Annotated in this window: 46 protein-coding genes and 5 tRNA genes (1 of these 51 cut by a window edge); 36 read left to right on the plus strand and 15 right to left on the minus strand. The window is 73.6% G+C overall.

Annotated elements, in window-relative coordinates:
• The 3 genes from DE149_RS09580 to DE149_RS09590 form a co-directional block, all read left to right on the plus strand.
• On the plus strand, positions 1–159 hold a 159-nt coding region (locus DE149_RS09580), incomplete at its 5' end, for an integrase core domain-containing protein (protein WP_147084474.1).
• A gap of 55 nt (positions 160–214) precedes the next feature.
• Entirely contained in the window at positions 215–874 is a 660-nt protein-coding gene (gene tmk / locus DE149_RS09585) for a dTMP kinase (protein ID WP_036316043.1), read from the plus strand.
• Complete coding sequence (locus DE149_RS09590; protein ID WP_063189346.1) at positions 871–2,061, plus strand: DNA polymerase III subunit delta'; 1,191 nt, start codon at positions 871–873, stop codon at positions 2,059–2,061. The genes tmk and DE149_RS09590 overlap by 4 nt, the downstream gene beginning before the upstream one ends.
• 29 nt (positions 2,062–2,090) lie before the next feature.
• Here the strand turns inward: DE149_RS09590 and DE149_RS09595 are convergent, their stop codons facing one another.
• Positions 2,091–2,825, minus strand: coding sequence for an HAD family hydrolase (locus DE149_RS09595; protein WP_041104709.1), 735 nt, complete (start codon positions 2,823–2,825; stop codon positions 2,091–2,093).
• Between the two features lie 182 nt (positions 2,826–3,007).
• Here DE149_RS09595 and DE149_RS09600 point away from each other — a divergent pair.
• Positions 3,008–3,081, plus strand: a tRNA-Thr gene (locus DE149_RS09600).
• A 74-nt stretch (positions 3,082–3,155) separates the two neighbouring features.
• Here the strand turns inward: DE149_RS09600 and DE149_RS09605 are convergent.
• Positions 3,156–3,605 (minus strand): hypothetical protein, encoded by a 450-nt coding sequence (locus DE149_RS09605; protein ID WP_063189344.1) that lies wholly within the window; start codon positions 3,603–3,605, stop codon positions 3,156–3,158.
• Complete coding sequence (locus DE149_RS09610; RefSeq protein ID WP_082836636.1) at positions 3,602–4,663, minus strand: NAD(P)H-quinone oxidoreductase; 1,062 nt, start codon at positions 4,661–4,663, stop codon at positions 3,602–3,604. The genes DE149_RS09605 and DE149_RS09610 overlap by 4 nt, the downstream gene beginning before the upstream one ends.
• 136 nt (positions 4,664–4,799) lie before the next feature.
• Here DE149_RS09610 and DE149_RS09615 point away from each other — a divergent pair.
• The 3 genes from DE149_RS09615 to DE149_RS09625 all read left to right on the plus strand — a co-directional run bounded on the left by DE149_RS09615 (position 4,800) and on the right by DE149_RS09625 (position 10,066).
• Positions 4,800–4,887: transfer RNA gene (locus DE149_RS09615), tRNA-Ser, on the plus strand.
• Positions 4,888–5,029: 142 nt separating this feature from the next.
• The gene (locus DE149_RS09620; RefSeq protein WP_113914410.1) at positions 5,030–7,294 is read left to right on the plus strand and encodes a bifunctional UDP-sugar hydrolase/5'-nucleotidase; all 2,265 of its coding nucleotides are present in this window, start codon (positions 5,030–5,032) and stop codon (positions 7,292–7,294) included.
• Positions 7,295–7,321: 27 nt separating this feature from the next.
• Entirely contained in the window at positions 7,322–10,066 is a 2,745-nt protein-coding gene (locus DE149_RS09625; RefSeq protein WP_199489701.1) for an ExeM/NucH family extracellular endonuclease, read from the plus strand.
• Positions 10,067–10,150: 84 nt separating this feature from the next.
• Here the strand turns inward: DE149_RS09625 and DE149_RS09630 are convergent, their stop codons facing one another.
• A complete protein-coding gene (locus DE149_RS09630; RefSeq protein WP_095354008.1) occupies positions 10,151–12,106 on the minus strand; it encodes an FAD/NAD(P)-binding domain-containing protein in 1,956 nt (651 codons plus the stop codon).
• Positions 12,107–12,397: 291 nt separating this feature from the next.
• Here DE149_RS09630 and DE149_RS09635 point away from each other — a divergent pair, with 291 nt between their 5' ends.
• From DE149_RS09635 to DE149_RS09660, 5 genes are all read left to right on the plus strand, one after another.
• Positions 12,398–13,276: a PRC and DUF2382 domain-containing protein gene (locus tag DE149_RS09635; protein ID WP_049146144.1), complete on the plus strand. Its 879-nt coding sequence runs from the start codon at positions 12,398–12,400 to the stop codon at positions 13,274–13,276.
• A 196-nt stretch (positions 13,277–13,472) separates the two neighbouring features.
• Positions 13,473–13,561 (plus strand) — tRNA-Ser (locus DE149_RS09640).
• 164 nt (positions 13,562–13,725) lie between these two features.
• The gene (locus DE149_RS09645; RefSeq protein ID WP_158530788.1) at positions 13,726–14,946 is read left to right on the plus strand and encodes a site-specific integrase; all 1,221 of its coding nucleotides are present in this window, start codon (positions 13,726–13,728) and stop codon (positions 14,944–14,946) included.
• A 978-nt stretch (positions 14,947–15,924) separates the two neighbouring features.
• Positions 15,925–16,152: a helix-turn-helix domain-containing protein gene (locus DE149_RS09655; RefSeq protein WP_113914413.1), complete on the plus strand. Its 228-nt coding sequence runs from the start codon at positions 15,925–15,927 to the stop codon at positions 16,150–16,152.
• Positions 16,153–16,590: 438 nt separating this feature from the next.
• Positions 16,591–17,796, plus strand: coding sequence for a hypothetical protein (locus tag DE149_RS09660; RefSeq protein WP_199489702.1), 1,206 nt, complete (start codon positions 16,591–16,593; stop codon positions 17,794–17,796).
• Between the two features lie 343 nt (positions 17,797–18,139).
• Here the strand turns inward: DE149_RS09660 and DE149_RS09665 are convergent, their stop codons facing one another.
• From DE149_RS09665 to DE149_RS09675, 3 genes are all read right to left on the minus strand, one after another.
• Positions 18,140–18,487 carry a hypothetical protein gene (locus DE149_RS09665; RefSeq protein WP_069941739.1) on the minus strand — a complete coding sequence of 116 codons (348 nt, stop codon included), beginning with the start codon at positions 18,485–18,487 and terminating at the stop codon, positions 18,140–18,142.
• A gap of 206 nt (positions 18,488–18,693) precedes the next feature.
• A complete protein-coding gene (locus DE149_RS09670) occupies positions 18,694–19,701 on the minus strand; it encodes an IS481 family transposase (RefSeq protein WP_101967259.1) in 1,008 nt (335 codons plus the stop codon).
• Positions 19,702–19,814: 113 nt separating this feature from the next.
• Positions 19,815–20,666 carry a hypothetical protein gene (locus DE149_RS09675; protein ID WP_036316053.1) on the minus strand — a complete coding sequence of 284 codons (852 nt, stop codon included), beginning with the start codon at positions 20,664–20,666 and terminating at the stop codon, positions 19,815–19,817.
• 195 nt (positions 20,667–20,861) lie between these two features.
• On the opposite strand from DE149_RS09675, the gene DE149_RS09680 reads away from it, so the two are divergent.
• Positions 20,862–22,199 carry a hypothetical protein gene (locus DE149_RS09680; protein WP_063189905.1) on the plus strand — a complete coding sequence of 446 codons (1,338 nt, stop codon included), beginning with the start codon at positions 20,862–20,864 and terminating at the stop codon, positions 22,197–22,199.
• A 45-nt stretch (positions 22,200–22,244) separates the two neighbouring features.
• On the opposite strand, the gene DE149_RS09685 is transcribed toward DE149_RS09680, so the two are convergent.
• A complete protein-coding gene (locus DE149_RS09685; protein WP_255421448.1) occupies positions 22,245–23,396 on the minus strand; it encodes an MFS transporter in 1,152 nt (383 codons plus the stop codon).
• A gap of 141 nt (positions 23,397–23,537) precedes the next feature.
• Here DE149_RS09685 and DE149_RS09690 point away from each other — a divergent pair, with 141 nt between their 5' ends.
• Positions 23,538–25,013 carry a phosphomannomutase/phosphoglucomutase gene (locus tag DE149_RS09690; protein ID WP_063189907.1) on the plus strand — a complete coding sequence of 492 codons (1,476 nt, stop codon included), beginning with the start codon at positions 23,538–23,540 and terminating at the stop codon, positions 25,011–25,013.
• Positions 25,014–25,023: 10 nt separating this feature from the next.
• Here the strand turns inward: DE149_RS09690 and DE149_RS09695 are convergent, their stop codons facing one another.
• Positions 25,024–27,219 (minus strand): RecQ family ATP-dependent DNA helicase, encoded by a 2,196-nt coding sequence (locus tag DE149_RS09695; protein ID WP_095347586.1) that lies wholly within the window; start codon positions 27,217–27,219, stop codon positions 25,024–25,026.
• A gap of 71 nt (positions 27,220–27,290) precedes the next feature.
• Between DE149_RS09695 and DE149_RS09700 the strand changes: the two genes are divergently transcribed.
• Both DE149_RS09700 and DE149_RS09705 read left to right on the plus strand, forming a co-directional pair.
• Positions 27,291–27,749 carry an Rrf2 family transcriptional regulator gene (locus tag DE149_RS09700; RefSeq protein WP_002858036.1) on the plus strand — a complete coding sequence of 153 codons (459 nt, stop codon included), beginning with the start codon at positions 27,291–27,293 and terminating at the stop codon, positions 27,747–27,749.
• A 94-nt stretch (positions 27,750–27,843) separates the two neighbouring features.
• Complete coding sequence (locus DE149_RS09705; RefSeq protein WP_063189910.1) at positions 27,844–29,034, plus strand: globin domain-containing protein; 1,191 nt, start codon at positions 27,844–27,846, stop codon at positions 29,032–29,034.
• A 68-nt stretch (positions 29,035–29,102) separates the two neighbouring features.
• Here the strand turns inward: DE149_RS09705 and DE149_RS09710 are convergent, their stop codons facing one another.
• Complete coding sequence (locus DE149_RS09710; protein ID WP_049147908.1) at positions 29,103–30,947, minus strand: phosphoenolpyruvate carboxykinase (GTP); 1,845 nt, start codon at positions 30,945–30,947, stop codon at positions 29,103–29,105.
• A gap of 244 nt (positions 30,948–31,191) precedes the next feature.
• Here DE149_RS09710 and DE149_RS09715 point away from each other — a divergent pair.
• Positions 31,192–31,265 (plus strand) — tRNA-Arg (locus DE149_RS09715).
• Positions 31,266–31,344: 79 nt separating this feature from the next.
• Here DE149_RS09715 and DE149_RS09720 read toward each other — a convergent pair.
• The 3 genes from DE149_RS09720 to upp all read right to left on the minus strand — a co-directional run bounded on the left by DE149_RS09720 (position 31,345) and on the right by upp (position 33,838).
• Positions 31,345–31,869, minus strand: coding sequence for a histidine phosphatase family protein (locus DE149_RS09720; protein ID WP_002854135.1), 525 nt, complete (start codon positions 31,867–31,869; stop codon positions 31,345–31,347).
• A 70-nt stretch (positions 31,870–31,939) separates the two neighbouring features.
• Entirely contained in the window at positions 31,940–32,728 is a 789-nt protein-coding gene (locus DE149_RS09725; RefSeq protein WP_036316068.1) for a winged helix-turn-helix domain-containing protein, read from the minus strand.
• A 474-nt stretch (positions 32,729–33,202) separates the two neighbouring features.
• Positions 33,203–33,838 carry a uracil phosphoribosyltransferase gene (gene upp / locus DE149_RS09730; RefSeq protein WP_010079486.1) on the minus strand — a complete coding sequence of 212 codons (636 nt, stop codon included), beginning with the start codon at positions 33,836–33,838 and terminating at the stop codon, positions 33,203–33,205.
• 83 nt (positions 33,839–33,921) lie between these two features.
• Between upp and DE149_RS09735 the strand changes: the two genes are divergently transcribed.
• Entirely contained in the window at positions 33,922–34,428 is a 507-nt protein-coding gene (locus DE149_RS09735) for a nucleoside deaminase (protein WP_049147909.1), read from the plus strand.
• A gap of 74 nt (positions 34,429–34,502) precedes the next feature.
• Positions 34,503–34,593, plus strand: a tRNA-Ser gene (locus DE149_RS09740).
• Positions 34,594–34,659: 66 nt separating this feature from the next.
• Here the strand turns inward: DE149_RS09740 and DE149_RS09745 are convergent.
• Positions 34,660–35,748, minus strand: coding sequence for an alpha/beta hydrolase (locus DE149_RS09745; protein ID WP_113914414.1), 1,089 nt, complete (start codon positions 35,746–35,748; stop codon positions 34,660–34,662).
• 105 nt (positions 35,749–35,853) lie between these two features.
• On the opposite strand from DE149_RS09745, the gene DE149_RS09750 reads away from it, so the two are divergent.
• The 10 genes from DE149_RS09750 (at position 35,854) to DE149_RS09790 (ending at position 50,081) form a co-directional block, all read left to right on the plus strand.
• Positions 35,854–36,312 carry a 23S rRNA (pseudouridine(1915)-N(3))-methyltransferase RlmH gene (locus DE149_RS09750; RefSeq protein WP_170721451.1) on the plus strand — a complete coding sequence of 153 codons (459 nt, stop codon included), beginning with the start codon at positions 35,854–35,856 and terminating at the stop codon, positions 36,310–36,312.
• Positions 36,309–41,363, plus strand: coding sequence for an ATP-dependent helicase (locus tag DE149_RS09755; protein WP_113914415.1), 5,055 nt, complete (start codon positions 36,309–36,311; stop codon positions 41,361–41,363). Before DE149_RS09750 ends, DE149_RS09755 begins: the two co-directional genes overlap by 4 nt.
• 299 nt (positions 41,364–41,662) lie before the next feature.
• Positions 41,663–42,601, plus strand: a complete 939-nt coding sequence (locus DE149_RS11590) for a hypothetical protein (protein WP_144826589.1) — start codon at positions 41,663–41,665, stop codon at positions 42,599–42,601.
• 345 nt (positions 42,602–42,946) lie between these two features.
• A complete protein-coding gene (locus DE149_RS11645) occupies positions 42,947–43,114 on the plus strand; it encodes a hypothetical protein (protein WP_158530789.1) in 168 nt (55 codons plus the stop codon).
• A gap of 136 nt (positions 43,115–43,250) precedes the next feature.
• Positions 43,251–43,763, plus strand: a complete 513-nt coding sequence (locus DE149_RS09765) for a VOC family protein (protein ID WP_069941965.1) — start codon at positions 43,251–43,253, stop codon at positions 43,761–43,763.
• 14 nt (positions 43,764–43,777) lie between these two features.
• Positions 43,778–44,719 carry a DNA-formamidopyrimidine glycosylase family protein gene (locus DE149_RS09770; protein WP_044659050.1) on the plus strand — a complete coding sequence of 314 codons (942 nt, stop codon included), beginning with the start codon at positions 43,778–43,780 and terminating at the stop codon, positions 44,717–44,719.
• A gap of 77 nt (positions 44,720–44,796) precedes the next feature.
• Positions 44,797–46,047, plus strand: coding sequence for a glucose-1-phosphate adenylyltransferase family protein (locus tag DE149_RS09775; RefSeq protein ID WP_095353564.1), 1,251 nt, complete (start codon positions 44,797–44,799; stop codon positions 46,045–46,047).
• 46 nt (positions 46,048–46,093) lie between these two features.
• The gene (locus DE149_RS09780) at positions 46,094–47,140 is read left to right on the plus strand and encodes a pseudouridine synthase (protein WP_095353565.1); all 1,047 of its coding nucleotides are present in this window, start codon (positions 46,094–46,096) and stop codon (positions 47,138–47,140) included.
• The gene (locus DE149_RS09785; RefSeq protein WP_036316081.1) at positions 47,137–47,742 is read left to right on the plus strand and encodes a DedA family protein; all 606 of its coding nucleotides are present in this window, start codon (positions 47,137–47,139) and stop codon (positions 47,740–47,742) included. The genes DE149_RS09780 and DE149_RS09785 overlap by 4 nt, the downstream gene beginning before the upstream one ends.
• A gap of 2 nt (positions 47,743–47,744) precedes the next feature.
• Positions 47,745–50,081: a hypothetical protein gene (locus DE149_RS09790; RefSeq protein ID WP_113914417.1), complete on the plus strand. Its 2,337-nt coding sequence runs from the start codon at positions 47,745–47,747 to the stop codon at positions 50,079–50,081.
• A gap of 12 nt (positions 50,082–50,093) precedes the next feature.
• Here the strand turns inward: DE149_RS09790 and DE149_RS09795 are convergent, their stop codons facing one another.
• Complete coding sequence (locus DE149_RS09795) at positions 50,094–50,417, minus strand: hypothetical protein (RefSeq protein ID WP_036339857.1); 324 nt, start codon at positions 50,415–50,417, stop codon at positions 50,094–50,096.
• A 125-nt stretch (positions 50,418–50,542) separates the two neighbouring features.
• Between DE149_RS09795 and DE149_RS09800 the strand changes: the two genes are divergently transcribed.
• The 7 genes from DE149_RS09800 to DE149_RS11720 form a co-directional block, all read left to right on the plus strand.
• Positions 50,543–51,670, plus strand: a complete 1,128-nt coding sequence (locus tag DE149_RS09800) for an NADH:flavin oxidoreductase/NADH oxidase (RefSeq protein ID WP_073117197.1) — start codon at positions 50,543–50,545, stop codon at positions 51,668–51,670.
• A 56-nt stretch (positions 51,671–51,726) separates the two neighbouring features.
• The gene (locus DE149_RS09805) at positions 51,727–52,266 is read left to right on the plus strand and encodes an NUDIX hydrolase family protein (protein WP_036316089.1); all 540 of its coding nucleotides are present in this window, start codon (positions 51,727–51,729) and stop codon (positions 52,264–52,266) included.
• Between the two features lie 2 nt (positions 52,267–52,268).
• Positions 52,269–53,168 (plus strand): DUF6707 family protein, encoded by a 900-nt coding sequence (locus DE149_RS09810; protein ID WP_230297492.1) that lies wholly within the window; start codon positions 52,269–52,271, stop codon positions 53,166–53,168.
• 117 nt (positions 53,169–53,285) lie between these two features.
• The gene (locus tag DE149_RS09815; RefSeq protein WP_063189932.1) at positions 53,286–53,858 is read left to right on the plus strand and encodes a GNAT family N-acetyltransferase; all 573 of its coding nucleotides are present in this window, start codon (positions 53,286–53,288) and stop codon (positions 53,856–53,858) included.
• 74 nt (positions 53,859–53,932) lie between these two features.
• Complete coding sequence (locus DE149_RS09820) at positions 53,933–54,727, plus strand: glutamine amidotransferase (protein WP_063189935.1); 795 nt, start codon at positions 53,933–53,935, stop codon at positions 54,725–54,727.
• Between the two features lie 30 nt (positions 54,728–54,757).
• Positions 54,758–55,717, plus strand: a complete 960-nt coding sequence (locus DE149_RS09825; RefSeq protein ID WP_036316096.1) for an ornithine cyclodeaminase family protein — start codon at positions 54,758–54,760, stop codon at positions 55,715–55,717.
• 200 nt (positions 55,718–55,917) lie between these two features.
• On the plus strand, positions 55,918–57,496 hold the 5' portion of the coding sequence (locus DE149_RS11720; protein WP_051995282.1) for a type ISP restriction/modification enzyme. The gene runs 1,694 nt beyond the window's last position; the window shows 1,579 of its 3,273 coding nt (coding positions 1–1,579); its start codon is at positions 55,918–55,920; its stop codon lies off the right edge, out of view.

Here is a 57,496-nt window from a genome sequence, read left to right on the forward strand (position 1 = left end):
TACGCCCGCCCCTACACCTCAGAGCAGGCTCGGCGTGAGGCCCTGGCGGTGTGGGTGAACCACTACAACTACCATCGGCCTCATACCTCCTGCGGGGACGCCCCGCCAACCTCGTTGGCACCGGCCCGAGTCAACAACGTCATGCCCTCCTACATCTAGGCGGTCGGCCCGGCCGGGTTCCCTCCCCGTCCGGGGCGGCGTCTAGGCTCGAGGCGTGAGCACCCAGACCGAGCATCGCGGCCTGTTCGTCGCCGTCGAGGGACCGGACGGATCCGGCAAGTCCACCCAGGCCCGCGCCCTGACCGAGGCCCTGCGCGCCGCGGGCCACGAGGTGGTGCTCACGCGCGAGCCCGGCGGCTCGGACCTGGGCGAGACGCTGCGGGAGCTGCTGCTGGACCCCGGGCACGCCCCCGTGGACCCCCGCACCGAGGCGCTGCTGTTCGCCGCGGCCCGGTCCGCCCATGCCGTCCGCACGCTGCGCCCCGCGCTGGCCCGGGGCGCCGTCGTCGTCACGGACCGGTATGTGGACTCGTCCGTGGCCTACCAGGGCGCGGCGCGCGGGCTGGGCGAGGCGCGGATCGCCGCCCTGAACGAGTGGGCCACGGACGGCCTCGTCCCCGATCTGACGGTGCTGATCGACGTGGACGCGGCCACCGCCGCGGACCGGCGTGACCGCCGCGCGGCGGAGGGCGAGGGCACCCCCGACCGCATGGAGCGGGAGACGGCGGACCGGCACGAGGCCCTGCGCGCCGCCTTCCTCGCGCGCGCGGCGGCCGCGCCCGAGCGGTACCTCGTGCTCGACGGCGCGCTGCCGCCGCAGGAGCTCACCGCCCGCGCGCTGGCCCGCGTCACCGCCCAGGCGGCCGACCGATGACGGCCCCCGCCCCCGCCGTGTTCGCGGACCTCGCGGGCCAGGAGGCCGCGGTGGCCCAGCTGCGCCGCGCCGCGGCCGAGGACCGTCCCACCCACGCCTGGATGTTCACGGGCCCGCCCGGCTCCGGCCGGTCGACGGCGGCGCGTGCGTTCGCCGCGGCCCTGCAGTGCGAGGTCGCAGACCCGGCGGCGCGCGGCTGCGGCGAGTGCCACGCGTGCCGCACCGTCCTCGGCGGCACCCACCCGGACGTGACCGTGCTGGCCACCGAGGCGGTGAGCTATCGGATCGAGGACGTCCGCGCCCTCGTGGAGGCCGGCCAGTCCACCCCCGCCACCGGGCGCTGGCGGATCTTCCTCATGGAGGACGCGGACCGCATGACGGAGCGCGCCACGAACGTGCTGCTCAAGGCCATCGAGGAGCCGCCGGCCCGCACGATCTGGATGCTGTGCGCCCCGTCCCCCGCGGACGTGCTCCCCACCGTCCGCTCCCGCTGCCGGCTGATCACGCTGAGCATCCCCGCCGTGGAGCAGGTGGCGGAGCTGCTGCACCGCCGCGACGGGCTGGACCGCGAGACGGCGCTCACCACCGCCCGGATCTCCCAGTCGCACGTGGGCATGGCCCGCCGCCTCGCGCGGGACCCTGAGGCCCTCGAACGCCGCGAGCGCATCCTCTCCCTGCCGCTCCAGGCCACCGCCGTCTCCGACGCGATGGCCCTGGCCGCCACGTTGGCCGAGGTGTCCAAGGCCGAGGCCGAGTCCGCCGCCGAAGCCCGGGACGCCGAGGAGCTCGAGGCGCTGCGCCGCTCCCTGGGCCTCGAGCCCGGCGAGCCCGTCCCGCCCAAGCTCCGCCACCACGTCAAACGGCTCGAGGAGGACCAGACCCGCCGGCGGCGCCGCGCCGTCCGGGACTCGCTGGACCGGGCCATGATCGACGTCATGGGCCTGTTCCGGGACGTGCTGCGCGTGCAGCTGGGGGCCGACGGCGAGCTCATCAACGAGCACCGTCGGGACGAGATCGAGGCGTACGCCCGCGGCGCCGCCGGCGACTCGGCCGAGGTGCTCGCCCGGATCGACGCCGTCACCACGGCCCGGGAGCGCATCGCCGCCAACGTGCCGGAGCAGCTGGCCCTCGAAGCCATGATGCTGGCGCTGCTGCCCCGCCGGGTGCGCACCCCGCGACGTCGCTGAGCGGCCGCGCGGGGCGGGCCGGCGCCGGCTCAGCGGGTGCGGACCACCAGGTCCGGCACGTCGGCCAGGCCCGGCACCACCCGGTCCGCGCCCGCCGCCAGCAGGACGTCGTCCGCGTCGCGACCCGTGCGCACGCCGACCACGAGTCCGGCCCCCGCGCGGCGCCCGGCCGTCATGTCCTCCGCGGTGTCCCCGACCACCAGGACGCTGCGGACGTCGTCGAGGTCGAGACCGAGCAGGGCGGTGAGGATCATGTCCGGGTAGGGGACGCCGCGGCCGGCGTCGTCCGGGGAGAGGCTCAGATCCGCCAGGCCCATCCACCCCAGCGACTCGAGGATCATGTTCTGGGTGTGGCGGGCGTAGCCGGTGCACAGGCACACGTGGAGGCCGAGGGCGCGCAGGCGGACGAGCGCCTCCTCCGCGCCCGGGACGGCCTGGACGCCGTGCTCGGCCAGCAGCGCGTCGAAGGCCGCCTCGAACGTGCGGGTCGCCGCCGCGGCCACCGCCCGGTCGGCGAACACGCGGGGGAACACGGCCGTGCGCGAGGTGGGCCGGAGCGCGCGGAACCGCCGAGCGGCGTCGTCGTGCTCCGGCGTGCCCGCCGGGACGCCGTGCTGGTCCAACGTGCGGGCGAACGCCGTGTCCTGGAGCCCGTGCTCCACGATGGACGTGCCGGACATGTCCACCACGGCCAGGCGGAGGGGCGCGGCTGACGAGGCCGCGGCGGGGGGTGCCGGGGTGCGAGGGGCGTGGGGCAGGCTCATGCGTCTCCCGTCGACGGTGTGTGCCCACCAGGGAACCGTCCCCGTCTGGCCGCGGCGTGGCCTGGGGGTGAACGCCTGCGGAAGGCGCGGGCCACAGTCGGTGGCCCGCGCGCCCGGCCGCGCGGTGGAATCGGGGCCGCGAAACCGGTATGCTCGTCAGCCGTGGCCGTTCACGGTCACGTGCCTCCTTAGCTCAGCTGGCCAGAGCAGCTCCCTCGTAAAGAGCAGGTCGCCGGTTCGAATCCGGCAGGGGGCTCCCCCGGACCCCGCCGCGTGATCACGCGGCGGGGTCCTCTCGTCTTCGGGCCGGCCGTCCGGGGCGCGCCGCCGTCAGAGCCCGGCTCCCAGCTCCTCCGCCCGGTCCAGGTGGCCGAGGGTGCGTTCGGCGTGCCGGCCGACCGACTCCGCCGAACCCTGACCGAGCCGGTACAGGGCGAGGGCCTGGGCGGTGGCGGCCAGCTCGTGCGCGGCGCGGGAGAGCTCACGGTGGACGTCGGCGGCCTCGGCCGGGATGTGCTCGCCGTCGCCCTCGTGGTCCCGGTGCAGGCGGACGCACAGGGCACGGACCGCGGGGAGCCGTTCCGTGAGGACGTTGCCGGCGTGGACCACGCCGTTGCGCTCCTCGGGGCTCAGCACGTCCGTGCCCCGCTGGCCCTCCAGCACCTGCCAGTAGCGGTCCAGGGCCCGGCTGAGTCGGTCGTGGGCACGGCGCCACAGCCCCGTGCCGAGCTCGCGGTCGTCGGCACGCTCCTGACGGAAGCGTGCGAAGGGCCCCCTCATGCGCGGTCGCCGGACGGCCGGCGCGCGTCGGCGGGGTCGGTGACGAGCACGACCTTGCCCGTGCGGGTGGCGGAGTCGAACCAGTCGAACGCCTCGGCGGCCTCGGCGAGCGGGAAGCACGCCCCGACGCTCGCGTCGATGCGGCCCGCCGCCACCAGGGGCCACACGGCACGTTCGGCCGCGGCCACGATCCCGGCCTTGTCCACGACCGAGCGGGAGCGGAGCGTCGCCCCCGTGAGCCAGCCGCGCTTGACCACCAGCTTCATGATGTTGAAGTCCTCCGGGACGGCGCCGCCCTGGACCGCGAGCGTCACGATGCGTCCCTCGGGGGCGAGCGCGGACACGTTGGGCGCCAGGTACGGGGCGCCGACGACGTCGAGGATGACGTCCGCGCCGTGGCCGTCCGTGACCTCCTTGACCCACGGGGCGAAGGCACCGGACTCGGCGGCGCGGTGGTCGAACATGTGCTCGGTGCCCAGCCGCCGACCGAGCGCCACCTTCTCCGGGCCGCCGGCGGTGCCCAGCACCCGTGCACCGAGCGCGGCGAGGAACTGGACGGCGAAGGAGCCGATGCCGCCGGTGGCGCCGTGCACGAGCACCCGGTCCCCGGCCTGCACGCCCGCACGGCCCACGAGCGCCGAGTGCACCGTGCAGGCGACCTCCGGCAGGGCCGCCGCCTCGACGAGGCCGACGCCGTCGGGGACGGCCATGAGCTGGCCCGTCGGCACGGCGACGTACTCGGCGAAGCCCCCGCCGGCCAGGAGAGCGCACACCCGGTCACCGACGGCGAAGCGCCCCTCCCCCGGCATCCCGGCCTCGGGTCCCAGCGCCGCCACGGTGCCGGAGACCTCGAGCCCGGGGATCTCGGAGGCGCCGCGCGGCGGCGGATAGCGGCCCTCGCGCTGCGCGATGTCCGCGCGGTTGAGACCCGCGGCGGCCACGTGCACCAGCACCTCGCCCGGGCCGGGGTCCGGCACGGGCTCGTGGCCCACGCGGACGACGCCGTTGTCGCCGGCACCGGTGAATCGCACGGCGCGCATCTGTGCGGGGACGTCCATGGGGGTCTCCTCCTCTGGTCGGGGGTCGAGGGTCCATCCTCGCGCGCGGGGGCCGGACTCGCCACCGGCCGCCCGCCGGGCCACGGGCTAGAGTGGGTCCTCGACGCGGCGGCCCACACCGTCGCGGTCAGGCCCGGGATGGTTGTCCGAGCGGCCGAAGGAGCCGGTCTTGAAAACCGGTGCGCGGTGACCCCGTGCCGAGGGTTCGAATCCCTCACCATCCGCGTGCACACGACGAGAGGCGGCGGGCCGGACGGCCCGCCGCCTCTCGTTCACCTGGAGGCCACCTGGATGTGATGGACTCCCCGCGTCACCCCGCCGTCCACCGGCGGCGCACCTCTGTCATCACGCATCCCGGGGAGAGCCATGCCCAGCCTGTTCCGCCGCCGTGCCGTCACCACGGCCGCCTGCACCGTCCTCGTCCTCGCGCCCGCGAGCGCGGCGCCCGCCCTGGCCGTCGAGACGGCCGCCGCGGACGAGACCACCATCTCGATCCTGTCCTTCAACGACTTCCACGGCGCGCTGTCCGCGGACTACATCGGCACGCAGTTCGCGGACACCGTGGAGGACTACCGCACCGCGTTCGAGGCCGAGCACGGCGCCGGCTCCACGCTGCTGACCAGCGCCGGCGACCTGATCGGTGGCTCGAAGTCCGTGTCCAACGTGCAGCAGGACAACCCGACGATCGACGTGATGAACGCGCTCGGCCTGGCCTCGCTGACCGCCGGCAACCACGAGTTCGACAAGGGCCTGGACGACCTGCAGGGCCGTGTGGAGTCCCGGGCCCAGTTCCCGGTGCTCTCCGCCAACCTGGTGGACCCGACGAGCAAGGAGCCCGTCCTCACCTCGCACGCCGTCTTCGACGTCGACGGCGTGCGCGTCGCGGTCATCGGCGCCTCCCCCAACGAGCTGTACGCGACCACCACCGGCGCGGGCCTGAAGGGCAACGAGGTCCTCGACGAGGTCGCCGCCGTGAACGCGGTCGCGGACGAGCTGGAGGCCCAGGACGCCGCCGACGTGATCGTGGCCTCGTACCACGACGGCGCCGCCGGGGCGGGCGAGCTGGCCGCCGAGCGGGCGGCCCGGGCCGAGTTCGACCGCATCGTCGGCGAGACCTCCTCCGCCGTGGACGTCATCTTCAACGCCCACACCCACCAGCTCTACCAGTACGACACCACGGCCGGCGGCGCCCACCGCCCCGTGATCCAGGCGGGCGCCTCCGGCAGCCACCTGGCCGCCGTCGAGCTGACCGTGGGCGCCGACGGCGAGGTCACCGGGCTCACCCCGCGCCTGCTGGCCCGGTCCACGCAGGCCCCCGCCGAGGCCGCCGCGGAATCCCCCGTCACCGCCCAGGTGTACGCGATCGAGCAGGAGGCCGTCGCGGTCTTCGAGGACCTGCAGGGCGAGGTCGTGGCCGACCTGTCCGCCTCCATCACCACCGACTACCAGAAGCTCATCGACGCCGGCGGCTCCTGGAAGGCCGGCGGCACGCGCGCCGCCGAGACCACCCTGGGCACCTGGGTGGGCGACGCCGTCAAGCACGCCGCCGAGCAGGCGAACCCCGAGGTGGACCTCGGCGTGACCAACCCCGGCGGCCTGCGCTCCGAGCTGCTGACGGACCGCTTCACCGACGGCGGCGCGTTCCCGGCCAAGCCGGCCGACCTCGTCGGTCGCCTCACCCTGGGCGAGCTGCTCGACATGGCGCCGTTCGGCAACACCATCACCTACTTCGACATCCCGGGCTCCTCCATCAAGCTGGCCCTCGAGGAGAACTGGCGGAACGACGTGCGCAAGTTCACCCTCGGCTGGTCCGAGGAGCTGACCTGGACCTACGACGAGTCCCGCCCGCAGGGGGACAAGGTGACCGGCGTGTGGATCGACGGCGAGCCGCTCCAGGCGGACCGCATGTACACGGTGGCCAGCCAGTCGTTCCTGGCCGACGACACCTGGACGACGCTCGGGGACCCGACCAAGGCCCCCGACGGCTACACCGCCTTCGCGACCGGCCGCCAGAACTTCGTGAACATGGGCCTGTTGGACTCCCAGGCGATCACGGACTACGCCCGCGCCCAGGACGCGGCCCACGGCGCCGTCGCCCCGGACTTCGGCAAGAACGGCGTGCCGGTCACCGACGCCCCCGCCTCGGTCGAGGCCGGGCAGGCCGTCGGCCTGACCCTCGGGGACCTCGTGGTGGACTCCGACGGCGCCCCCGCGGCGACCGCGGTCGACGTCGCCTTCCGCACGGCCGACGGCACCGCGACCGCCCTGGGCACCGTGGCCGTCCCCGCGGGCTCCGAGACCGTCACGCTCTCCGGGATCACCGCCCCCGCCGCGGCGGGCACGGGCGAGCTCGTGATGACCGTGCGCTACGCCGACGGCAGCACGACCGTGGTGCGCCATGCCCTCGAGGTCACCGCGGCCCCGTCCCCCACCGAGCCGGAGCAGCCCGCCCCGACCCACCCGGGCAAGGGTCATGGCAAGGGCCATGACAAGGGCGCCGACCACCCGGGCAAGGGCCGCGTGAAGGGCGAGGACCACCCGGGCAAGGGCCGCGGCGTGCAGCGCGGCGCCGCCACGCACCCCGTCTTCTCCGCCCATGCCTGGCTGACCGCCGCGGGCCTGCCGCGCTGACCCATCGAGAACGAGACCGAGGACGACATGACCCCCCTGCCCCGCTTCGCCGCGCGCACCGCGGTGACCACCGCCGCCCTGGCCCTGCTCGCCCCCGCCGTGGCCCTGCCCTCCCAGGCCAGCCCGGCCGGCGACTCCCTCGTCATCAACGAGGCATACACCAACGGCGGCTCCGCGAACGCCGTGTACACCCACAAGTTCGTGGAGCTCTACAACCCCACCGACCAGCCGATCAACCTCGACGGCTGGTCCCTGCAGTACCGCTCCGCCGCCGGCACGGCCGCGACCCAGGGCACGGTCGCGCTGTCCGGCACGGTGCCCGCGAAGGGCCACTTCCTGGTCTCCGGCGGCTCCAACGGCACCGCGGGCGCGGCCCTGCCGCAGGCAGACCTCGTGGCCGGCGGGGCGTTCAACCCCGCGGGCACCAAGGGCACGATCGTGCTCGCGCGCCAGGCGGGCACCGTGACGGACCTGCCGGTCGGCTCCGTGGTGACCGGCCAGGTGCCGGGCGTCGCGGACGTGCTCGGCTACGGAGCCACGAACACCTTCGAAACAGCGGCTGCCGGCGCCCCCTCGGCCAACTCGGACCCGAAGTCCCTCACCCGCACGAACGGCGTGGACACGGACGACAACAGCGCCGACTTCACCGTCACCGACCAGGTCACCCCGACCAACGCCGCCGCCACCGGCGGCGAGCCGACCCCGGAGCCCGAGCCGCAGCCGACCCCGGCCGAGCGGATCACCATCGCCCAGCTCCAGGGCACCGGCACGGCCACCCCGTACGCCGGGCGCCAGGTGACCACCACCGGCGTCGTCACCGCCGTGTACTCCACGGGCGGCTACGACGGCTACTACATCCAGACCGCCGGCACCGGCGGCGACACCCCCGACGCCACCCCGGGCGCCTCCGACGGCGTGTTCGTGTACTCGCCGGACACGGTCGGCTCCGTGACGCTCGGCGACCACGTCCAGGTCACGGGCGAAGCGGCCGAGCACTACGGCCTCACGCAGATCAAGGTCGCCGCCGGCGGCGTGCTGCCGGTCGCCGAGCCCGGCGCCGTGGCCCCCACGCCGGTGGAGTTCCCGCTGGAGGAGGCCGACCGTGAGGCGCTCGAGGGCATGGTCCTCGCCCCGCAGGGCGACTGGACGGTCACGGACAACTACTCCCTCAACCAGTACGGCTCCCTCGGCATCGTCCCCGGCACCACGCCGCTGGACAACCCGACGTCCGTGGCTCGGCCCGGCGCCGAGGCCCAGGCCGTCGCGGCCGCCAACGCGCAGCAGCTGATCGTGCTCGACGACGGGGCCACCACGAACTTCATGCGCTCGCCGGGCAACCAGAACCCGCTGCCGTACCTGGACGCAGACCAGCCGGTGCGCGTGGGCGCGGGCCTGGAGTTCACCACCGGAGTCATCCTCGACTGGCGCTTCGACGCGTGGTCCTTCCAGCCGCTGGGCCACCTCACCGACGCCACGGCGGCCGCCGTCCAGCCCGTGACGATCGAGGACACCCGCCCGGCCGAGGCCGCCCCCGAGGCGGTCGGCGGCAACGTCACCGTCGGCAGCTTCAACGTGCTCAACTACTTCACGACCCTGGGTCAGGACGTGGCCGGCTGCAGCGCCTACCGCGACCACGCCGGCACCCCCGTCACCACGAACGGCTGCCTGCCGCGCGGCGCCTACACCTCCGAGGCGTTCGCCCGCCAGCAGGAGAAGATCGCGGCCGCGATCAACGGCCTCGGCACCTCGGTGGTCGCGCTCGAGGAGATCGAGAACTCCGAGAAGTTCGGCCTCGACCGGGACCACGCGCTGGCCCACCTCGTGGAGGCCCTCAACGCGCAGGCCGGCGAGCAGCGCTGGGCCTACGTGGCCTCCCCGGCCACCCGTCCCGCGCTCGCGGACGAGGACGTCATCCGCTCCGCGTTCATCTACCAGCCGGCCGAGGTCACCCCGGTGGGCGAGTCGGTGATCCTGGACGACCAGACGAACTTCGACAACGCCCGCGAGCCGATGGCCCAGCTGTTCCGCGCCGCCGACGGCACGTCCGAGGGGGCGGCCGGCACCGACTTCGTGGCGATCACCAACCACTTCAAGTCCAAGGGCGGCTCGGGTGCGACCGGGGACAACGTGGACGCGGGCGACGGCCAGGGCGCGTACAACGCGGACCGCGTGGGCCAGGCCGAGGCCCTCGTGGCCTTCGCCGAGCGCATGAAGGCCGAGACCGGCACCGACCGCGTCCTGCTGATGGGCGACTTCAACGCCTACGAGAAGGAGGACCCGATCCGCGTGCTCGAGGCGGCCGGGTACCTCTCGCAGGGCGCGCTCACGGGCGAGTACTCGTACGCGTTCGGCGGCGCCGTCGGCAGCCTGGACGGGATCTACGCCTCGCCGTCGGCGGCGACGGCGATCACCGGCCAGGACATCTGGATGATCAACGCGAACGAATCCGTGGCACTGGAGTACTCGCGCCACAACTACGTGGCCGAGGACCTGTACTCCGCGGACCAGTGGCGGTCCTCGGACCACAACCCGATCCTGGTGGGCCTCCAGCTCGACGCGCCCGTGACCGAGCCGACCCCGGAGCCGGAGCCCTCCCCGGGCGAGACCTGCGACGGCGTGACCGATCCGCGCGGCGTGCCGGGCAAGCCCGCGAACTCCGTGCGCGAGTGGCTGCGCTGCGTCGGCGCGACCCCGGGTCACGGCGGCGACCACCCGGGCAAGGGCCACGGCCCGGAGCACCCCGGCAAGGGCCGCGGGCCGGTCCGTCCCTGACGGGACGCGGGGCGCCGCACCCGGCATGACGACGGCGGGGCCGTCCGGGAGCCACCCGGACGGCCCCGCCGTCGTCGTGGGGGCTCAGCCGGCGAGCACGGCCGTCGCGGCGGCGTCGGCGTCGGCGAGGAAGAGGGCACGTCCGGCCGGATCGGCCCCGGCCTCGGCCGCGATCGCGGTGCCCCACTGCACGCCCGAGAGCTGCAGGCCCAGCACGAACACGTCCGCGTGGACCGTGCCGTCCGCGGCCCGCAGCCGGTACGGGCGGGCCGTGACGTCGAAGCCGGTGGCGGGCACGCGCACACCCTCCTCGTCCTCCCACGTCCCGGCCGCGGCGACGCCGTCCGCCAGCATCTGACGGACCAGCGGGGAGGCGGCGGCCTGCACGCGGTTGGGCGGCATCATCGCCTCCACCAGCCAGGCCCCCTCGACGACGGCGGGCCCCAGCGAGTCCTGCGCTCCCACCTGGGGGCTGTGGGCGGTGAATGCGTGTTCCTCGGCCTCGACCACGGGCGCGGGGCCGGCCCAGGTGAGCAGGCCGGCCCGGTGCACCGCGAGCATCTGCTCCACGCGCCACAGGGGCGGGCCGGAGGCGAGGCCCTCGACCAGCGGCTCGAACCAGCCCTGGACGTCCCGGATGCGGGAGGCCTCGGTGATCCGGCCCTCGGCGACCCACGCCTTGATCCGCAGTCGGCCGGCATGAAGCGCGCCGACGGCCATCATGAACGGGGACTCCTCCCCGAGGGCGGCCTCGACGCAGGTCTGCTCCATGAGCTCCGCGACGGCCCGCTGATAGTCCTCATGGGAGGCGAACACGGCGTCCTCGAACGGGGACCCATAGGCCAGGATGTCGAGGAAGCGCCGGCCGGGGGCGTACCGCTGGAGGAGCTCCTCGGCGTGCGCGGAGGTCACGGGGGCGCCGCGGCCGGCCTCCTCGAGCTGGCCGACGAGCTCCCCGAGGAATCGGCGCGCCTCGACGGGGCCGCCGAGGATCTCGGGCTGGGCCCGGACGAGCGTGGCGTAGTAGTGCCGGACCACGTCGCGGTGCAGCAGCGGCCAGAGGTGCTCGGCGAGGTCCAGGGCCCCGTGCCGGGCGGCGAGGGCGTCCACGGCGGCGTCGGAGAGGTAGCTGAGGGTGACGCCGCGGGGCACGAAGGCGTCCACCTCAGCCTTGGGCAGGTACGGGATGCCGCGGCGGGACATCAGGTGCAGGCGCGGCTCGTCCCCCGACGGCTCGTACCGCAGGGCCCGGCCGGGTCCGTCGCCGGTGCGGCGGTACACCCCGCCCCGGCCCTGGGTGAGCTGGGCCAGCAGGTCGAACGCGTTCAGGCCCATGCCCCGCACGAGGACGTCCGCCCCGGCCTCCACGGTCTCCCAGTCCACGTCCGAGGGGATCTGCGGGCCCTGGTAGTGCAGCTCGTCCCTGCCCCGCGCGGCGGCGGCCATCCGGTTCTGGCCGGGGCTGAGCTCCGCAGGCTGATGGCCCAGACAGAGCACGACGGCGTCCGCGTCGAGCGCGGAGACCGCACCGTCGGCGTCCCGCAGCTCCAGGCGGGCGCCGCCGTCGGGCCGGGGGTGCAGGGCGGTGGCCTCCGCGCGGTGCTCGACGACCTCGACGACCTCGGGGCGGGCGCGCAGCCCCGCGACGACGTCCTTGTACAGGTGCCGGAGGTAGCGCCCGTAGACCGCTCGGGCCGGGTACTGGTGGCGGCGCACGCCGAGGCTGGCCTCCGGGTGCACGCGACGCCACTGGTCGAAGGTCTGCGCGGCGGTGGAGGGGCGCAGACCGGGGTTGTCGGCGGCGCACGCGGTCGGGAAGAACGCGGGGGTGTTCATGAGGTACAGCTCGGACTGGTCCGTGCGCCACACCCGCCCTGGCCCGGGCGGATAGGGGTCCACGACGTCGATGCGCAGCCGCCGGGGGTGTGCGTCCGGGGCCGCGCCCTCGAGTCGGGCGAGGATCCGCTCCAGCAGCATGACGCCGCGGGGGCCGGCTCCCACCACTGCGAGGCGGCGCTCGGCCACCAGGGGCTCGGACATGGGGCCTCCACTCTCCTCGGGATCGTTTTCACGCCTGCGGCGCGCGTATTCCACACAATATCGGTGGCCGTCAAGGGTCGCGGACCGCATGCGCCACACTCCCACCGATCCCCCAGGATCCACAGCAGGCCCGGACGAAGAATCCGCGGAATCATGCGGATCACACCGAGATTCTGGGAGAAGTCTGGGAATTGGGAATCTGGGGGGCCGATGGTTGACGCCACTCGGGCCCATGGGGAATTGTGAATGAGCGTAAGGCAACAAAACACCAATTCAGAAGGAGAATTCCTCATGGACCGCAACGCTCTCGACCAGCTGCAGAACTCCACCGTCTTCGCCACCGACGGCGACAAGATCGGCTCCGTCGGTCAGGTCTACCTCGACGACGTCACCAACGAGCCCACCTTCGTCACGGTGAAGACCGGCCTGTTCGGCGCCCGCGAGACCTTCGTGCCGCTGCAGCAGGCCCAGACCACCGCCGACGGCATCACGGTGCCCTTCGAGAAGTCCTTCGTGAAGGACGCCCCGAACGTGGACGCGGACGGCTCGCTGACCCCCGAGGAGGAGCAGCGCATCTACGAGTACTACTCCATGGAGTACTCCGCCGCGGATCACGACGGCGACGTGCGTCGTGACGACGTGCGCACCGACGCCGGCGCCGCCGGCGTGGCCGGCACCGCGGGTGTGGCCGGCGTGGCCGACCGCCGCGACGAGGCCGTCGTGGACGGCGACCGCCGCGACGTGACCGACCGTGACCGCCGCGACGTGACCGACGCCGACTCCGTCGTCGTCAAGGACGAGCACCTGAACGTCGGCACCGAGCGCCGCGCCTCCGGCCGCGTCCGTCTGCGCAAGCAGGCCTACACCACCACCGAGACCGTCGAGGTGCCCGTCACCCGCGAGGAGGTCGTGGTGGAGCGCGAGTCCGTCGACCCGAACTCCGCCGAGGCCCGCACCGCCGGCCGCGACGGCGACGTCGAGGTCACCACCTACGAGGAGACCCCGGTCGTCAACAAGACCGTGGACGCCGAGAAGGTCTCCCTGGGCAAGCGCCAGGTGCAGGACACCGAGACGGTGACCGAGGAGGTCCGCCACGAGGACGTCAAGGTCGACGGCGACGCCACCGATCGCGACCTCGACGGCCGCAACGACCGCAAGGATCGCATCTGATCTGAACGGACGCGTCGGCCTCAGGCCGGACGGCTGACAGATCACGCGGGGCCCCGGATCCATGGATCCGGGGCCCCGCTCGTGCGCGATGGTGATCCGTCCGTGAGCACGCCGCTCCTTTGCCCTGCCCTGGCCTGGCGCGCTAAACTGAACCGGTCTGACCGCGCGTCGCCCCGTGCGAGGCGCGCCGGATGGAGGAGACGTGCCAGAGCGGCCGAATGGACTTCACTGCTAATGAAGGGCTCGACGAAAGTTGGGCCGGGGGTTCAAATCCCCCCGTCTCCGCTGGTAGGGGCCGGAACCCGTGTGGTTCCGGCCCTTTCCGCATGTCTAGGCCGTTTTCGTGTGGACACGGAATATGCACCAGTAGGCACAGGGTAGCCTCAATCCCGACTAATGCCCGACTAGTCGATAGTCGGTCGGGCCGCGACTGGAACGGAGGCCCGGACATGGCGACCCCGCGCAAGCTCCCACGCGGCATCACCCTGAACCCGAGCGGGCGCTACCGCGTGAAGCTGTACGCCCAGGATCGGGAGTTCAGTCTCGGCACGTTCGCCGCGCTCGCGGACGCGAAAGCCGCTCTAGCCGTAGCTCAGGGGGAGGTTGCCCGGGGCACGTTCATTCCCCCTGCCGAACGGCGCAGGGCACTGAAGGCCGAGGCGGAGGCCGCGAGCGCCCGCGCCGCCGCCGAGTCCCGAACGGTGCGCCAGCTGGCCGATGCTTTCCTAGCGTGGAAGGAGGGGGCCGGGCTGGCCTGGGGCAGCGTCTACACCTACCGGCGGCACCTAGAGGGGCATTTCCTCCCGGAGTTCGGTGACCGGGCTGTGGGCGCGGTGACGACGGTGGACCTGAATGCATGGCTGGACAGGTTGGAGTCCGACCACGGGGCATCAGTGGCCCCGGAGGTTCACGGGACCGTCACGGCGCTGTTCAAGTTCGCCGCCGGTCAGGCCCGCGACCTGCCCCGAGGATTCACCCCGTGGATTACCGCCTCCCCTGTGCCCGCGTTGACCCGTACCCGGCGGCGCGAGCACCGGGAGGTGACGATCCTCGCCCCCTCCGAGCTGGCCCGCCTGTCCGAGCTGATGACCTACCCCGAGGACCGGGCGCTGATCCTCACCGCCGGATGGTGTGCCCTGCGGATCGGTGAGGCCCTGGCCCTGCGGCGCCGGCACGTCGTCACCGATGACGCCGGACGGCTCATGCTGCGGATCGAGACACAGGTGCAGGCACGCGGGAGAGGCCTCTACGAGGCCCCGCCCAAGTCCGAGGCCGGGCGGAGGACCATCTACGTTCCTGCGCTCGCCAGAGAGGCGCTGACGGCCCACCTGGCCCAGCACGTCGGGGCCACGGCGGACGCACTGTTGTTTCCCCGGCGCGGCGGTGGGAACCAGCTGAACAACCCCAACACCATCGGGAAGCGGCTGAAAGCGGCCGTTGACCTGCTGAGCCGCGAGCGCACGGAGGCCGGGGCCGAGCCGCTGGGCCGGTTCACGTTCCACGGGCTGCGGCACACCGGATTGACCCGGCTGGGACAGTCAGGGGCCACGGAGGCCGAGCTGATGGCATTCGCCGGGCACTCCGACCCTAAGGCTGTCCGCATCTACCAGCACGCCGAACGCAACCGCCTAGCGGCGCTCGCGGACAGGATGACCGGCGATGACCTCTGAGACGGCCCCTCGTGAGTGGTGGGAGCACCCTGACTTCATCGGCCCGACCATCACGGTCTACTGTGACGACCCGCGCCACCGGGGGACGCATCGGGCAGTGGCGACGTTCGGCCTGGCCGAGGTCCCCACGCACCGGATTGGAGAGTTCCGTCACCGCCGGGGTGAAGCCCACGACCGAGGGCGATGCAGCGGGACGTGTTGGACGCCCGAGGACTGGTGCCACCGAACGCATTTCTGGGCCGTGCGGACCCCTCTGATGGGTGAGCTGCGGCACGTGCTCGAACGGATCGAACAGGCCGGAGAGCTGACCGAACCGGGGTTGTTGGATGCGTTGTATCTCGCGCACGGGCGGCAGGTTCAGCGAGACGCCCAAGTCGTGAGCCACGCTGGCAACGTGCAGGCAACCGGGGAGGTGCCTCTCGCGCACGTTGCGTGGATAGCCGTAGCTCGCGAGATGACCGAGCCGTGGGCGCAGCGTGACCCCTACTATCATCCGCTATGGGGGGACGGGTATGCCGGACGTAACACCCGATACTCGTACCAGTACGCACCACGCAACAGCCAGGTCGCCGCGCTTCATGCCCCAGGCCCACGAGTGCACTACATGCCCAGGCCAGACCGGGAGGAGTGGCCCATCATGTATCGCCAGGGCATCGGGCTAGTCTGCGACCGCTGCCAGCGCCAGGAACGGAGTACCAAGGGGCGGAACAGCAAGCGCGTGGACGTGTCACACGCACGCCTGTACGTCCTTTTGGACCGGGCACACGCAGAGGGAGTCAGGGAGCTTCCCCTCCACGTCTTGCGACGGATGAATAGTCAGCTCTAGCGCCTAGTCGTGCCACCTCTCGCTACAATGGGCGCATCGCCGGGGTGTGTGCCCCGGACCTAGGCAGACCGCCGGGTATCTCAGGCTCGAACCACGATCCCCCGTCAAGGGGCCGGGAGAGGGTCCGTGAGCCATGCCCGGAGGTACCCCGCATGTCTGCCCCTCTCCCGTCGCACCTGACCATCGTTCAGTCCGCCGACCTGCTCCAGGTGTCCCGAGACACCATCCGCCGACTGATCGCGTCTGGTGACCTGAAGGCCTACCGCATCGGCCCTAGCACCAACCGCCGCCGTCCCATCCGCGTAGACCGGGACAGCCTGCTAGCCCTGCGCGAGCCGGTCACCGGTCTGGCCGCGCTGAAGGCCGGTGAGGCCGCGTGAACCTCCCACAGACACGAGAACGCCGCCCCCATGAGGCGGGAGCGGCGTCCATCAAGTCGTTTCGCGGCGACGTCCCCAGCGTACCCGGCAACCGCCCGGTGGCCGCGAGCGCTGCTGTCCTCTCGCCCCTCCCGTGGGCGCGTGCCCTGGCCCAATCCCCCTCAGCCCCCACATGCCGGTGTGGCGATTACTCTCGGGCGCTCGCGGCCGTCGTGCCTCTCGTGTGGGCGGATGCCTACGCCCAGGGTCACGCGGACGGACTGGCCGAGGGACTGGCCCAGGGACTGGCCCAGGGCGCGGCTCACCCTGCCGTCGCCGCTTCCGTCGCTCGCGTGTTCGCGGGATGGGATGGTGCGGACGCCGCCCGAGAACGGAGCGTCGCCAGCTTCACGACGTGGCACTCCCAGGCCCGCGCTCAGGTGAAGGAGGGACCGGCCTATGACCGTCTCGCCGCGTGAAGAAGACGTTGATTGGTCGGAGGTGGCCGCGCCCTCCGGTGCCCTGGAGGACGCGCACCGCGTGTTCCGTCGGTGGCTCGGGGACGACTATGACGTGCAAGCCCTGGACGCCGTGCTCGCCGCTGCTGCCGTGGAACGTCTCGACGGTGACCCGCTGTGGCTGCTGGTCATCTCAGGGTCGGGCAATGCCAAGACGGAGACCGTGGCATCCCTGGCCGAGACCGGGGCACACATGGTCTCAACCATCGCCTCAGAGGGCGCGCTGCTGTCTGCGACCTCGAAGAAGGAGACGACGGAGGATGCCACGGGCGGGCTGCTGCGACAGATCGGGGAGCGCGGCGTCATCGTCATCAAGGATGTGACCTCCATCCTCTCCATGTCCGGCGACCAGCGCGCTGCCGTGCTCGGGGCGCTGCGCGAGGTCTACGACGGATCGTGGACGCGCACCGTGGGGACCGACGGCGGGCGCACCCTGAGATGGGCCGGACGCCTGGCCGTCGTCGGGGCAGTCACGACCGCATGGGACCGCGCTCACTCCGTGGTCGCTGCGATGGGTGATCGGTTCGTGCTCGTGCGGATGGACTCGACCCGTGGCCGTCAGGCAGCGGGTCGGCGTGCCATCGGCAACACCGGGCATGAGGACCAGATGAGGGCCGACCTCACCGGGGCGGTGGCCCGCGTGCTGGCCGAGATGACGGCGGAGCCTGTGACGGTCACGGATGCCGAGACGGAGGCGCTGCTGGCCGCCGCTGACCTCGTGACCCGCGCCCGCACCGCCGTGGATCGGGACTACGCCGGGAACGTGATCGACGCCCACGCTCCGGAGATGCCGACCCGGTTCGCCAAGCAGCTGGCCCAGGTGGTGCGCGGGGCGGTGGCGGTGGGGATGGATCGGCGCGAGGCCATGCGCCTGGCCGTCCGGTGTGCTCGGGACTCCATGCCGCCGCTGCGCCTGGCGATCCTGGATGACGTGGCCGCTCACCCGGGTGCGTCTACCGCCGAGGTGAGGAAGCGTGTCGGCAAGCCCCGGGCGACTGTGGATCGGGAGCTTCAGGCGCTGCACATGCTGGACGCCCTCACCACCGATGAGGAGGAGGAGTTCAGGGCCGGGCGGGAAGTCACGGTGTGGCGGTACACGCTGGCCGATGACATCGACCCCGGGGCACTGGACCCTGACGCCCTCTGAATCCGGTACCAGATTCTGCACCACCCTGGCACACACCTATTAGGGGTAGGGGGGTACTGCAGAATCTGGTACCGCCGGATGCCTGTAATCATGCCGGTTTCCTGAAACGGCACACCACCCAGACGACCCTCGACCACCTCACGGTCGGGGGCCGTCGTCATCCCGGGATCGACCGCGAGCGCCCGCCAAGCAGTGCCCGCGCTCGCGGACGTGGCCCCAGACCGCCCAACCCCGTGAATGAGGGCACCCATCGGACCCATGAAGGCCCCAGCGGAGGCGGCGACCCATGATGCCGACCCCATGGAAAGAGCCCCCGAGCGTGGACCTCATGGAAGGAGAACGCTCACCCCTGGCCCGTTTCCACGTCCATCAGGTCCGCGAGACGGAGGAAGTAGTCCGCGAGCGCCCGTGCCTGCCGTGCGTCCGGGAGGAACGCCCCACCCGTGGACAGCTCCGAGTCCTCCACCCGCACATCGGCCCACGCAACGCGGGGACGCCCGGGTGCCTCCGTGGTGACGATCTTCCCGTAGACGGTCAGGGTGGACGTGCCCGGGGACTCTAGGGCCACGGCCCCCAGGTGGATCGTGTGCTCCGTGTCCAGCGTGACCAACGTGCTCCCGGTGGCGGTCTGGTGGCCGGTGGCGGCGCTCGCGGTGAGTCCAGCGTCGTGCTGCTGCGTGGTGTTCGTCATGGTCCGTGATCCGATCTACTACCCCGGCTAGCGCCGAGAATCCCGACTACTGCCCGACTAGGCAACAGTCACCGGATGCATACGCCCATGTCACAGGCAGGTTGGCGGAGACTCCCCCCGTCTCCGCCAGAGAGGGCCGGAATCCACGCGATTCCGGCCCTCTTCGCGTCTGTACGCGGGGACCTGACATACCGACCGGCTGGTGACTAGTTGTAAGAGGGCATGACGTTGTTGACTCGGGCCGGGGCCAACGAGGCCGGAGGGGCGTCCCCGCAGGAGGTATGAGGCCGATGGTAGTTGTAGTGGTTCACCCACACGGCCAGCGCCTCACGCCGAGCTGTCTCTGAGGTATACGGGCGGGCGTAGAGGACCTCATCGACCATCAGCCGGTTGTACCGTTCGACCTTCCCGTTATGGCGCGGGGTGTAGGGGCGGATCCGGTGGTGCCGGCCCCCGAGCGAGACCACCTTGGCGGTGAAGTCCACGGCCCGGTAGTTGTTCCCGTTGTCCGTGACCACCCGGTCCACGGTGATGCCGTGGGCGGCGAAGAACGCCCTCGCCCGGCAGAAGAACCCGATCGTGGTCACCGCCTTCTCATCCTCCAACGCTTCGGTGTACGCCAGGCGGGTGTACCCGTCGATCGCCGAGTGCAGGTAGGTGTACCCGACCCGCCGGCCGGCACCACGCTTGGAAGCACGGCCTGCTTCACTTTCACGTCCGTGGGTGCGCCAGCCGCCCCCGTCTGGGATCTTCCCGATCTTCTTCACATCCAGGTGCACCATGTGCCCCGGCCCTCTCGCGGTGATCTTCTGGGGTCGTTGGCGCAGGTCTTCCCCGGCCGGGGTCAGGTCCCGTAACCGGGAGAGCCCGGCCCGGTGCAGCCACCGTCCCACGGTACGAAGACACACCCGGTGGCCCTCGGAGACGAGGTGGTGATGGATCCGGCGGGCCGACCACTTCTCCCTGCGACGCAGGGTCTGGATCTGAGCCACCACCTCGGGATCGAGCTGGGCAGGTGAACGGTGCGGCCGGCTGGGCAGGTCCTGAAGGCCGGCTTCTCCCTGGGCGCGGTAGCGGGCCACCCAGGTGGCCACCGTGGGCCGGCTCACCCGGAACTCGGCGGCGACATGGGCTTGCGGGATGCCGTCGTGCAGGTGGCGGTGGACCATCCTGAGACGGCCGGTGGGAGTCAGGGGTGCATTAGCGTGAGTCATGAGTGGGTCTCTTTGCGCGGATGGGTGGTGTAGGAACTTCCATCCTGCGGGAGAGGCCCACTCGTCTCATCTCAGTCCGGCCCTCGTGCCAAGAACCTCATGACCCGCAACAACTAGCCCTCCCCGCGACGCTCGCGCATGCGGCGCAGCAGCTCGTACGCCTCCGGCACGGAGAGCTCCGAGTGGCTGGACAGCTGGACGGCGGCGGACTCGAGGTTGCCGTCCCGCACCATGGCGGCGAGCTGGTCGCGCAGCCACGGCGGCAGGTCCCGCGAGGAGAGCCGGACGGACTCCGTCCCCCGCATCACCTCGACCTCGAAGGGGAGCTCCTCCTCAGCGGGGGCGGCGGTCCACTCGGCCGGGACGGTCAGGGTCGTCAACTCGTCGGCGGACGGCGCCGTCGGACGCGGCGCGGCCGAGGCGTGGTCGCTGTCCTGCCGGGCGTCGTCCTCGGCCACGGCGTCAGAGGTCTCGCGATCGGGCGTCTGGGCGTCCGGCTCCCCCCGCCCGCTCGAATCCTGTCCGGGCCGCTTCGGCCCGGGGGTGTCGGCCGGGGCCGCGTCGTCCCGATGGGGCTCCCCATGGCCGCCGGGAACGGGCCCCGCGACTCCGGCGGACGTGGCGTCCGGTTCCTGCACCGGCTCGGAGTAGACCTGCGGATGCACGGCGAGGGACTGCACGTCCATGACGGCGTCCTTCAGGCCGCGTCCCGTGTGGGCGCGGTAGTCGCGCACGGCCTCCATCACGCGGCTCTGGGCGATGTGCCCGTACACGCGCCGATGGGCGTCCTCGTCCAGCAGCCCCGCTGCCAGACGCGCCCGCTCCGGTCCGATGTCCAGCCCGCGACCGGACGGCGTGCGCTGGTCCGCCGCCTGACGCGCTCGACCGGCCGACATCCACCGGGCGGCGGCGAACGCGAGGGCGCCGATGACGACCACCGCGAGGACAGGGACGAGATATTCCATGCCTCCAGTCTAGGTGTGGCCCGCGAGGGCCATGTCGGCAGCCGCGGCGCCACATCACAACCTGGTCACAGTTCTGCCGGGGCTCCAGAGTCACCGAGGGCCTCCCCTACGGTGGAACGTGGAGTCCTCCGTGTCTGGTCACGGCGGCCATGGAGGAGACACTCCGCCCGCCACTCGACCGAGCCAGGAGACCGCATGTCCTTCCCCCGCCGGTCCGCCCGCACCGTCGACACCCCCTCGCCCCGGCGACGCCGCTGGTGGGGGACGTCGGTGGCCCTGGCCCTCGTGCTGGCCGGCTGTGCCGCCCCGCAGGGGGACGAGGGGACGGCGGCCGGGTCCTCCGGCGCCACGGACGCGGCCGTCTCGTCGCCCGCATCTGCGGACGGATCGGAGGCCTCGTCGTCGCAGGGACGGTCCTCGGATGCGGCGTCGTCCGGTGAGGGCTCGCCGTCGGCCGCCGCGGACCCCGCGGTCCCCCTGGCCGCCCGCTCCCACGAGGACGTGCCGATGCGGGCCTTCACGGCGGAGGAGCGCCCGCCGCAGTTCGTCCTCTTCTCCTTCGACGGCGGCCGTCAGGATGCTCGCTGGAAGACCTTCCTGGACGCGGCGGCGGACTCCGACGCGAAGTTCACGGTGTTCCAGTCCGCGATCAACCTCATCGAGACCGCCAACCGGGAGAACTACACGGCGCCCGGCAACGAGCCCGGCTACGTGGGCACGGAGTTCGGCGGCGACGAGGCCGAGGTGGCGCAGCGCATCGAGAACATCAACACGGCACACGCCGCCGGCCACGAGATCGGCACCCACTACGCGGGTCACCTGTGCGCGCCCACGAGGTACGGCGCAGACCAGTGGTCCACGGCCGAATGGAAGCAGGAGTACGGCTCGTTCACGGACATCCTCTCCGACCCCGGCGCCTACAACCCGGGCAGCTCCCTGCCGGCGCTGGAGGTCACCCCCGACGACGTCAAGGGCGGACGTCTGCCCTGCCTCGACGGGGAGTGGGACCAGCTCGTCCCGATGTGGAAGGACAACGGACTCGAGTACGACACGTCGCGTGCCGCGGCCGCCTCCGGCGTCGCCTGGCCCTACCAGGAGGACGGGATCTGGGAGTTCGAGATGCCGATGACCTGGTCCCCCGTGCTCGCCGAGAAGGACGCGGCCAGCCCGTTCGTGATGGCGATGGACTACAACTTCTGGATCTCCGGCAACGGCGGCAAGGACATCCCGGAGGACGTCGCCCGACTCACCGACTTCCAGTACCGCACCTACCGCTACATGTACGACTCGGCGTTCGCGGGCAACCGCGCCCCGCTGGTCTTCGGCAACCACTTCAACGACTGGGGTCTCAACGCGTTCAACCCGGCTGTGGAGAAGGTCATGCGCGAGGTCTGCGTCGAGGAGGACACCTACTGCGTGACCTACCAGCAGATGATCGCGTGGCTCGAGCTGCAGGACCCGGAGGTCCTCGCCGCCTGGCGCGACCAGGCCCGGTCCGCCACCGGCACGGATGCCGAGGCCCTCGGCTGGTGACCCGCGGGTCGGCCCGCTGACACCCGCCCCCACGACGGCCCCGGCTCAGCGCGCCGGGGCCGTCCCGCGTCCGCGCAGCACGACGACGGCGCTCACCAGGGCGGTCAGCACCAGGGCCAGGACCATCAGCACCGTCCCCGGCCACCCGTGGGACTCGTGGAACACGCCGCCCAGCCAGCCGAAGAGACTCGAGCCGGCGTAGTACGCGAAGTTGTACAGGGAGGTCGACTGGGCGCGGCCCGTGGGGGCGGCCGTCCCGGACCATGCGGAGGCCACGGCGTGGGCGGCGAAGAACGCGCCCGTCACGAGCACGAGGGCGGGCACCAGCACCGCCGGATGCGGGACCGACGTGAGGGCGACGCCTGCCGCCATGGCCGCCGTCGCACCGGCCAGGACGGGCAGCCGGCCCACCCGCGCGGCCAGCCGACCCGCGCGCGGCGACGACCACGTGCCCGCGAGATAGGCGAGGAAGACGAGGCCGGCCGCCGTCGGCGTCCAGGAGAACGGCGGGTCGAGCAGGCGGTACCCCACGAAGTTGTACAGCGCCACGAACCCGCCCATCAGCAGCGCCCCCTGCAGGTAGACGGCGACGAGCTCCGGCGAGCGCAGGTGACCGCGCACGATGCGCACGAGCGTCGCCGGGGAGGTGGGCGACGGCGTGAAACGCCGGGCGCGCGGCGTGATCGCCAGGAAGCCGACCGTGCACAGCACCCCGACCACGGTGACGGTCAGCATCCCGCCGCGCCACGAGGACGCCTCCGCGACGGGCAGGGCGAGGAGCCGGCCGGAGAGCCCGCCGAGGGTGGTGCCGGCGATGTAGGTGCCGGCGGCAGCCGCGACCGCGTGCGGGACCACCTCCTCCGCCAGCAGCGCCACGGCGAGTCCCGCGACGCCCCCATGCGCCATGCCCTCGAGCAGGCGCAGGCCCAGCATGGCCTCGAACGTGGGTGCGAGGACGCCCGTGAGCGCGCACGCACTGGCGGAGACCATCGAGACCACCATGGCGCGTCGGCGGCCCCACCGGTCCCCGGCCACGGACCACGGCACCACCGACACGGCGAGGCCGAGTGTGCTGGCGGAGACGAGCAGGGCGGCACGGTCCGCGGGGACGCCCAGGTCGTCGCTGACGAGCGGCAGCAGGCCCTGCGGGGAGTAGAGCTGGGCGAACGTGGCCACCCCCGCCAGGAACAGCCCGATCAGCAGCCTGCGGTACGCGGGCTCCCCGGGAGCGGCCGGCGCGGGTCCCGACGGCGGGACGGCCGGGGGCCCCGCGCTCGGGGGCGGAGTGGTCGGGGGCACGCCCTCACTGTATCCAGGCTGTCCACTACGATCGGTCGGGTGACTACCTCGACCCCCTCCCTCGACCTGCACGACTCCTTCAAGGCGTACGACGTCCGCGGCATCGTGGGCGAGTCCATCACGGCGGAGAGCGTCCGCGCGGTGGGCGCGGCCTTCGTGGACGTGCTGGGCCTGGCCGGTCACACCGTGCTGGTCGGCGGGGACATGCGCCCCTCCTCGCCCGCGTTCATGACGGCCTTCGCCGAGGGTGCCACGCGCCGCGGCGCCGACGTCGTCACCCTGGGGCTGATCTCCACGGACATGCTCTACTACGCGGCGGGCGTGAAGCAGGCCGCGGGCGTGGTGTTCACCGCCTCGCACAACCCGGCCGAGTACAACGGCATGAAGATGGCCCAGGCCGGCGCCGTGCCGGTCTCCTCGGACACCGGGCTGTTCGAGATCCGCGACGCGGCCCAGGCCTACCTCGACGCCGGTGAGATCCCCGCCGCCGAGACCGCCGGCACCGTGACGGAGGAGGACATCCTCCCCGGCTACGCCGCATACCTGCGCTCGCTCGTGGACCTGACGGGGGTGCGCCGCCTGAAGGTCGTGGTGGACGCGGGCAACGGCATGGCGGGCAAGACCACCCCGGCCGTCCTCGGCGACGCCGAGCTGGCCGCCCTGCCGCTGGAGATCGAGCCGCTCTACTTCGAGCTGGACGGCACCTTCCCGAACCACCCGGCCAACCCGCTGGAACCGGAGAACCTGCGGGACCTGCAGGCCGCCGTCGTGGAGCACGGCGCGGACATCGGCCTGGCCTTCGACGGCGACGCCGACCGCTGCTTCGTGATCGACGAGCAGGGCGCCCCGGTCTCCCCCTCCGCGGTCACCGCCCTGGTGGCCCGCCGCGAGATCGCCCGCGCGAAGGCCGACGGCGAGCAGACCCCCGTGGTCATCCACAACCTGATCACCTCCCGCGCCGTCCCCGAGCTCGTGGCGGCCGACGGGGGCCGGGCCGTGGAGACCCGCGTGGGCCACTCCTTCATCAAGGCGGTCATGGCCGCCGAGTCCGCCGTCTTCGGCGGCGAACACTCCGCGCACTACTACTTCCGCGACTTCTTCAACGCGGACACCGGCATGCTCGCGGCCATGCACGTGCTGGCGGCCCTGGGCGGCCAGGAGCAGCCGCTGTCCGAGCTGGCCGAGGAGTACGAGCCGTACGTGGCCTCCGGAGAGATCAACTCGCAGGTCGCGGACAAGGACGCCGCCGTGGCCGCGGTGGTGGCGCAGTTCGCCCCCGCCGTGGGCGAGGGCGTCGGCGAGGGCCAGGCCGTGCACGAGGACTTCGCCGGGGTGGCCACCACGGTGACCCGCATGGACGGCACCACGGTCGCCGCCCAGGACGGCACGTGGTGGTTCAACCTCCGCCCGTCCAACACGGAGCCGTTCCTGCGCTACAACGGCGAGGCCCGCACGGCCGCCACCATGGAGGCGCTCCGCGACGCCGTGCTGGCGATCGTCCGCGCGGAGCGCTGACCTCGGCGGCTCATCCGGCCTGGGCCAGGACGAGCGGCAGCACCCCCTGGGCGCCGGCCTCGCGCAGCACCCGCGCAGCCTCGGCGAGCGACCACCGCGAGTCGACGAGGTCGTCGACCAGCAGCACGGGGCCGTGGCGGCCGGCGTCCGGGGCGGTGCGCAACATCTGCGCCATCGCCTCGGGGACGGCGAACCGGCCGTAGACGGACCCGAGCCGGTAGGCGCTGTTGCCGCCCGGCCCGGCCGTGGGGCCGCCGCGCGCGTGCTCGAGCGAGCCGAGGAACGGAAGCCGGCCGATCCGGGCGATCCCCTCGGCGAACGACCCCACCAGCTGCGGGCGGGTGCGCGAGGGCATCGCGACGACGGCGATCGGCCGCGTCCGCCACCCCCAGCCGGCCAGGACGTCGACGGCGCCCCGCAGGACCTCCTCCGGCACCGGGGCGTCCTCCCGGTCCAGCAGGTCCCGCAGGACGGTGCCCCACCCGAGGTCCGTCAGGCGGGCGAGCGCGCGACCCTCCTCGGCCTGTGACTCGGGCGCGATGCGCCCCTTCACGGGCACGCCCAGCCGGTCCATGCCCGAGGGCCACATGCGACGGGGCTCGATCGGCACACCGGTGCGGCGCAGGGCGGCCTCCGCGCGCTCCCGCGCCGCCCCGTCCGATCCCGTCGGGTACCAGGGGCTGGCACAGACGTCGCAGCGGCCGCACGGCGCGGCGGTGGGGTCGTCCAGGGTGCGGGCCAGGAACTCCATGCGGCACCGGTCCGTGGTCTGGTAGTCGAGCATGAGCCGCTCCTCGGCCCGGCGCGCCTCGGCCACGCGGGCGTACCGCTCGGCGTCGTACGTCCACTCCCGCCCGGTGGCGCGCCAGCCGCCGCCCACCCGCTCGACCGCCCCGTCCACGGCGAGGACCTTGAGCAGCAGCTCCAGGGTGGTGCGCTTGATCCGCACGGCCGGCTCGAGCGCCGCCACGGAGAGGGCCCCGCCGTGGTCCGCGAGCGCCCCCAGCACGGCGCGCGCCTGCTCCTCGTCCGGCATGGAGGCGGTGGCGAAGTACTCCCAGATGCGACGGTCCTCGGGCCCGGGCAGCAGGAGCACGTCCGCGTGGTCCGTCCCGCGGCCGGCACGGCCGACCTGCTGGTAGTACGCCACGGGCGAGCCCGGCGCGCCGAAGTGCACCACGAACGTCAGGTCCGGCTTGTCGAAGCCCATGCCGAGCGCCGAGGTGGCCACGACGGCCTTCACCCGGTTGGCCTTGAGGTCCTCCTCGATCTCGGCGCGCCGCTCCGGGTCCGTGCGGCCCGTGTAGGCGACCACCTCGTGCCCCGCCTCGCGCAGGGCGCGCGCCGTGTCCTCGGCGGCGGAGACGGTGAGGGCGTAGACGATCCCGGAGCCCGGCAGGTCCCCGAGGTGGTCGAGGAGCCAGGCCAGGCGCGCGGCCGGGCTGGGCAGGCGCAGCACGCCCAGGCGCAGCGAGGCGCGGGCCAGGGGGCCGCGGAGCACGAACACATCCTGCTCGGAGGCAACGCCGAGCTGCTCCACCACATCCGCCACCACACGGGCGTTGGCCGTGGCGGTGGTGGCCAGCACGGGCACCGCGCGCGGCCCCTCGGCGGGAAGCAGCCCGATCAGGTCCCGGATGCGGCGGTAGTCCGGCCGGAAGTCGTGGCCCCAGTCGGAGATGCAGTGGGCCTCGTCCACCACGAGCAGGCCCATGCGCGCCACGAGGTCCGGCAGCTGCTCGTCCCGGAACCGGGGGTTCGTGAGGCGCTCGGGCGAGATCAGCAGCACGTCCACCTCGTCCGCCGCGAGCCGGGCCCGGACCTCGTCCCACTCCGTGGCGTTCGCCGAGCTCACGGACACCGCGCGCACGCCCGCCCGGGCCGCGGCCGCGACCTGGTCCCGCATGAGCGCGAGCAGCGGGGAGACGATCAGCGTGGGCCCCGCGCCGCGGGCGCGCAGCAGCAGGGAGGCCACGAAGTACACGGCGGACTTGCCCCAGCCGGTGCGCTGCACCACCAGGGCGCGGCGGCGGTGGGCCACGAGCGCCTCGATCGCCTCGAACTGCCCGTCCTTGAATCGCGCGTCCGGCCGGTCCACGAGCCGACGCAGGACGGCCAGGGCCTCCTCGTGCAGCGCGGCGTCGCCCCCCGGTGCGGAGGTCTCGGGGAGGCGGGGGCCGGCGTCGGGGTGCGAGGTGGCGTCCATGGCGTCAGTATGCCAACCGGCCCGGACACCGCAGGCGCGGCGGCGCCGTGCACCGGTGGGATGATGGAGGAATGAAGCTGAGCGCCTACACCGACGTCTGCCTGCGTGTGCTGATGACGCTCGCGGCCGCCGAGGGGGAACGGCTCACCAGCCAGCAGATCGCGGACCGGATCCAGGTGCCCTACAACCACGTGATCAAGGCGGTTGCCGAGCTGCGCCGCCGCGGGACCATCGAGGTGCTGCGCGGTCGGCACGGCGGGGCCATGATCGCCGCGGCCGGTCTGGACCAGCGTGTGGGCGAGCTCGTGCGCTCGCTGAGCAGCCGCGACGAGGTGATCGACTGCGCCGGGCGCGACTCCGGGGTGGCGTGCCCCTACGCCGGCGACTGCCGCCTGCGCGGCGCCCTGCACCGCGCACGCGAGGCCTTCCTCGCCGAGCTCGACACCGTGCGGATCCGGGATCTGGTGAGCGCCGGGCCTGTCGGCGGGCCCGTGCTGCTGGGCCTGCCGGAGATCCCCGTGGCGCACTGAGGGAACGGGCCGGGGGCGAGTTCCCGACGGCGATGGCCGGGTGTAATCTGGCAAAATCAGCGCAAGATTCGCCACCGAGGAGACGGAGACCCCCGTGCTGTCCGAGAAGTCCCGCCCCGTCATCGAGGCCACCGCCGCCGTCGTCGCCGAGCACATGCCGGAGATCACACCCCTGTTCTACGCCCACATGTTCGAGGCCCACCCCAAGCTCCTCGACGGCGTCTTCTCCCGCGCCAACCAGCGCAACGGCGAGCAGGCACAGGCCCTGGCCGGGTCCATCGTGCACTTCGCCGTCCACCTGCTCGAGAACCCGGGCACCCTGCCCGAGGCCGTCCTGTCCCGCATCGCCCACAAGCACACCGCCCTCGGCATCGTCGAGGAGCAGTACCCGATCGTCTACGAGAACCTCTTCTGGGCCATCGGCGAGGTGCTCGGCGACGCCGTCACCCCCGCGGTGGCCGAAGCCTGGGCCGAGGTCTACTGGCTCATGGCCGACGCCCTCATCAAGATCGAGAAGGGCCTCTACGCCCAGCAGGCCAACGACAGGATGTGGACGGACTGGAAGGTCGTCGCGAAGGAGCCCACCGGCAACGCGGCCGTCACCTTCCGCTTCGAGCCGGCCGACGACACCCCGCAGACCCGCGGCAAGGCCGGCGGCTACGTGTCCGTACGACTGAAGGTCGAGGACGGCCTGCGCCAGTGCCGCCAGTACTCCCTCTCCGAGAAGGCCGGGTCCGCCACCGAGCGCGTCATCACCGTGAAGCTGGACGAGGGCGGCGAGGTCTCGCCCACGCTCATCCAGAGCGTGGAGGTCGGCGACGTCATCGAGCTGTCCAACCCCTACGGCGACATCACCCTCGAGGACGAGGACTCCACCGCTCCCCTGGTCCTGGCGACCGCCGGCATCGGCATCACCCCGGCCGCGGCGATCCTGGACACCCTCGCCCAGCAGGGCTCGGACCGCCAGGTCCTCTTCTTCCACGGCGACGCGTCCTGGGAGGCGGTGGCCCTGCGCGAACAGGTGACGGAGTCCCTGGCGGCGCTGCCGCACGGTGACGCCCGCCTCTTCCTCGGGGTGCGGCCCGAACAGGACCCCGAGGGCGTCACGACCGTCGAGGGTGTGATGCACTTCGACGACGTCGAACTGCCCCGCGACGGGCACTACATCCTGTGCGGCCCGCTCGCGTTCATGCAGTCCACCCGCTCGAAGCTGATCGACGCCGGCGTGCCCGCGACGTCCATCCGCTACGAGATCTTCGGCCCGGACCTCTGGCTCGCCGCCTGATCCGGCCCCGGAACGCGGAACGGCCCGCACCCCTCACGGGGTGCGGGCCGTTCCGCGTGCGGCGGGGCTCAGGCCTGGGCGAACCGGGCCTTCTGCGCCTCGAAGCGCTCGCGCACGACGGCGGGCAGCGACTCGCCGAACCGGCCGAGCCACTGCTCGATGAGCTCGTTCTCCTCGGCCCACTCCGCGGCGTCGACCTTGAGGGCGTCCTCGAGGTCCTCGGCCGACACCTCGATGCCGGACAGGTCGAGCGAGCCCGCGGCCGGCACGAGACCGATCGGGGTCTCCTCGGCCTCGGCCTTGCCCTCGAGGCGCTCCACGACCCACTTCAGGACGCGCGAGTTCTCGCCGAAGCCGGGCCAGGCGAAGCCGCCGTCGCGGTTGCGGCGGAACCAGTTGACCAGGTAGATGCGCGGCAGCTTCTCCGGGTCGGCCTTGCCGGACTCCCTGACCCAGTGGGCCAGGTAGTCGCCGGCGTCGTAGCCGAGGAACGGCAGCATGGCCATCGGGTCGCGACGCACGACGCCCACGGCACCGGCGGCGGCCGCGGTGGTCTCCGAGGAGAGGGTGGCGCCCTTGAGGATGCCGTCCTCCCAGTCGAAGGCCTCGGTCACCAGCGGAACGGTGGTCTTGCGGCGGCCGCCGAACAGGATGGCGTCCAGCTTCACGCCCCGCGGGTCGCGGTACTCGTCGGCCAGCATGTCCGTCTGCTCGATGGGCGTGCAGAACCGGGAGTTCGGGTGGGCGGCCGGGGTGCCGGACTCGGGCGTCCAGTCGTTGCCGCGCCAGTCGGTGAGGTGCTCGGGGACCTCGTCCGTCATGCCCTCCCACCACACGCCGCCGTCGTCGGTGAGGGCGACGTTGGTGAAGATGGAGTTGCCCTTGGAGATCGCGCGCATGGCGTTCGGGTTGGTGGACCAGCCGGTGCCGGGGGCGACGCCGAAGTAGCCGGTCTCCGGGTTGATCACGCGGAACTCGCCGTCCTTGCCGGCGCGGATCCAGGTGATGTCGTCGCCCAGGGTCTCGGCCTTCCAGCCCTCGATCGTGGGGTCGATGAGGGCGAGGTTGGTCTTGCCGCAGGCCGACGGGAAGGCGCCGGTGATGTGGTAGGACCGGCCCTCGGGGTTGGTCAGCTTGAGGATCAGCATGTGCTCGGCGAGCCAGGCCTCGTCCCGGGCCATCACGGAGGCGATGCGCAGCGCGTAGCACTTCTTGCCGAGCAGGGCATTGCCGCCGTAGCCGGAGCCGAAGGACCAGATGGAGCGCTCCTCGGGGAAGTGCACGATCCACTTGGTCTCGTTGCACGGCCACGGCACGTCCTGCTCGCCCGGCTCCAGCGGGGCGCCCACGGAGTGCACGGCCGGCACGTAGAAGGCCTGCTCGCGGGACATCTTGTCCAGCACGTCCTGGCCGATGCGGGCCATGATGCGCATCGACAGGACCACGTAGGCGGAGTCGGTGATCTCCACGCCGTACTTCGGGTCCTCGGCGTCGAGGTGGCCCATCACGAACGGGATCACGTACATGGTGCGGCCGCGCATGGCGCCGGTGAACGCGTCGTCGAGGATGCCGTGCATCTTCGCCGGGTCCATCCAGTTGTTGGTGAAGCCGGCGTCCTCCTCCTTCTCGGAGCAGATGAAGGTGCGGTCCTCCACGCGTGCGACGTCGGCGGGATCGGAGAACGCGGCGAAGGAGTTGGGGAACTTGTCCTCGGCCAGGCGGGTCAGGGTGCCCGCCGCCACGAGCTCGTCCGCGAGGCGGTCGCGCTCCTCCTCGGAGCCGTCGACCCACTGGACGGAGTCCGGCTGCGTCAGCTCTGCAATCTGAGCGACCCACTCGCGCAGCTGGGCGTAGTCCGTGGGCGCGTCCGCCAGGGCGCGATCCGCGAACGAGGTGGTGGCGTTGTCAGCCATGGTGGAGAGTCCTCCCATTGGGGTCCGGGGCCGTTCCGTCCCGTCCACTCCGATGCGTGCACCGCCGAAGCGCGCACCACATCGTTGTGGCCGCACGGTCCTGCCATGGTACCCGAGCCCGGCTATCATGGCCGCGCCCCCGCCACACCCCCGACACAGACCGCCGCAGACCGTCGATTTGCACTTCGCCGGAGAGGTCCTGTAGTGTTCTACGAGTTCGAGCCGCTCCGGCGGATCGGATGATGCGCCCATAGCTCAGCTGGATAGAGCGTCTGTCTACGGAACAGAAGGTCAGGGGTTCGAATCCCTTTGGGCGCACGATCGGAAGGCCCCGCTCCTGCTGGAGCGGGGCCTTCGTCATGTCGGCGCGCCTCTGCCACGCGCGCCGCCGCGGAGGTCAGCGCCCCGGAACCACGAAGTGCGTCAGGGCGGCGTCGCGGCCGTCGAGCTCGGCCCACGGCTTCTCCACCCGGAACACCTGCATCCCGAGCGTCGGGTAGTGCTCGCTCATGCGCAGCGCCGCGTCCTGGTCCGAGTCCAGGCTCATCAGCCGCATGCCCAGCTCCTGCACCCACGGCATGTGGCCCACCACCAGCAGCCGTCGCGTGGTCTCCTCCGTCTCGTTGACGACGGCCAGGGCCCGCGCCGCGTCGGCGCCGTAGAGCCGCGGGTCCAGGTAGGGCGTGGGTGCCAGCTCGCCCAGGCGCTCGCACACCCACACGCACGTCTGACGGGTGCGCAGCGCATCGGAGCACACGACGGCGTCCGGGACGAGGTCGTGCTCGCGGAGCCAGTCGCCGGCGGCGGGCGCCTGGGCGTGGCCTCGCTCGGCGAGCGGGCGGGCATGGTCGTCGGCCGCGTCGGGCCAGCCGGCCTTGGCGTGCCGGAGGACGATCAGGGTCTTCGCGTCGGCGGTGCTCATGCGGCCAGGCTACGGCGACGGCCCCCGCTCGGGTGAGCGGGGGCCGTCGTCGGACACGGGCGGGCGCGGGTCAGATGCTGTACTCCGGCGCCGCCCACACGACCACCTCGGGGTGGCGGTAGAAGCGGTAGCCCTGGCCGCGCACGGTGCGCACGGTGTTCGCGAGGCGGCCGAGCTTGGCGCGCAGGCGGCGGATGTGCACGTCGATGGTGCGCTCGTTGGGCACCTCGTCGGCGTTGCGCCACAGGGCGTCGAGCAGCTCCTCGCGGCCGACGGTGCGCTCGCCGTTCTCCACGAGGTAGTTCAGGAGCTCGAACTCCTTGAAGGTGAGGTTCAGCGACTCACCGTCCAGCTGCACCTCGCGCCGGGACAGATCGATCAGCACACCGGGCTGGCGCGTGGACACGGGGGCCGGCGCCTGCGCCAGGTCGGGACGGGTGCCGCCCTGCACGGTCGGGTCGCCGAGCACCTGGCGCACGACCTCGATGTCGCGGCCCTCCGCGCCGGCGGGGGCCAGGGCGACGGCGGCGTGCGACTCCGCCCCGGGGACGAGGGACTCCACGTAGTGGCGCAGCTCATTGGCCAGCCGCGTGAGGGAGGTGCCGGCGGCCGAGGCGGCCAGCTCGTCCATGCCCACGTAGATGACGAACCCACGGGCCTCGTTCTCCCGGGCCACCGCCTGGGGACCCGGGATGCCGTTCGGCGCCAGGACCGGCGTCGGCGCCGTCTGGGAGTCGGGGGCGTCGGTGCCACCGGCCAGGCGCAGGCCTGCGCGGGCCTGGCCTCGGCGGGACATGCCGTCGGCCCGGCGCTGCGCGTTGCGGACGGAGATGTGCACGTATCCGGCGGACTGACCCATGGCCACCACTCCTCTTTCGGCTCATGGCCCCTCCACCGCTCGGTCGGTGCGGCGGACGAGGCGTCACATGACAAGAATGTGACTTCACCGAGGGGACTGGCAAGTAACGTTCGCACTTTTGTCTCATTATTTGAGAAGAAGAGTCCTGAATGTGCTCAACATCACTATTCGCGGATCGGAATAGCGTCGCGCCGTCGCTCGGCTCGCCCGCGTGACTCTCTCATTGTTCAACAGGTGGGAGCGCGCCGCAGGACCAATGAGTATGCGGAATATTTATGCAGGAGACTGCCAGGTTTTCCATGTGACGCCATGATGACGGGTCACAGCGGGTCGTGACGTCCACTAGATGGACGACACATTGGCGGCCCCGCTTGACGTCCCCGCCGGAGACGCTCCCGTGAGACGACCACGGCCCCCGCCGGGTGGGGGCGGGGGCCGTGGTCGTCTCGTGGCGGACGCGGAGGTCCGATCAGGTCATTCCGCCAGACCGTAGAGCCGGTCGCCGGCGTCGCCGAGGCCGGGGACGATGTAGGACCGCTCGTCCAGGCGCTCGTCGACGGCGGCCAGGTACAGGTCCACCTCGACGTCGCCCAGCGAGGCCTCCAACCGCTCGATGCCCTCGGGCGCTCCGAGCAGGCAGAGGCAGGTGACCCGCGCCGCGCCGCGCTGGTAGAGGAAGCGGATGGCCTCGATCAGCGTGCCTCCCGTGGCCAGCATGGGGTCCAGGACGAACACGTGACGCCCGGACAGGTCGGCGGGCAGCCGCTCCGCGTAGGTGACGATGTCCAGCGTCTCCTCATTGCGGGCCATGCCGAGGAACCCGACCTCGGCGGACGGCGCCATCTTGGTCATCCCCTCCAGCATCCCGAGCCCCGCGCGCAGGATCGGCACGACCAGCGGACGCGGGCGGGCCAGCCGGAAGCCGGTGGTCTCGGTCACCGGGGTCTCGATCCGCACCTCCTCCATGGCCACGTCGCGCGTCGCCTCGTAGGCGAGCAGCATCACGAGCTCCTCCGTGAGCTGCCGGAAGATCATGGACGGGGTCTTCTTGTCCCGCAGGACGCTGAGCTTGTGGGCCACGAGCGGGTGGTCGACGATGTGGACGCGCATGGCGCCCACGGTACCGCCCGCGCGCGCCCCTCCGCCCGTGCCCGCGCCCGCGGGGGCGCCGCCACCGCCGCTAGGCTGGCCGCGTGTCCGCCCCCGCCCCCTCCCCCGCGCCCACGGCCGAGCAGGAGCACGCGTGGATGGGCCTGGCACTCCGGGCCGCCCGCGCGGCCGGAGCGGCCGGCGACGTGCCGATCGGTGCCGCCCTCGTGGCCGGCGACGGGACCGTCCTGGCCGTCGTCGGGAACGAGCGCGAGCAGCACCACGACCCCACCGCCCACGCCGAGGTCCTCGCGCTGCGCCGCGGGGCGGAGCTGCGGGCCGCCGCCGGGGCGGGCGACGGCTGGCGCCTGACGGACTGCACCCTCGTGGTGACCCTCGAGCCCTGCCCCATGTGCGCCGGTGCGCTGCTGCTGGCCCGCATCCCGCGCGTCGTGTTCGGGGCGTGGGACCCGAAGGCGGGCGCGTGCGGCTCGGTGCTGGACGTGGTCCGCGACCCCCGCTTCAACCACCGGGTGCAGGTCCGCGCCGGCGTCCGTTCCGAGGAGAGCGCGGCGCTGCTGCGGGGGTTCTTCGCCGCCCAGCGCGACTGAACGCGCCCGCGCCCGACGACGGCGGGCGGCTGGTTTGGGCGCGCCGCCGCGGCTCGGGTAGGGTGTCCTGGTCTGGTGACGTGTCCGAGCGGCCGAAGGTGCAGCACTCGAAATGCTGTGTACGGTAACCCCGTACCGTGGGTTCAAATCCCACCGTCACCGCCAGATGTGAAGCCCGGGAGCCTCGTGCTCCCGGGCTTTCGCCATGCCGGGGCGGGTCCGGCCGCCGGCTCAGCGCGGCAGGACGGCGTCCAGGAACGAGGCCACCGCGGACCACGAGATGGTGGCGTGCACGGCGCTGGCCGGCACACCGTTGCGGAGCACCTCCGCGCTGCGGGTCTTCGCGGTCATCATGCCCAGGTCGTGGCCGCCCTCGGCCACCGAGTAGAACGCGGTGCGCAGTCCGGCGGCCTCGGCGGCCCGGTACAGCTCGAGGCTCTGCCCCCACGGGACCGTGACGTCCTTGCGCCCGTGGACGACCAGCAGGGGCGGCGAGTCCGGGCGCACGTGGGTGATCGGGGAGGCCAGCCGGGTCAGGCCGCCCGAAGCCAGGACCGGCACCCCCAGCATGTCCGACTTGGTGCTGCGGTCGTCGAGGTGGCAGTGCTTCAGCCGGTTCGCGCGGTTGTAGTCCGCGCACGCGCCCGGGAGCATCTGGCGGTTCATCGTCAGGGAGTCCGTGGGGCCGAAGAAGTCCACGATCGCCTGGACGCGGTCCTCCTCCGGGATCGCGTGGCCGCCGTCGGGCACCTCCCGGCCGGGCGGCGGCACCTGCTCCCGGTCCAGGTCCTGGCCACCCGTGAGGCCGGCCATGAGGGCGTTCCAGCCGCCCGACGACGAGCCGGCCACGGCCACCCGCCCCGCGTCCAGCTGCAGGCCCGGGGCGTTGCGCCGCACCCAGCGGACCGCCGCCGTCGCGTCCTCCACCTGGGCGGGGAACGTGCCCTGCTTCGAGCTGCGCACCGAGAACGCGGCGACGGCGTAGCCGTGCGGGACCAGGCCGCGGGCGACGTCGGCGCCGTCGCTGTAGCCGCGGTCGCTGCGCCAGCCGGAACCCGCGTTCCACACGAGGACCGGGAACGGCCCCTGGCCCGGCGGCCGGTACACGTCGATGCGTCCGGCGCGCCCGGGCAGGGCCGCGTACGTATGGCCGGTGGAGCTGCGCATGCCGTACAGGGCCGTCGCGTTGGCGCCCAGCGGCCCGGCGGGCGCGCCGGCCAGGTCGGTGACGACGGCCACCCCGCCCACCGCGAGGGCGCCGACCCCGAGGCCGAGCGCGGCGCGGCGGGACACCCGCGCAGAGCGAGCCGTCGACGTCATGGGCCCCCTTCCGGTGCGGGGCCGGGCACCCCGCCCCGGCGAGCGTAACCGAGCGGCGGGGGCCGACCCCCGTACCCTGTCCGCCGCCGGTGCGATCATGGGGCCATGTCTGTTCGGGTGCTGGCCATCGGCAAGAAGCATGAGGCGTGGGTCGTCGACGGGATCGACCGCTACGAGCGGCGCCTCAAGAGGCCCTACGACCTCTCGTGGCGCCTGCTGCCGCACTCCGCGCGGCAGGAGGAGGCGGCGCGCACGGAGGAGTCGGACCGGATCCTGGGCGCGGTCGGCGCGGACGAGCACCTGATCCTGCTGGACGAGCGGGGGCCGGCGTTCGACTCGCCGGGTCTGGCGCGGCACCTGCAGAGCCGGTTCGACGTCGGCGCCCCGGTGACGATGGTGATCGGAGGCGCGTACGGGGTGGACGCCCGGGTCCACGCCCGCGCGGACCGCGTCTGGTCCCTGTCCCCGCTCGTCTTCCCGCACCAGCTCGTGCGGCTGATCCTGGCGGAGCAGGTCTACCGAGCCCAGGAGATCTCCGCCGGCCGACCATACCACCACGCATGAGCGGGCCCGCGGAGACCGCAGCGGGCTCGGCCACGCCCGCGGCCGACGTCGTCCTGGGCCGGTTCACCGAGCCCACGCGCGCCTGGTTCACGGGCGCGTTCGAGGCCCCGACGCCGGCCCAGCTCGGCGCGTGGGACGCGATCTCCTCCGGGCGGCACGCACTGGTGATCGCGCCGACCGGCTCAGGCAAGACCCTCTCCTCCTTCCTCTGGGCGCTCGACTCGTTCGTGCGCGAGCCCGCCGCCGAGGGGACGGCGGCCACCCGCGTCCTCTACGTCTCGCCGCTGAAGGCGCTCGGCGTGGACGTGGAGCGGAACCTGCGGGCCCCGCTGGTGGGCATCACACAGACCGCCGCACACCAGGGCAGGCCCGTGCCGCGCGTCCGGGTGGGTGTGCGCTCCGGAGACACCCCGGCGGCCGAGCGACGGCGCCTGCAGCAGGATCCGCCGGACATCCTCATCACCACGCCCGAGTCGCTGTACCTCATGCTCACCTCGCAGGCCCGCGCGGCGCTGGCCGGGGTCCGCACGGTGATCGTGGACGAGGTGCACGCCGTGGCCGGGACCAAACGCGGCGCCCACCTGGCCGTCTCCCTCGAACGCCTGGACACCCTGCTGGACACGCCGGTGCAGCGGATCGGCCTGTCCGCCACGGTCGAGCCGGCCGCCGAGGTGGCCCGGTTCCTCGGCGGCACGCAGCCGGTGACGGTGGTGCGGCCCGCCTCGGCCAAGCGCTGGGACCTGACGGTCACGGTGCCGGTGCCGGACCTGACGGACCTCTCCTCCCCCGCCGCCGTCCACGACCTGGGCCCCGGCTCCTCGACGGGCGGGCTCGGCGACGAGGGCGCGGTGACGGGCGGGTCCATCTGGCCGCACGTCGAGGAGCGGATCGTGGACCTGGTGGCCGAGCGGCGCTCCACACTCGTGTTCGCCAACTCCCGGCGCCTGGCCGAGCGCCTCACCGGCCGCCTCAACGAGATCTGGGAGGCCCGCGCCGAGGCGGCCGCCGCAGCCGAGCACCCGGACGCCGTCCCCGGCTTCCGCACACCGGACCCGACCGGCTTCCACGGACCCGCCCAGGTGGCCGGGCAGACCGGCACCGGATCGGGCACCGTCTCCGACTTCGCCCGCGCCCACCACGGCTCCGTGTCCAAGGAGCAGCGCGCCATCGTCGAGGAGGCGCTGAAGACCGGCCAGATCCGCTGCGTCGTGGCCACGAGCTCGCTCGAGCTGGGCATCGACATGGGCGCGGTGGACCAGGTGATCCAGGTGGAGTCGCCGCCCTCGGTGGCCTCCGGTCTGCAGCGCGTGGGCCGCGCCGGCCACCAGGTGGGCGAGGTCTCCCGCGGCGTGTTCTTCCCCAAGCACCGGGGCGACCTCGTGGACACCGCCGTCGTGGCCGAGCGCATGACGGCCGGGCGCATCGAGTCGCTGCGGATCCCCGCCAACCCGCTGGACATCCTCGCCCAGCAGACCGTGGCCGCCGTCGCCGTCGCGGACCTGGACGCACAGGAGTGGTTCGACCTCGTGCGCCGGTCCGCGCCGTTCGCGACGCTGCCGTTCTCCGCCTACGAGTCCGTGCTCGACCTGCTGGCCGGCCGCTACCCCTCGGACGAGTTCGCCGAGCTGCGCCCGCGCATCCTGTGGGACCGGGAGAACGGCACGCTCGCCGCCCGCCCCGGCGCGCAGCGCCTCGCAGTCACCTCGGGCGGCACCATCCCGGACCGCGGCCTGTTCGGGGTGTTCCTGGCCTCCGACGGCGGCGCGGACGGCACCCCCGGCGGCGCGGCGGCCGGGGACACGGCCGAGTCGGCGGGCTCCGCGTCCGCGGGCTCGGCCCGCTCCGGCGGGCGCCGGGTCGGCGAGCTCGACGAGGAGATGGTCTACGAGTCCCGCGTGGGGGACGTCATCCTGCTGGGCGCCACGAGCTGGCGCATCGTGGACATCACCGCGGACCGCGTCCTGGTGCTGCCCGCCTACGGGCAGCCCGGCAAGCTCCCGTTCTGGCGGGGCGACGCCGCGGGCCGGCCGGCGGAGCTGGGCGACGCCGTCGGGCGCTTCCGCCGCGAGCTGGACGCGGACCCCGAGGCCGGCCGCACCCGCCTGGGGGCCGCGGGCCTGGACCCGTGGGCGCAGGACAACCTGCTGGCCTACCTGAAGGACCAGCGCGAGGCCACCGGGGTGCTGCCCACCGAGCAGACGCTCGTGGTGGAGCGGTTCACGGACGAGCTCGGCGACTGGCGCGTCGTGCTGCACTCCCCCTACGGCATGGCGGTGCACGCCCCGTGGGCGCTCGCGGTGGGGGCGCGGCTGGCGCAGCGGTACGGGCTGGAGACCGGCTCGGGCGCGGCGATGGCCGCCGACGACGGGATCGTGCTGCGCATCCCCCTGATGGACGCGGAGCCGCCGGGCGCGGAGCTGTTCGAGTTCACGGCCGAGGAGCTGGACGAGATCGTCACGGCGGAGGTCGGCGGGTCCGCGCTGTTCGCCGCCCGGTTCCGGGAGAACGCGGCCCGGTCCCTGCTGCTGCCGCGCCGTGATCCCGGGCGGCGGACCCCCCTGTGGCAGCAGCGGCAGCGGTCCGCGCAGCTGCTGGACGTGGCACGGAAGCACCCGCGGTTCCCCGTGATCCTGGAGACCGTGCGCGAGGTGCTCCAGGACGTCTACGACCTCCCTGCGCTCAAGGAGCTCGCGGGGCGGGTGTCCTCGCGGGCCGTCCGGCTCGTGGAGGTCACGACGACGGCGCCCTCGCCGTTCAGCCAGTCCATCCTGTTCGGCTACATCGCCCAGTTCATCTACGAGGGCGACTCCCCGCTGGCCGAGCGCCGCGCCGCCGCGCTCTCCCTCGACCCGGCACTGCTGTCCGAGCTGCTGGGCACGGAGGAGCTGCGTGAGCTGCTCGACGCCGAGGTCATCGCGGAGGTCGAGGCCCAGCTGCAGCGGCTCGCGCCCGACCGGCGCGCCCGCGGGACCGAGGGCGTGGCGGACCTGCTGCGCCTGCTGGGACCGCTGTCCGTGGCGGAGGCCGCGCGGCGCACACGCCCCGAGGGGGAGACGGAGGAGTCCGCGGACGAGGACGCCGTCGCCGGGATGCTGGCGGAGCTCGAGCGCGCCGGCCGCGCGTTCCGCCTGCGCCAGGACGGGGTCGAGCGGTTCGCCGCCGCCGAGGACGCCGCCCGCCTGCGGGACGCGCTCGGCACGCCGATCCCGCACGGAGTGCCCACCGCGTTCCTCGACCCGGTCGAGGACCCGCTCGGGGACCTCGTGGGCCGCTACGCCCGCACCCACGGTCCCTTCACCGCCGCTGAGGCGGGGGCCGCGCTGGGGCTGGGGGGCGCCGTCGTGCTCTCGGTGCTGCAGCGCCTGGCCACCGAGCGCCGCGTGAGCACGGGCGCGTTCCGGCCGGAGGGCACCCCCGGGGCCACCGGCCTGGACGCCGAGTGGTGCGACGCCGAGGTGCTGCGGCGGATCCGCATGCGCTCCCTCGCCGCGCTGCGCGCCGAGGTCGAGCCGGTGGACCAGGCCGCGTACGCCCGGTTCCTCGCCGACTGGCAGCACCTGCGGCCGCGGACGGGGCGCGACGGGGCCTGGCGGCCGCCGGCCACGCTCGAGGGCGTGGACGGGGTGGCCACCGTCCTGGACCAGCTGGCCGGCACCCCCCTGCCCGCGAGCGCGTGGGAGTCCCTCGTGCTGCCCGCCCGCGTGCGGGACTACGCCCCCGCCCTGCTCGACGAGCTGCTGGCCACGGGCGAATACGTGTGGTCGGGCGTCGGGGAGGCCACCGGCAACGACGGCTGGGTGGCCCTGCACCCCGCCGACGCCGTGGACCTCACGCTGCGCCTGCCCGAGCCCGCGGAGGAGACACCGGCCGACGCCGCCCTGCGCGCGGCCGTGCTCGAGGTGCTCGCCGGCGGCGGGGCCTGGTTCTTCCCCCAGCTCGTGGAGCGGGTGCGGGCGGCGCAGGCGGCGGGCGACGACGGCGACGCGGGTGGCGCAGGCGGGGCGGGCGGCCCCGACCCGCACCGCGACCCGGCCGACCTGGCCCGCGGCCCCGCGGTGCTGGGCGCGCTGTGGGGCCTGGTGTGGGACGGCCGGGTCGGCAACGACACGTTCGCCCCCGTCCGCGGCCTGCTCTCGCTCGGCAAGACCGCGCACCGCACCGGCCGGCAGACGCCGCGGGCCCGCACCGCGCGGACGGGCGGGGCCGCGGGGGCGGCGGCCGGGCGCGGGCTCGGCGGGCGGCTGGCCGGGGTGCGCGGGCGGGGCCGGTACGCGGGGCTCACCTCGCCCGAGGGCGGCGCCCGGGGCTCGGCCGGCCTCACGGCGGGGACCGTCGGGCTCTCGGCCGCCGAACAGGCCCGCTCGGCCGGCCGCTGGTCCCTGCTGCCCGCCGCCGAGCAGGACCCCACGATCCGCGCCCACGCCACCGCCGAGCTGCTGCTGGACCGGTACGGCGTGATCACGCGCGGCTCCGTGGTGGCCGAGGAGGTCCCCGGCGGCTTCGCGGGGCAGTACCGGCTGCTCACCCGGATGGAGGACGCGGGCCAGGTGCGCCGCGGCCACTTCGTCGACGGGCTGGGCGGCGCGCAGTTCTCCACCGGCGCCGTCGTGGACCGGCTGCGCGGGTTCCAGCGGGACGAGGAGGACGCCGCCGTCGACACCGCCCCGCTCGCGCTCGCCCTGGCCGCGACGGATCCGGCGAATCCCTACGGCGCCGCGCTGGACTGGCCGTCCGTGCCGGCCGGGCCGGACGGCGTCGTGCCCACGGGCCATCGCCCGGGCCGGAAGGCGGGCGCCGTCGTCGTGCTGATCGCGGGGCGGCTGGCGCTCTACATGGAGCGCGGCGGGCGCACGCTGCTCGCGTTCACGGAGGATCCGGGCGAGCTGCGGGCCGCGGCGGAGGCGCTCGTGTGGGCGCTGCGGACCGGCCGCACCGAGCGGTTGAGCCTGGAGAAGGTCAACGGCGGGCCCGTGCTCGGCACGCCGCTGGCCGAGGCGCTGCTGGCCGCGGGGTTCTACTCGAGCCCGTCGGGCATCCGGTTCCGGAACTGAGGCCACCCCACCTACATGGTCTCAGAGCGGTTGTTACTGAGCATGGGCGCCCACTTCGCATGATGAGCCTTCCCTGGGCAGCCCTATTGAATATGCCTTGACATGGTCATGCTCACATGCGCATGTCGTTTGCACCGACTGGTCGCAACCGCCCTCGAAAACTCCAAACAAAGGATAAACACTGTGAAAAAGTTCGCCGCGATTTCCTTGACCATTGCAATCGGGAGGGCGTCGCGGGAGCAGGCACTGCCAGCGCAACCCCTCACGCCACTTCCACGGAAGTGACCACAACCCAGGCCGTGGAACTGTTAGACCGGATACATGGTCAACCCTCAGACCCCCTCATCATGACCCATCACGGTCACTACGGCGAAGTCCTCACTTCAGATGAGGATGTGCACGGGAAGACATCAATTCCCACTGACCCCAATGAACCGCTCACGTTTGATTCTGCAGATATGCCTGATGATGATGGAAGGGTGGAAATGCGCCTCCCTGCGGACCTCGATCTTGCTCATGGAAAGCCAGCAGGGAGCGACACGGTAGTTTTTGAGAGCACGGCAGAAAACATCATCATGACAGCTGAGAGTGTCGAAGGAGGCACTCGAGTCCATTCCGTGATCGGAGACTCCGACGCGCCCCATACGTTTTCTTACGAGATAAGCATCCCGGCTGACGCCGAGTGGAAGATTTACCCCGACGACTCCATCGTCGCCTCAGACTCGGCCGGTGAAGTTATTTCCATGGTGGCTCCGCCGTGGGCCAAGGATGCCAATGGCACGCCAGCTCCCACTACTTTCGAGTTTGATGGGCATACCCTGACACAGCAAGTGTATGCGGACTCCGGCCAGCACTCCTACCCAATCATCGCAGACCCCTTCCAAGGGAAGAGGCTCTTCAGAAACCTGAATACTGACAAGAAGCACGAAGGGCAGGTAGTCTATTCGGGAACAAAGACGGACTGGGGTCAGAAGATCCACAACGGCCAGGCTGGTGACCCTGCAGGCTGGGTTGGCGGAGTGGCCGCTGGCCAATTCATCATGCGCAATGAAGGCTGGCGCGAATGGACGGACAAGTGGGGATCCCGTGTGACATCACGCAAGACCTTTTACCAGCAGTACAGCTGCCATGTCCTGGGAGGCTTCTCCAACTGGGCAGGAGATTGGAATCTGGAAGCGTCCCGTCGGGACAATGCATGGTGGGCGGCCAATGTCGCATTCCATAGGTGCAACTGGTGACGATGCTGGGTGAGGAACGCCCCGGAGCGCCCAACGATGAGGGCGGAGACATGCGTCAGCGAAGGGTGGGCTTCGGACAGATCGCCGCCCTCCTCATCCCGCTAGGGGTTGTGACGTACCTCATCGGGGGTGTCCTTTCCCTCCTGGAGTATCAGAACGTCCCGGACCACCTGCGCGCGGGCGCTCAGACGGGGCCACTCGTCGCGAGCGTACTGTGGCTGGGCATAGGATTGTGTGCGGCAGGTCTGGTAGCTCTCTGCGCGGCGCTTGTTCGCAGCGCACGGCACCGCCGCCGGCTGCGGTGAACCAAAGTCCGACGTGTGGCGTAAGGCAGAAGCATTCGCCGTGCTCACGGCGACCCAGGCGCTCGTGTGGGCGCTGCGCACCGGCCGCACCGAGCGGCTGAGCCTGGAGAAGGTCAACGGCGGGCCGGTGCTCGGCACGCCGCTGGCCGAGGCGCTGCTGGCCGCGGGGTTCTACTCGAGCCCGTCGGGGATCCGGTTCCGGAACTGAGAGCTCGACGCCGTCCGTCCGTCCGCAACGCGGGTTGAGTTGTCGCGGGTCCCGCCGTCGGACACCCGCGACAACTCAACCCGCATTGCCCGGGCGGCCCTGTCGCGGCGGCGGGTCCCGGGGGTAGGTTCGGCCCATGAGCATCGACGCCGCCCCGCCCGAGGACGTGGGCACCGCCCCCACGGGCACGTCTCCCGCCCCCGAGGCCCTCGAGGACTCCCTGCCGCACCCCTCGGACCCTTCCGTCACCCCGTTCCTCCTGTTCGAGGGTGACGCCGGTGCGGCCATGGACGCCTACCTCACCGCGTTCGTGGAGCACCTGCCGGTCACCGAGGTCCGCCGCGACCTCTTCGACGAATCCTCCCCGCGCGGCGCCGCTTGGGCGGGCAAGGTCCTGCACGGCGAGCTCGAGATCGCCGGCCAGCGGCTGCGCTTCTTCGACTCCTTCACCCCGCACGGGTTCACGTTCACCCCGGCCATCAGCCTGTTCGTCGAGCTGCCGGACGCCACCGCGGTGGACGCCATCCACGACGCGCTCCTCGCCGGCGGCGGCCGTGACTGCATGCCGCCCGACGACGACGGCTTCTCCCGCCGCTTCGCATGGGTCGGGGACCGCTTCGGCGTGACCTGGCAGCTCAACGCGGCCTGAGCCGGTGACGGCCCGTGCCTGAAGGCGACTCCCTCGTCCGCGTCGCGCACCGGCTCCGCCCCGTGCTCGAGGGCCGGGTCCTGACGCACGCGGATCTGCGCGTGCCCCGCCACGCCACCGCGGACCTGACCGGCTGGACGGTGGCCGAGGTCCTGCCGCGCGCCAAGTACCTGCTGATGCGGCTGACCCCGCCCACGGCCCGCCCCGGGGCCCGTCCGCTCACCCTGATCTCGCACCTGAAGATGGAGGGCCGCTGGCTCGTCTCGGCCATCGACGCCCGGTGGGGCGCCCCCGCCTGGCAGGTGCGGGCGGTGCTGGAGACGGCGGAGCACCGCGTGCTCGGCGCCCAGCTGGGCCTGCTCACCCTCGTGCCCACCGCCGACGAGGCCGCCGTCCTCGGCCACCTCGGCCCCGACCTGCTGGACCCGGCCTGGGACACGCCCGACGACGGCGCCGCGCTGCTCGCCGAGGGCGTGCGGCGGCTCACGGCCCGGCCCGAGCGGCCGGTCGGCCTGGCCCTGCTCGACCAGCGGCTCGTCTCCGGGATCGGCAACATCTACCGCTGCGAGACCCTCCTGCTGGCCGGCATCGACCCGCACCGGCCGATCGGCGAGGTCGAGGACGTCGCCGGACTCGTGCTGCTCGCCCGGGACCTGCTGCGCGCCAACGTCCCGCCCGCCGCCCCCGCCGCGGGCGCCCGGCGCCGGACCACGGGCGTGCGTCCGAACCCGGCGCGACCCTTCGGGGTCGAGGTGCTGGTCCCGGCCGGTCCGTCACCCGACACGGCACCCGGCCGGACGCCCGGCGCGCGTGGCGGGGGGACGCCGTCGTACTGGGTCTACGGGCACGACCGCACCCCGTGCCTGCGCTGCCGCGGCCCCGTCCGCCAGGAGGACTACGGCTCCCCCGAGGACGATGCGCGGCGGCTGTGGTGGTGCCCGCACTGCCAGCGCTGAGCCGGACGCGCCCCAACGGTGGCCGCGTGTCGTCCCCGTTCCCTACGCTGAACCCGCCCCCGACCCGAGGAGAAGTCATGGCCGACCCGTTCCCGAAGGACCCGGAGGGCGCCGTCGTCGCGCTCGTGCTGGCCGGCGGCACCGGCGGCCGCCTCATGCCGCTCACCGCGGCCCGCGCCAAGCCGATGGTGCCGCTGGCGGGCCAGTACCGGCTGATCGACGTCGTCCTGTCCAACCTGGCCCACTCGCGCCTGCGGGACGTGTGGGTCGTGGAGCAGTACCGCCCCTTCACGCTCAACCAGCACCTGGCCGGCGGCCGGCCGTGGGATCTCGACGGCACCCGCCACGGCCTGCGGCTCCTGCCCCCCGCGCAGGGCCGCGCCGAGGAGGGCTTCGCCCGCGGCAACGGCCACGCGATCGCCCAGCAGCTGCCGCTGCTGGAGCAGTTCGGCGCCGAGACCGTCGTCGTGCTCTCCGCCGATCACCTGTACCAGCTGGACCTGCGCCCCGTGCTGGCCGAGCACACCCGCTCCGGCGCCGAGCTCACCGTGGTCACCACCGAGACGGACGAGGACCCCTCGCGCTTCGGCGTCGTCCAGGTGGACGACGACGGCGCCGTGACCGACTACGCCTACAAGCCGGAGGACCCGGCGGGCACGCTCGTGGCCACCGAGGTGTTCGTGTTCGACGTCGCCGCGCTCTCCGAGGTGGTCGGCGACCTCGTGGCGGGCGAGGACGAGGCGGCCACCAAGGACGAGGGCGAGACCGATGAGGACGGCGACCCCGTGGGCTCCTCCCTCGGCGACTACGGGGAGAGCATCATCCCGGCGTTCGTGGCGCGGGGACGCGTGCGGGAGCACCGCCTCGTCGGGTACTGGCGGGACATCGGCACCCTGGACGCGTACGTCCGCGCCCACCGGGAGATCCTCGAGGGCACCGGCCTGGACGTCGCCGCCGAGGGCTGGCCGCTGATCACCAACCCCCACCAGGCGCCGCCGGCGTGGGTGGCCCCGGACGCCCGCGTCTCCGGCTCGCTGCTCAGCCCGGGCTGCCGGATCGAGGGCGAGGTCTCGGACAGCGTGGTCGGCCCCGGGGTGGTCGTGGCGGCCGGCGCCACGGTGCGCGGCAGCCTCCTGCTCGGCGACTGCGAGGTCCCCGCGGGCGCGGTGCTGGACACCGTGGTGGTCGACGTCGGCGGGGCGGTCCCGGCGCGCGAGGTGACGGGGCGCGCCGCGCCGGCCGAGGAGGTCGTGGTGCTCACCCCGCAGGACCGCGGCCCGGCCGAGGACGAGACCACCGGCTCCGGCCGGCCCGGCCGGTCGGACTGAGCGGCGCCGGTCGGACGCAGCCGCGCCGGGCTGGGAGGATGGGCCCGTGGCCGTCCCCTCTCCCCTCCCCCCGCGCAACGGCGTCAACGCCACGCGCCTGCGCCTGCCCGCCGCCGGCTGGCCCACCGCGCAGGACTACGTGCTCCACCGGTTCGGTCACGTGGACCCGGACGGCATCCGCGCGCGCTTCGCCCGCGGCGAGGTCGTGGCGGCGGACGGCACCGCACTGACGCCGACGACGCCGCTGGGCGTCCACGAGGACCTCTGGTACTACCGGGACGTCCCCGACGAGGCCCCGCTGCCCGTGACGCACACGCTCCTGCACCGCGACGAGCACCTCGTGGTCATCCACAAGCCGCACTTCCTGCCCACCACCCCGGGCGGCCGCTTCGTCCAGGAGACCGCGCTGGTGCGGCTGCGCAACGAGCTCGGCCTCGACGACCTCGTGCCCCTGCACCGGCTCGACCGGGCGACGGCCGGCGTCGTGATGTTCTCCGCGAACCCGGCCACCCGCGGCGCCTACCACCTGCTCTTCGAGCGGCGTGCCGTGGCCAAGACCTACGAGGCCGTGGCGCTCCTGCCGGACGCCCCCGACGACGGCGCCCGCGGCCCCGGCGCCCCGGCCGACCCCGTCCTGGGGCGATTCCCGCTGACCGTGCGCAGCCGGATCCGCAAGGACAAGGGGGTCCTGCGCTCCGTGGTGGAGGAGATCCCCGCGGCGGCCTCCGGGCGGCGCGCGGGCGCGCCGGTGCGGACCCGGCGGTCGAACCGGCCCCACGCCGGGGCGAACGCGGAGTCCCGCGTGGAGCTGCTGGGCGTCGGCGTCTCCGCCGGGACGCTGGCGGGGCGGCGCGTGGCGCACCTGCGGCTCACCCCGCGCACGGGCCGCACCCACCAGCTGCGCATCCACCTGGCCGCCCTGGGCCTGGGCATCGCGTTCGACCCGTTCTACCCGGACCTGCTCGACCTCGCCCCGGACGACGTCACGCGTCCCCTGCAGCTGCTCTCCCGGTCGCTGCGCTTCACGGACCCGGTGACGGGCGAGGAGCGGGAGTTCACCTCCCCCGCTGAGCTGCAGGAGCGACCGCGGTGACGGGCGGGGACCCGGCCGCCCTGATGGACGCGCTCGGAGCGTGGTTCCACCCGCTCACCGCGCTCCTCGTGGCCCTGGACGCCCCGATCCCGCCCGTCCCGTCGGAGGTGGTGGTCATCGGCTCGGGGGCGCTCGCGGCCGAGGGCCGGGTCTCCCCCGTGGCCGCGGTGCTGGCGGCGTGGCTGGGCTGCTGGGCCGGGGACGTCGGCCTCTACGCGCTGTTCCGCCACGGCCTCGCCGACCGCCTGGACCGCTGGGCGTGGTGGCGGCGGATCCACCGGGGGATCCGGACTCTGCTGGTGCGGGTGGGCCCGGCGGGCAGCCTGGCGGGGCTGTCCGTGCTGCGGTTCGTCTCGGGCGGACGGACGGCGTCGATGGCGGCGGCCGGGATCGGCGGGATCCGCTGGCCCGTGTTCCTGTGGCTGTCCGGGGCGGGCTCGCTCGCGTGGTCCGGGTCCATGGTGGGGCTCGGCTGGCTCACCGGCCGGGCCACCGGCCTGCCGTGGTGGGCGTCCGCGGTGGTCGGCATGGTGTTCGGTACCCTTGCAGGGTTGATGATCGCGGGGATCATGGCCCACCGTCGCCGGGGCCGGAAGGGGTGAGCATGCAGGACGCGTCCTCCGAGTCCCGTGCCGCCCTCGAGCGCCTCCGGGACGCCTCGGCGCCCCGTCCCGACGACGACGCGACGCGTGCCCCCGCCGAGCGCCCCCGCCGCGCCCTGGCCGCGCCCGGGGAGATCTCCCGCCGCGATCTGCGCCGTCACGAGCGCGCCCTGCGCTCGGGCCGACCCGAGACCGCCGCCGAGCGCCGCGTGCGCGAGGACCGCCGCGCGGATGTGCACCGCGCCATGGACCGACTGCGCACTCCGGGCGCTCCCGCCCAGCAGCGCCCACGCCGCGACCTCAGCGAGATCCTGGACCGCCTCGGCAGCCCGGACCTCGCCCGTTTCACCGACCCACTCGTCGGCACGGTCGAGCGCATCCTCCCCGCCCCGGGGCGGGACCCGGAGAAGGCCGCGGAGGCCGCACGCCGCCGCACTGCGGCCGAGGAGCGCCGGCGGGCCCGCCTGCGAGCCGGCCGGGAGCGCGCCGCCGAGGCCGCCCGTCGCCGGGCCGCCGAGCACGAGCGGCCCGTCGCCGAGGCCGCCGCCGCGGCCCAGGCCCGCGACGCCGCCCGGGCCCGCGACGCCGCAGCCCTCCAGGCCCGCCTCGACGAGGAGGCCCGCCGGGCCCAGGCCGCGCGGGTGGCCCGCCGCCGCCGCGAGGAGGAGAAGCAGCGCCGTCGGCGTGAAGCCGAGCGGCGCCGTCGGGTGGCGGCCGAGGAGAAGGCACGTGCCGCCGCCGAGGCGGAGGCCCGCCGCCGGGAGCGGGAGGAACGGCGCCGCCGGGAGGCGGAGGTCGCCGCCGAGCGCGCCCGCGTGCAGGCGGAGCGGCGGGCCCGCGAGGAGGCCGCGCTCGCGGAACGGGAGCGGCTCCGGCTCGAGGCGGAGGCGGAGGCGGAGCGCCGTCGGCAGGCGGCCGAGGCCGAACGCCGTCGCCTCGAGGCCGAACGCGTCGAGGCCGAGCGGCGCCGTCGGGCCGAGGAGGCCGAGCGGCGCCGTCGCGAGGCGGAGGAGGCCGCCCGCCTCGAGGCCGAGCGACGTCGTCGCCAGGCCGCACGCGTCCGCGCGTACACCGTGCTGCACGCCGAACGCGCCCTCGCCCAGGCCCGGCTCCTCGAGGACCGCGCCCGGGAGGCCGAGCGCCGTGCGGCGGAGGACGCCGCCCGCCGCCGTCGCGAGCACGAGGAGCGGGAGTCCCGCGCGCTGGCCCGGGCCGCGCGCGAGCTCGAGGGCCCCGAGGTCTTCCCGGCCGCCGCCGACCGGCCGCTGCTGTCCGACCCGGAGGAGCGGCTCACCGATGAGGAGCTCTTCGCCCGGGCCCGGGTGGCCCTGCCCGAGTGGCGGCGGCGGCAGCGGCTCTCCACGAAGGCGCAGGCCGTCCGGGCCGAGGCCACCGCCCACTCCTCGGCGGGGCCGGTCACGGGCGCCCTGCCCCTGATCCCCGGCTACACCCCCGCGCCGCCCGAGGAGCCGGCCGGCTCACCGACCGCTGCGGACCGACGCGGCCAGGCGCTGCTGACCGTCGTGTGGGCGCTGTTCGTGCTCTCCGGCGCGTGGGGCCTCGGTCTGGCCGGCCGCGTCCCGGGGCTCGGCGCCCTCGATGCCGGCGCGTACCCGCTCACCGCCGACGGCCGACACGGCCCCGGCGCGAGCGTGTTCGGGCTGTCCCCGCTGCACCCGGCGATCTGGCCGGTGCTGTGGCTGCTGACCGGCATGTACGTGCTGCGGCAGTGGGGGCGGGGCCAGGGCGCGTCGCCGCGGCACCGCCGCATCCGGGGCGCGATCGCGGGGGCCCTGCTGGCGCTGGCGCTGTGGTTCCCCCTGGCCGTCCTGGCCCCCGGGGGCTTCGACGTCGTCCCGTGGCTGCTCGCCCTGGTCCTCATGCTCCGTGTGGTCCGGCGGCTCGGCGCACGCCCGGCGGCCCGCCGCGTCGCACGGGTGGCCGAGGACGGCGCGCTCGGCGTGCTGCTGGGCACCCTCCTCGCCGGCGCACCCACCGCGGTGGGCGCCGCCCTCCACGCCTGGGGTGTGCACGTCGGCTGGTTCCCGACCGAGCTGCTCGCCCTGCTGGTGCTGGTGGCCCTGCTGCTGGCGGCCCTGCGCCTCGTGCTCGGGGGGCGCGGCCGCATGGGTGTGGCCCTGGGCATGGCCTGGACCCTGCTCTGCCTCGCCCTGCCCCGCCTGCTGCCCAGCCCGCTCGGGGCGCAGCAGAGCGTGTGGGTGGGTCTCGCGGCCGCCTTCGGGGCGCTGCTGCTGGTCACCGCCGCGGCCGTGCGCCGCTCCTGGGCCCGCCAGATCGAGCGCGACGCCGCCCGCCGGCCGCACCCGGCCGGCGCCTGAGCCCGGCCCCGTTCAGCGCCCGAGCCCAGCGGGCACCGGGACCCACCGGCCGCCGTCGCGCCGGAGCACGTCCAGCCGGCCCGTCACGGCGACGCCGGACACCGCCTCCGCCATCCGCCGCGCCACCTCGGCGGCCTCGGCGTCCTCGCCGGCCCGGTGCGAGCCGGGCACCGTGAAGCGCAGCACGATCCGCGGGACGCGCGCGACGACCTCGATGTCCTTGGCCGCGAGCACGTGCGTGGCCTGGACGGCGGCCTCGGCCAGGTCCATGACCTCTTCGGGCCGGTGGCCGGGCAGGAGGTCGCCGATCTGCAGGCGGGCGCGGTAGGAGGGCATGGGCCCAGGGTAGGGGTGGACGCAGCAGCGGTGACGACTTCTCTCGTCGCACGGGCCGGCCCGCCCTTCCGCCCGCGGCGGACGCGAGCCCTCCCGTGTCCGGACCCGCTCGTAGGGTGGGGTGCATGACTCAGACCGCCACCCCGCAGACCGACGCCCCCGCCGTGCCCGCGATCTTCGAACCGATTGAGATCAACGGCGTGCGCGTGCGCAACCGCCTGATCCTGCCGCCGATGTGCCAGTACTCGTGCGAGGCGCGCGACGGCGTCCCCCACGGCTGGCACTTCCAGCACCTGGGCGCCCGCGCGGCCGGCGGCTTCGGGATCGTGGTGGCCGAGGCCACCGCCGTCACCCCCGAGGGACGCATCTCCGCGTGGGACACCGGCCTGTGGAACGACGAGCAGCGGGACGCGTGGGCGCCGATCGCCGAGTTCATCGCCTCCCAGGGCGCCCTGCCCGCCATCCAGCTCGGTCACGCCGGCGCCAAGGCCTCGACCGTCCCCATGCACCCGGGCGCGCTCGCCGGGCAGCCGATCCTCGAGGGCCCCGACTCCTGGGAGACCCTCTCCCCCTCCGGCGTGGCCACCAACTCCATGGAGATCCGCACCCACGCGATGCGGGTGGACGAGATCCGGGAGACCGTCCAGGCCTTCGCCGACGCCGCCGAGCGCGCCGACCGTGCCGGCTTCGGCGCCGTGCAGCTGCACGCCGCCCACGGCTACCTCATCCACCAGTTCCTCTCGCCGCTGACCAACACCCGGACCGACGAGTACGGCGGGGACTTCGAGGGCCGCACCCGCTTCCTCAAGGAGGTCGTGGCGGCCGTGCGCGAGGTGTGGCCCGCGGACAAGGTCCTCGGCATCCGCATCTCCGGCTCGGACTGGGTCGAGGGCGGCTGGAGCATCGAGGAGACCGTCCGCCTGGCGCAGGAGCTGCAGGGGCAGGTGCACTGGTTCGACCTGTCCTCCGCGGGCATCGGGGACACCTACGAGGGCCCTCAGGGCCCGGGCTATCAGGTGCCGCTGGCCACCGCCGTGAAGGAGGGCACCGAGGGGATCGTGGTGTCCGCCGTCGGCTCGCTGACCGGCGCCGAGGAGGTCGCGGCCGTGGTGGACGAGGACCGCGCCGACGCCGTCTGCGTGGGCCGCGCCGCCCTGGCGAACCCGAACTGGCCGACCGCGGCCGCCCTCGCGCTCGACGTCCCCTCGGAGCAGGTGCCGATGGCCCGGCAGTACTTCCGAGCCAAGTGGTGAGCGGAACACGCGGGACCCGGTGTGCCCCCGGCGCGGAACTCCGGTAGAACAGAACCATGAGCGTGCGCACCCCCGACCCGAATCCGGGCTGGCTGTCCGACGAGGACCTCTACGAGGCCCGGCGCCGGCTGCCCATGGTGTATGTGGAGGCCATCCCGGTGCGGCTGGACTCCCTCGGCTACGTCACCGAGATCGGCCTGCTCTACGTGGCGGACGAGACCGGCACGTTCCAGCGGACGTTCGTCTCCGGACGCGTCCAGTACCGGGAGACCATCCGCGCCGCGCTGATGCGCCACCTGGAGAAGGACCTCGGCCCGCTCGCGTTCCCGCAGCTGCCGCCATCGGTGGTCCCCTGCACCGTCGCCGAGTACTTCCCGGCGCCGTCCGAGACCGGGCTGACGGACGACCGCCAGCACGCCGTGGCCCTGGTGTACGTGGTGCCGGTGACGGGTGAGTGCCAGCCGCGCCAGAACGCGCTCGAGCTGACCTGGCTCACCCCCGAGGAGGCCCTCGGCGAGGACATCCAGGCCGAGTTCATCGGTGGCCGCGGGGACCTGGTGCGCCAGGCCCTCGCCCACGTGGGATGGGGGCGCTGAGCATGGCACCGGTCGTCGGCGGCTACCTCCGCCATCTGAAGTCCCAGGACGTGCAGCCCGGGGACAGCTTCCTGACCCGCCGCGGCGAGCCCGCCCCGCCCGTGGCCTCGACCCGGGTGATGCGGGACGACTTCGGCACCCCCGCGCTCGTGATCGCCACCCTCGAGGGCGGCCGGGAGGTCAAGATCGCCCACGGCTCCGTGATCCGGGTCCGCACGGACCGCCCGGAGGAGCGCAGGGCCGTCCCGGACACCACCTTCTCCCCCGTGGACGCGGGGTCCCCCGAGGAGCGGATCGTCGCCGTCGGCAAGCGCCACCTCGACGACACCGAGCTGACCGCCACCGCGGCCCGGCTCTCCCACGGGTTGAACCTGCGCTCCGGCTCCCAGCTGGAGGACGTGTTCGGCATGGCCGAGCGGCTCTACCTGCTGCACGAGGACACCGAGGGCACGCTCGCCACCCTGGGCCTGCTGACGAACCTGCCGTGGGACGGGGCCGTGGGGCGGTGGAAGTCCATCCAGGCCGCGCTGTCCCTGGCGTCGCTGATCCTGCGCGAGGAGGGCGAGCACATCGCCGCCGCCAACCTCGGTCGGCGCCTGCTCGAGGCGGACGAGGTCCCCTCCGAGCCGGGCCGGGCGTCCCGCGTGCTCGAAGTGCGCCAGCGTCAGCTCAACGAGCCGCCGCTCTACGACCGGGAGATCTCCCGCGCCCTGCAGGCCCGCGACGCCGAGGCCGAGTATCAGTGGCGCCGGGCCCGGTTCGGCCAGCTGCTCTACCTGCGTGCCCGCGGCGGCTCGGAGACGCTCACGGACGCCGACCTGGATTCCCGGATCGCCCGGGAGCTCGGCGCGCTGCGCACCCTCGCCGACGAGCTCGAGGCGAAGGCAGCCACGCGCCGGTGAGGCCCAGCCGCGGGACGGGCGTCGAGAGCCGGCCCCGTCCCCGGTGACACGCCCTCCGGGGTCCGGCTCGTGTGGCGCACCTCACTCTCCAGCCCCTGCCGGGGTTATGCTCCCGGCATGACCGGCTCCGCACCCGCCCAGCTCCGCCCCCTCCGCGCCACGGACGCGCCCGCCGTCCTGGCGGCCTTCCACGCGGGCACCGTCGGCATGGCCGATCCCGCAGAGGTCACCGACGACGCCTCCGCCCGCGCCTACGTCGACGGACTGGTCCAGGCGGAGGGGACGGACGCCGTCGCCGTGGTGGAGCGCGGGACGGACACGCTGATCGGCCTGGTCGCCGTCGTGCGCGACGAGGCGCACGGCACCGGCGCGCTCACCGCCTGGCTGCATCAGGGCTGGCGCGGGGACGCGATCATGTCGCGGGCGGCGACCACCGTGGCGGACGCCGAACTGGCCGAGGGCGGGCTCGAACGGATCGAACTGGCCCACCGGGCGGACAGCCCGACGGCGGGGGCCGTCGCCCGGGCCGCTGGGCTCCGTCACGAAGGCACGCAGCGCGGCCGCCTCCGCACGGGCGGGCGGCGGCTCGACGTGCACCTCTACGGCCGGCTGGCCGCGGACCCGCTGCCCGAGGAACGCGTCCGTCCCCTGCCGTGGGCCTCCGACGCCCGCCCCTGGGCCGACCGCTGACCGCGACCCGCCCCCGACGACGCCCCGCGACGCCGTCACGCCCTCCCGGCCCGATGCCCCGCTAGTCTGCCGAGATGACCACCCCGACCGGCGCCATCCCGAGCCCGCATCCGCGGCCGTTCCTCCTCGTCCAGACGCGCCCCGAAGACGACGCCGCGGCCGCCGAGGTCGAGGCCGTCCAGCGACTGGGCGGCTATCCGGAGGGCCGGCTGCGGGTGCTGCGCCTGGACCGCGTCGTGCAGCGCCCGGACGTGGCCACGCACGGCCTGGACTGGGAGGCGGAGCTCGCGGACGTCGCCGCCGTGATCCTGCCCGGCAGCCCGTTCACGGGCTCCGATCCCGAGGAGACCAAGTCCCCCGTGCAGCGCGCCGTGGAGGCGGAGCTGGGCCGGATGCTCGACGTCGTCCGGCGCCGCGACCTGCCGTTCCTCGGCTGCTGCTACGGCGTCGGCACGCTGGGCCGGCACGCCGGCGGCGTCGTGGACAACGCGTACGGCGAATCGGCCGCGCCCGTCGAGGTCACGCTCACCGACGAGGGTGTCGCGGATCCGGTGCTGGCCGGGGTGCCGCGCACGTTCGCGGCGTACGTGGGCCACAAGGAGGCGATGAGCGCGCTGCCGCCCGGCGCGGTGCTGCTCGCCGCGGGCGCCGACTGTCCCGTGCAGATGTTCCGGCTCGGCACCCGCCAGTACGCCACCCAGTTCCACCCGGAGCTGGACCAGGCCGGTATCCTCGAGCGCCTTGAGATCTACCGCGAGCACGGGTACTTCGCCCCGGGCGAGTACGAGCCCACGGTGGCGGGGCTGGCCGCCGTCGACCCCGAGCACCCCCGCCGGATCCTGGCGAACTTCCGCACGCTGTTCGGCTGAGCCGCCCGGCCCACCCCGTAGCGTGGCTGCATGGACACGCACCGCGCCACCGCTTCCCTGCCCTGGATCGACGGCCCCGCCGTGCGCGCCGCCCTGAGCCCGCGCGCCGCCGTCGACGCGCTGGAGGCGGCCCTCGCCGCCGGCCTGGACCCGGAGGCCGACGCCCCCCGCACCCGCGTGTCCACCGCCGCCGGGCAGCTGCTGCAGATGCCCTCGACGCGCGGGACCGAGGTCGACACCAAGCTGCTCACCCTCACGCCGGACAACCCCGAGCGCGGACTGCCCGTCATCCAGGGCGTCTACGTGCTGTTCGGCGCCCCGGGCACCCCCGGCCAGGCACCGCGGGCCGTGCTGGACGGCGTCGAGCTGACGGGCCTGCGCACCTCCGCGGTGTCCGCGCTCGGGGTGCGGCTGCTCGCGGACGCCTCGCCCCGGCACCTGGTCGTGGTCGGCACGGGCGTGCAGGCGTGGGAGCACGCGCTCACCTTCCAGGACGTGTTCGGGCTGGAACGGGTGTCCGTGGTGGGCCGCGACGCCGACCGGGCCGCCGCCCTGGCCGCGCGCATCGAAGCGGAGCTGGGCGTGACCGCGAGCGCCGCGGGCCCGGAGGCCGTGGCGGAGGCGGACGTCGTGGTGACGTGCACGGCCGCGACGGCCCCGCTGTTCGACGGGACGCTCGTGCCGGAGCACGCGACGGTCGTGGCGATGGGCTCGCACACCACGGACGCCCGCGAGACCGACGACGCCCTGGCCCGCCGCGCGACCGTGGCGGTGGAGTCGCGGGACTCGGCCGCCCGCGAGGCCGGGGACGTGACCCTCGCGATCGACTCCGGCGCGCTGGCCGGGATCGAGGACACGGTGACGCTGGCCGAGCTCGTGGCCGGGACCGCGCGTCGTCGGGAGGGCGCGCCCGCCCTGTTCGTCACCACCGGCATGCCCTGGCAGGACCTGGTGGTGGCGAGCGCGGTGGCGCGGGAGGTGCTGGGCTGAGCCGGGGCGGCCGGGTCCAGCTGGCGGACCGAGGGCGTGTCCCGGCGACTGACGGCGAGGAGGACGAGGGCGCCGGCGAGCCCGACCAGATTTCTCGCCACGAGCGGGGCGCGGCCGGCCTCCGCGGTGTCAGCCCAGTCGAGCACGCCCCGTCTGGATAGAGTGACTCGCGCCACCCTCTTCACTGCAAGGCAGGACACATGATCGACGCACCCCTCGCCCAGCTCGCTGAGACGTACGCCCGTGACGTGCGGCTCGCCTCCACGAGCGGGGTCTCCGCCGAGCCGGAGGCGCAGCTGACGGTCCCGGTCTCCGAGTTCCTGCGCGCGTTCTCCTCCGTCACCGGGATTGGGGACCTCAGCCTGCTGCGAGAGGCCCAGCTCGACGGCGTGCGCCCGGACTTCGCCGCCCTGATCGACGGTCGCCCCTGCGGATGGGTGGAACTCAAGGCACCCGGCCACACGGTCATCGGAGAGAAGTGGCGCGGCCGGGAGAAGGGCCAGTGGGACCTGCTCTCCCAGCTGGACGCGCTGCTCGTCTCGAACGGAGACGAGATCGCCCTCTATGTCTCCGGCTCCCCTGTGGACACCGCGTTCCTGCCCGTCGACGGCGTCGCAGGCTGGGACGCAGACCGCCTGCGCACCGTCCTGGAACAGTTCACCCTGGCCCAGCCCCGGCCGATCACCCGAGTGAGCCAGCTCGCGGACCGCCTGGCCCCGCTGGCCCGCTTCCTTCGAGAGCGCCTCCAGGAAGGCCTGTCCAACAACTACCGCTCGGTGCGGGAGGCGAAGGCGGCCTGGGACCACACGGTGCATCACACGACCACGGACGCCCAGTTCGCCGGCGACGTCGCCCAGGTCGTGGCCTACTCCATGGCCATCGCCGGTCTCTCCGGCCAAGCGGACCGGAACGCCGACGGCGTGGTGACGCTCGAGGAGGCCAAGCACGCCCTGGAGACGGCCCACCGCAATGTTCTGGCGGCGTCCCTCGGACCGATCATCGGCATCCCGGCGCTCATGGAGTACATCGCCCCGGAGGTCGGGGCCATCATGCGGCTGGTGTCCAGCATGGACGTGGCCGCCATCGAGCGCTCCACGGACTCCCGTGGTGAGCCGTGGCTGTGGTTTTACGAGGACTTCCTCCAGCGCTACGACCCGGCCGCCCGTAACCGCGCGGGTGTCTACTACACGCCGATCAGTGTGGTGCAGTGCCAGGTGCGCGTGGTGGACGCGCTGCTGCGGGAACGTTTCGGTCAGACCCTGGGCTTCGGCGCCCCCTCGGTGGTGACGCTGGACCCCGCGACGGGCTCCGGCACCTACCCGCTGGCGGTCATCGACCGCGCGGAGGCAGCGGCCCGGGAGGAACGCGGCCCGGCGGGGGTGGCCCAGGTGGCCAAGAACCTCACGAAGAACCTGCTGGCCTTCGAGCTGCTGCCCGGCCCATACTCGGTGGCGCACCTGCGCATCGGCCAGCGGCTCGCTGAGGCGCAGGGTCACGCCTTCCAGGCGGAGGAGATCGGCGTGTACCTGACGGACACCCTGGAGGACCCCTCGGCGGGCATGGCGGAGGGGCTATTCGGCGACGCGCGGGTCCTCGCCGAGGCCGCCGAGGCGGCCCGCCGGATCAAGCGGGACCGGCGCATCACCGTGGCCATCGGCAACCCGCCCTATGACCGGGTGACCTCCGGCACCGGCGGCTGGGTGGAGCACGGGGACGGCGAGGACGCGCTGTTCGACGACGTGATCGGCCCCGCCCAGGAGCAGGGAGTGATCTTCTCCG

Origin of the sequence: Micrococcus sp. KT16, assembly GCF_003315015.1 — a bacterium.
In the GTDB taxonomy this organism is placed as follows: domain Bacteria; phylum Actinomycetota; class Actinomycetes; order Actinomycetales; family Micrococcaceae; genus Micrococcus; species Micrococcus luteus.

Excerpts from the sequence above, each read along its gene's own strand:
- DE149_RS09590 (WP_063189346.1), top strand. The coding sequence starts at position 871 with ATGACGGCCCCCGCCCCCGCCGTGTTCGCGGACCTCGCGGGCCAGGAG.
- DE149_RS09595 (WP_041104709.1), bottom strand. The coding sequence starts at position 2,825 with ATGAGCCTGCCCCACGCCCCTCGCACCCCGGCACCCCCCGCCGCGGCC.
- DE149_RS09605 (WP_063189344.1), bottom strand. The coding sequence starts at position 3,605 with ATGAGGGGGCCCTTCGCACGCTTCCGTCAGGAGCGTGCCGACGACCGC.
- DE149_RS09610 (WP_082836636.1), bottom strand. The coding sequence starts at position 4,663 with ATGGACGTCCCCGCACAGATGCGCGCCGTGCGATTCACCGGTGCCGGC.
- DE149_RS09620 (WP_113914410.1), top strand. The coding sequence starts at position 5,030 with ATGCCCAGCCTGTTCCGCCGCCGTGCCGTCACCACGGCCGCCTGCACC.
- DE149_RS09625 (WP_199489701.1), top strand. The coding sequence starts at position 7,322 with ATGACCCCCCTGCCCCGCTTCGCCGCGCGCACCGCGGTGACCACCGCC.
- DE149_RS09630 (WP_095354008.1), bottom strand. The coding sequence starts at position 12,106 with ATGTCCGAGCCCCTGGTGGCCGAGCGCCGCCTCGCAGTGGTGGGAGCC.
- DE149_RS09635 (WP_049146144.1), top strand. The coding sequence starts at position 12,398 with ATGGACCGCAACGCTCTCGACCAGCTGCAGAACTCCACCGTCTTCGCC.
- DE149_RS09645 (WP_158530788.1), top strand. The coding sequence starts at position 13,726 with ATGGCGACCCCGCGCAAGCTCCCACGCGGCATCACCCTGAACCCGAGC.
- DE149_RS09655 (WP_113914413.1), top strand. The coding sequence starts at position 15,925 with ATGTCTGCCCCTCTCCCGTCGCACCTGACCATCGTTCAGTCCGCCGAC.
- DE149_RS09660 (WP_199489702.1), top strand. The coding sequence starts at position 16,591 with ATGACCGTCTCGCCGCGTGAAGAAGACGTTGATTGGTCGGAGGTGGCC.
- DE149_RS09665 (WP_069941739.1), bottom strand. The coding sequence starts at position 18,487 with ATGACGAACACCACGCAGCAGCACGACGCTGGACTCACCGCGAGCGCC.
- DE149_RS09670 (WP_101967259.1), bottom strand. The coding sequence starts at position 19,701 with ATGACTCACGCTAATGCACCCCTGACTCCCACCGGCCGTCTCAGGATG.
- DE149_RS09675 (WP_036316053.1), bottom strand. The coding sequence starts at position 20,666 with ATGGAATATCTCGTCCCTGTCCTCGCGGTGGTCGTCATCGGCGCCCTC.
- DE149_RS09680 (WP_063189905.1), top strand. The coding sequence starts at position 20,862 with ATGTCCTTCCCCCGCCGGTCCGCCCGCACCGTCGACACCCCCTCGCCC.
- DE149_RS09695 (WP_095347586.1), bottom strand. The coding sequence starts at position 27,219 with ATGGACGCCACCTCGCACCCCGACGCCGGCCCCCGCCTCCCCGAGACC.
- DE149_RS09700 (WP_002858036.1), top strand. The coding sequence starts at position 27,291 with ATGAAGCTGAGCGCCTACACCGACGTCTGCCTGCGTGTGCTGATGACG.
- DE149_RS09710 (WP_049147908.1), bottom strand. The coding sequence starts at position 30,947 with ATGGCTGACAACGCCACCACCTCGTTCGCGGATCGCGCCCTGGCGGAC.
- DE149_RS09720 (WP_002854135.1), bottom strand. The coding sequence starts at position 31,869 with ATGAGCACCGCCGACGCGAAGACCCTGATCGTCCTCCGGCACGCCAAG.
- DE149_RS09725 (WP_036316068.1), bottom strand. The coding sequence starts at position 32,728 with ATGGGTCAGTCCGCCGGATACGTGCACATCTCCGTCCGCAACGCGCAG.
- upp (WP_010079486.1), bottom strand. The coding sequence starts at position 33,838 with ATGCGCGTCCACATCGTCGACCACCCGCTCGTGGCCCACAAGCTCAGC.
- DE149_RS09745 (WP_113914414.1), bottom strand. The coding sequence starts at position 35,748 with ATGACGTCGACGGCTCGCTCTGCGCGGGTGTCCCGCCGCGCCGCGCTC.
- DE149_RS09750 (WP_170721451.1), top strand. The coding sequence starts at position 35,854 with ATGTCTGTTCGGGTGCTGGCCATCGGCAAGAAGCATGAGGCGTGGGTC.
- DE149_RS09755 (WP_113914415.1), top strand. The coding sequence starts at position 36,309 with ATGAGCGGGCCCGCGGAGACCGCAGCGGGCTCGGCCACGCCCGCGGCC.
- DE149_RS09765 (WP_069941965.1), top strand. The coding sequence starts at position 43,251 with ATGAGCATCGACGCCGCCCCGCCCGAGGACGTGGGCACCGCCCCCACG.
- DE149_RS09775 (WP_095353564.1), top strand. The coding sequence starts at position 44,797 with ATGGCCGACCCGTTCCCGAAGGACCCGGAGGGCGCCGTCGTCGCGCTC.
- DE149_RS09790 (WP_113914417.1), top strand. The coding sequence starts at position 47,745 with ATGCAGGACGCGTCCTCCGAGTCCCGTGCCGCCCTCGAGCGCCTCCGG.
- DE149_RS09795 (WP_036339857.1), bottom strand. The coding sequence starts at position 50,417 with ATGCCCTCCTACCGCGCCCGCCTGCAGATCGGCGACCTCCTGCCCGGC.
- DE149_RS09800 (WP_073117197.1), top strand. The coding sequence starts at position 50,543 with ATGACTCAGACCGCCACCCCGCAGACCGACGCCCCCGCCGTGCCCGCG.
- DE149_RS09805 (WP_036316089.1), top strand. The coding sequence starts at position 51,727 with ATGAGCGTGCGCACCCCCGACCCGAATCCGGGCTGGCTGTCCGACGAG.
- DE149_RS09810 (WP_230297492.1), top strand. The coding sequence starts at position 52,269 with ATGGCACCGGTCGTCGGCGGCTACCTCCGCCATCTGAAGTCCCAGGAC.
- DE149_RS09815 (WP_063189932.1), top strand. The coding sequence starts at position 53,286 with ATGACCGGCTCCGCACCCGCCCAGCTCCGCCCCCTCCGCGCCACGGAC.
- DE149_RS09820 (WP_063189935.1), top strand. The coding sequence starts at position 53,933 with ATGACCACCCCGACCGGCGCCATCCCGAGCCCGCATCCGCGGCCGTTC.
- DE149_RS09825 (WP_036316096.1), top strand. The coding sequence starts at position 54,758 with ATGGACACGCACCGCGCCACCGCTTCCCTGCCCTGGATCGACGGCCCC.